Origin of the sequence: Roseicyclus marinus, assembly GCF_036322625.1 — a bacterium.
GTDB lineage: Bacteria > Pseudomonadota > Alphaproteobacteria > Rhodobacterales > Rhodobacteraceae > Roseicyclus > Roseicyclus marinus_A.
Genome location: NZ_AP027266.1, coordinates 1647764 through 1705434, shown reverse-complemented (window position 1 = coordinate 1705434; position 57671 = coordinate 1647764). Strand labels below are relative to the sequence as shown.

The following is a 57671-nucleotide window of genomic DNA, read 5'->3' as shown; positions in this document are numbered from 1 at the left end:
CACGATCACCGCCTTTGAAAACGATGGCGCGGAAACGCTGACCTCCACGACCGGTTGGGAACAGGAGGATGTGAACATCTCCCGCCAGGGCATGGGCGTCGACAACCAGTTCGTGTCGAATTCCCTCAAGGGCAACAACAAGGACAATGTCGGCGAAAAGCTGGTCCTCGAATTCGGGAACGACGGCAATCCCATGTCCGTGGGCGCGGTCGGCATGACGATCGATCATCTGGAGGATGGCGAAACCCTGATCTGGGTCGCCTATTCGGGTGGCACGATGGTTGGGCAGGGCGAACTTGCGGGCGCGGGCAAGGGATCGAGCAGCGCGTCGGATCAGCTGCTGATGGTCGATCCGGGCCAAGCCTTTGATCGGGTCGAGCTTTTTGCCGGGGAAGAAACCGGTTTCCGCCTGGCCAAGAATTCGATCTTCACCCTCGATACCGTGTCACACGAGCTGAACCTGTCTGCCACGGTCACCGATGCGGACAATGACCAGGTCACGGCCGATTTCTCGATCATCTTCGACAACCTGTCCCAATCCGACCTCGTGATCGAAGGCAGCGACGGCGACGATGTGATCTATGCCGGGACGGGTGCCGATACCCTGATCGGCGGCGAGGGAGCGGACACGTTCCTCTTCGAGGAGGTGTCCGATCTGGGCACCTCGTCCGGTGAAGGGCAAAAGGTCATCTCGGATTTCTCCAGCAATGACGGGGATCGCCTCGATCTCGACAGCATTCTCGGTCAGATCGATGCAATCACCAACCGCATCAGCCTGAACTCGGGCAACGACGGTCCGTCCTCAAGCTCCGAACTGACCATTTCGGCCGGTGAGGTCGATTACGAGATGGTCATTCGCAACCTGAACGAGGGCGATATCGACGGTGGCGACACCACCCATGATGCGCTGGATATCCAGACGCTTCTGGGCGCGTCCTCCAACCAGTCGAACTGGACCGATATCGTTTCCATGAGCGGCGAGTTCAACGGAGAATCCGATAATTCCTGGACCTTCCAGATCATCGACGAGCGTCCGAACCTGACCTATGAACCCGATCCCGTCACCGGCAACCTTGTGTTCCGCGATCCAAATGGCCTGCGCGTTCATGACGTCGACATCGCGATTTCGCAAAACGGCGCCACCCATGATGTCGACAATGTCGATGAAATAAGCTGGAGCTCCTGAGCGCGGGCAAGACTGTCCGCGCCGCCTTTCCGTGATCCGGCCGTGGTCCCGCTGTTGCGATTGCTGTGCGCTCCCCGTGCTTGTGGGGAGCGCGCGGCACCGCGTTATCTTCACCCTGTCAGGCATGGCGCGCGCCAACCTTGACGTGCTGCGCGATCCCGATCTTTGGATCATTCCGACTGCGTCCGGCTCAATCAGGATGACAGGGCAGGGCAGTCCCACATTCTTCCCGTAAATGGGTCATTCGCGGCGATGGACATAGTCCCGTATTTGTTGGGGGATTCGCCACATTATGGTCTTGCGCAGGGCGGTGGACGCGCCCGGAGTCAACGCCGCGAACACGTGCCGCAGCCTGTCGTGTTAAAATTGGCACAAGCCCAAGTTACTGAAACTCGAAAAATTTCTAATTCGCCGCAACTTTGCTATGGTGCGAAACGTGGCTGGAGTGAATTGCTTGAGAGTTATGCATTTCTTCGAGCGCTCCATCGCCAAGAGACCGACTTACCGAGCAGAAAATACAAACAAAAGATCAAAAGAAAACTAAAGATAATAATAACCAGCCAAGGATTAGTTCGCACAAAGTAAAGTTTGGGTTTTATCCGTGTGGTGTCAGCGATCTGCAACCTGTCTGGAACTGAATAAAAAGACGACGCATGAGGTTGGTGGATTGCATGGTCCGAGGCTTGTCGCTCGCATTGATTTTGGCGGCCTGCTCACCTGTGGGTGATCTGCAGGATATCGACAATGGCCGAAACGAAATCGCGAGCTGGTTTCCAGAGCGTTTTGCCGCTACCGCCACGGACCCTGGGGGGGGCGTCGAGTATTTCTGGTGGCACACCTTCTCGAGCCGTGAGCTCAACAGCGTCGTCCATACCGCGCTCGAGGGAAATTATGACCTTCAAAGTGCTTTGGCGCGGCTTCAGCAGGCCCGCACACAGGTCCTGATCGACAATTCGCAGCGCTTGCCGACGGTGGATTTGTCGCCAAGTCTCGGGATCGACATGCCCGGCGGCGGTATCGGCACGGCGATCGACGGCGGATCGCAGCGCCCGCGCCAGGTCTGGCAGGCCGGTCTCACCGTCAATTACGAGGTCAATCTCCTCGGGCGCGACACCTTCGCCACGCGCGCCGCCTACAACCGGGCGCTCGCCAGCGAATTCGCCCGCGAGGCGCTTGTCGTCAGCCTCGTCAGCGAAGTCGCCCGCACCTATTTCGAAGTGGTGGCCCTGAACGAACGCGTGGCGGTCGCCGAGCGCAATCTCGCGGCGATCACGGCGATCACCCAGGGTCTCCAGGTCCGGCTGGACCGGGGGAATGCGACGCTTGTCGACGTGATCCAGCAACGGATCCTCCAGAACAACACCAGCGCCGAGGTCAACGCCCTGATCTTGCAGCGCGAACAGGTGACCAACCGGCTTGCGACCCTGCTGGGTCTTCCACCCTCGGCGGTCAGTGTCGATGCGATGTCGTTGACGGAAATCGCGCTGCCCTCCGTCGATCCGGGGCTGCCATCGGACCTCTTGTGCCGCCGCCCCGACATCCGGCGGGCCGAGGCGAATTTGGTCAGCGCCCAGCTCGACCTGAGCGCGGCACGGGCAAATCTGTTCCCCTCGATCTCGTTGACCGGGTCCACAGGGCTTGGCAGCCTCGAACTGGCCGATATCCTGTCGCCGCGCAGCATCTTCGTGAATTCCTCGGCCACGCTGATCCAGACCGTTTTCGACGGCGGCCGCAGGGAGGCCGAAGTCGAACTGGCGACCGGCCGCAACCGGGAATTGTTGGCCGATTACGCCAATACGGTCGTCACGGCCCTGCGCGAGGTCGAGGATGCCTTGACCGGCGTGGATTTGACGACACGCCAATACCTGGCGCTGCGCGATGCCAGCGATCTTGCCCAGCAAATGCTGGATTTGAGCGTTTCTTCCGTCGAACGCGGCGGTCTCGACTATTTTCAGTTATTGGAAATTCAGCGCACGGTTCTGCAAACGCAGGACCGCGAAATCGTTGCGCGGCTCGGTCAACTACAAGCCTCTGTGGATTTGGTAAAGGCGCTTGGCGGCACATTGGCGGCCGCCCCGCCCGAGGATTGTGTTGAAGATCCGTCTTCGAATGCGCAAGGTGAACTTTAGCAAAGCGTAGAAATGGCAAAGCGTTTTCGAAAACTGAGGTTGTTTCCGCGTGTCGACGCAGCGCCCGGAATGGGCGATGCGGCCCTTCCGGGGCGTGGGGCAATCATTGCCGGCTCGCTCGTGATCAACATTCTCGGCCTCGCCTTTCCACTCTTCATGCTGCAGGTCTATGACCGGATCTTGCCATTCCGGTCCACCGACACGCTGTTCGTCATGGCGGTCGGCGTTTTCATCGCGCTCTGCTTCGAGGCATATCTCAGATATTGTCGCGCCGAGATCTCCAACCAGCTGTCCGCGAAATTCGAACATGGCGCGACGCTGAAACTGATGGCACGCAACCTTGCGCGGCCCTTGAATGAAACCGAATGGGCCGGTCCCGGACGGCTGATGGAAAGCTTCCGATCGATCTCGAACCTCAAATCCTATTATGCGGGCCAGAATTTCCAGCAGATCCTCGATCTGCCTTTCGTCTTGATCTACATCGCCGTCGCCGCCGCCATCAGCCCGGTCATCGGTGCCAGCATCATCGTCGGCTACGTCTGTTTCGCGGTGGCCTCTCTCGTGTTCCTGCGGTCCTTTTCGAGACTGTCGCATGACCACAAGGAACTCGAGGCGCGCCGGACGAATTTCCTCACGGAAACCTTCAAGAATGCGCACACGCTGAAATCGCTCGCGATGGAAGCCACCATCATGCGCCGCTACGAACGTCTGGCGCGGGCCTCGGCCGAATACCACGCCAAGATGACGCGGTTGATCGAAGGAACCTCGATCATCGGGACGACATTCTCGGCGCTCCTGTCGGCCACGGCGATCTCGCTCGGGGCCTATCTGTCGATCGAAGGGCAGATCACCAACGGCGAATTGGCGGCGATCATCTTGTTGACCCTGCGCTGTGCGGCACCCGTGCAGCGCTTTGGCAGCCTCTTCGTGCGTCAGTTGCAAGATACGGCGCTCAGCGACAGGCTGGCCGAAGAAATCATGGAGCAGGCCCAGCCACGTCCCGGGATGCCGGGGCAGGGGGAAGGCCAATCCGATCCCGCAGCACCTGCCGCCTTGCCCCGCGTGGTGTTCCGGGATGTCACCGCGACCTTCAAATCGACAGATCGCGAAATCCTGTCTGCGTGCAATTTCGTGTTCAATGCCGGGGAATTCGTCGTGTTGACCGGACCAAGCGGCTCGGGGCGCTCCACGGTTCTCGAATTGATCGCGGGTTTCATCGAGCCGACAAAGGGCGAGGTGCGCTTCGAATGTCCGGCCGGGTCCGCCTGGACCGACCTCAAGTCGCCGCCGCGTCTGGGTTATCTTTCGGCGACCAGCGAATTTTTCGACGGAACGCTCCTCGACAACGTCTCCCTTTTCGAAAGCGTTGATGTCGATGCGGTGCGCGATCTGTCGCGCCGCATGGGCGCCGACGAGATCATCTCGCGCTTGCCTTATGGTCTGAATACCGGTGTGGGCGACAAGGTCGTGGAAATCCTGCCCGCGGGCTGGTCAAAGCACATCATGGCCGTGCGGGCCTTTGCCAGCGGTCTCGACATCGTCCTGATCGACAATGCCACGGTGGATTTCGACGTGGCCCAGGAACGCAAGTTCCGCAACTTCCTCGCCTCGATGAAGGGCAAGGTCACGATCATCCTCGTTTCCGACAAGGCCGATTACAGCGATCTGGCCGACAGGATCTGCGTCGTGGACGGCGGGCGGCTGCAATATGCAGAGGATTTTTCCTACAAGGATGGCGCCTTCAGCAGACTTCCCTTGCGGCGCGGGGCAGAGGTGCTGGCGGCCGAAGCGGATCTCGTTCCGACCCTGTCGGGCCCTGCGGCGATGCGCCAGCATCTGCCCAACGTCCTGAAACAGGTCTTCAAGACCCAGAACCAGGTGTCGGCTTGTTTTCCGGCCCTGCTCGAAGCGGTCGATTTCAACGGATCGGTCCGCGACGTGTTCGAGGCGCTGCCCTATTTCGAGGACGAGCTGACCTTCGACGATCTCAACAATTCCATGGCGCGTCTCGGCTTTCGCATCGAAGAGCGCCGGGCGCGCATCGACCGGCTCGATCCACGTCTCTTGCCCTGTCTTTTCGTTCCCCCGGATCGGCCCGCCCTTGTGGTCGAGAACCGTGACGGCAGCTGCAGCGCCCATGACGGGACCAGGGACTGCGACATCGCCGATCTTCCCCAATCCGCGCGGCTGGGCACCATCTACCGGTATCATTCCAAATCCACGGCTGATGCCGAGGTGCAGGACTGGGTCGTGTCGATCTTCCGGCGCTTCTCCTCGCTGATCCCCAGCCTGTTCTTCATCGGCACCCTGCATGCCGGGCTGACGCTGGCCAGCCCGCTCTTTCTCATTCTGGTCTATGGCAGCGTCATTCCTTCGGGATCGTTGATCTTTCTCGCCGAACTCTACATCGGCGTTGTGCTGACGGTCCTCATCGGCTTCTTCGCCCTTCGGCAAAAGGCGTCGATCCTCGCCTTCATTTCCGGTCGCGTCGACTACCTGATGAGCACGTCGATCCTGTCGCGCGTCCTGGCGATGCCATCGGCCTATACCGAACGTGCCTCGATCGGGTCGCAATACGCGCGGCTGCGCGGGTTCGAGGGGCTGCGCGATGTCTTTCACAGCCCGATCGGATCGCTTTTCGTGGATCTGCCCTCGACACTTGTGGTGGCGGCCGCCCTCTTCGTGATCAACCCGCTGGCGGCGCTGGTCTTTGCGGGGGCCGTGACGCTTTACGTCGTGACCTACAAATTCATGCTGCCAAGGGTCTCCGATGCGGTGAGCCTTGCTGCCAGCGCCTCCGCCGCCCGCAACGAATTCCTCATCGAGACGATCTTCAAGCTGCGCTCGATCCGCGAGATCGGCGGCGCGAGCATCTGGCTGGAGCGCATGAGGGGCATTTCCGCCCATGCGGTCGATGCCTCGTCCAAGGCGGCATCGCTGGCTGCCGTCAATTACTCGATCGGTCACCTTATCATGACCACGGCGGGTCTTGCCATCGTGGCGATCTCCATCCCGTCGGTCTGGGCCGGGACCGCATCTCCGGTCGTGCTGATCGTATCCATGACGCTCATGTGGCGGGTTCTGAACCCCGCGCAGATGGTGTTTTCCAACCTCACGAGGGTCGAAGGGCTCAATGCCGCCAAGCGCCAGATCAACTCGCTCATGCAGGTGCGCCCGGAACGCCCCATGGCCTTCAACTATGCATCCAGCATCGCCCTGAAAGGTGGCGTGGAGTTTTCCAAGGTCTCCTTCCGCTATTCGCCGCAGGCCGATCCCTCCCTGCTCAGCGTCGATTTCAAGCTCGAACCGGGGCAGATCCTCGCGGTCGGGGGGGCGAATGGCGCGGGCAAATCAACCCTGATGTCGCTGATCCTCGGCATGTACCGCCCGCAGGCGGGCTCCATCATGTTCGACGCCATCGACAGCCGACAGATCGACCCGTTCAAGATCCGCCGTTCGATCGGCTATGCGCCCGCGCAGGCCCAGATGTTTCGCGCGACGATCCTGCAGAACGTGATGTTCTCGCGCCCCGACGCCTCCATGGACCAGATCTGGAGCGCGCTGGAAATGTCGGGGGCCGCCGAGGGTATCCGGGCGCTGTCGCAGGGGCTCGACCACCGGCTCGGGGATGGTCGCAATGAATTGCCTTTCAGCCTCGTATCGCAGATATCGCTTGCGCGGGCCTATCTCAGCGAGGGTCCGCTGCTCTTGCTGGATGAACCGACCCGCGGCCTGTCGCCGGAAAACGAGCAGCTGTTTCTCAAGGTTCTCGACACGATGCGGGGCAAGAAGACGATCATTTTCAGTTCCCACCGGATCAGCGAGCTTCGACGCGCCGACAAGGTTCTCCTGCTCGACAAGGGCTATGTGCGTGCCTTCGCGCCACCGCGCGAGATTTTCCGCGACCCGGCCGCATCCATGAGCAACAGTGCCTGACATGCAGCGCAACACGCAAAACACCCGGCTCGGCAACAAGATGTCGGTGCACATCTCCAAGGCCATCGAGCTGGAGGAGGGCAAGGGCTCTCGCTTTGCGCGCGGTGTCATGTGGCTGGGCCTTGTGACCATCATCGTCTTCTTCGTCTGGGCCTATTTCGCCCGGCTCGAGGTTGTCGCCGTGTCCTCCGGCGAAGTCCTGCCCGCGGGCTCCGTCCAGGTGCTGCAGCATATCGACGGTGGCAGGCTCTCCGCGATCCATGTGGCTGACGGGGATCTGGTGACCGAGGGCCAAGCCCTGATCGAATTCAACAACGTGCGGGTCCTGTCCGAATACCAGGCCTTTCTGGCCCGCTACTGGTCGCTCTATGTCCGCACCGAACGGCTGCGCGCGCTGGCGTTCGACCGCGAGCCGGATTTTTCCTCCGTCCCGCCCGGCCACGAGGAACTGATCGCCGAGGAAATGCTCCTGCTGGCCGTCGCGCGGGACCAGCGCAGCGAGCTCGAAAGTCAGGTAGAGACGCTGAGCGGCATTTTCGCCATCCAGAGCGATCTGGCGAGCGATCAACTCGTGGCCCGTGTGCAGGTTCTCGATGCCGAGCGCGCGTTCCGGGATGCGCAGCTCGAATTGCTGAACTTCACCCGTGGCACGCTCGACGAGCTGAACGAGGCATCCGCCGAAATTTCCGAGATCCAGGAACAACTCTCCGAGCTCGAGGATCGTCTCACCCGCACGGTCCTGGTGTCCCCGGTCAACGGGATCGTTCAGGAATTGAATTACAGAACCATCGGTGGCGTGGTGCCGCCGGGTGAGACCGTGATGAACATCGTGCCCGTCGACGACCGGATGGAGGCCGAGTTGCGCGTCTCGCCCACCGATATCGGGTTCATCCGGGTTGGCCAGCCGGTCAACGTGAAGATTGGCACCTATGACTTCATGCGCTACGGCACCATCCCGGGCCAGGTGGCCCTGGTGTCGCCCTTCAGTTCTGTCGACGAACAGGGCCTTCCGTATTTCCGGGTCGTCGTCGGTCTTGAGGGTGATACGATGCCCTCGGATTCCGAAAAGGTGATCCGGCCCGGCATGACCGTGCAGGCCGATATCGTGCTCGATAGCCAGACGGTTCTGGAATATCTCATGCGGCCTCTCGTGGTCGCCTTCCGCGAAGGTCTCGGCGAAAGATAGGGGCAGGGCATGGGCAAGCTGGCGCTCCGGGCGATCAAGCAGCTCTTTTGCGCCTCGGGCGGGCTTGTCTCGCTCGGCTGCGCGCTCTGCGTCCTGTGGGCATCCACGGGCCTTGCGCGGGCGCAGGACAGGGCCGCGCAAACGGGCTTCACGCTCTCCGAAACATCGGCCGCCGCATGGGTCCTGCGCTTCGATGCCGCGATCTCGCCGGCCTTGGCGCAAGACATCGACGCCTTCGCCGATCGCTTCGCCCTGCTCGAGCAGCGGCCCGTCCTGATCGCATTGCTCGGCTCCTCCGGGGGGGATGCCTATGCCGCCATGCAGATCGGCACCCGCCTGCGCGCGCTCGATGCCCATGTCTTCGTGACCAGCAGTTGCGACAGCGCCTGTCTCTTCGTGCTGGCCTCGGGCGTCTTTCGCAGTGCACCGGCCTTTTCCGTCGGCATTCACCGCGCTCAGGTGACGCGGTCCTCCGGCGCGCCCATGTCTCAGGATGGGTCCGCCCCGATCCCCGCCGACACGCTGCGCGACCTCATGGGCAGGTTCGAGCGTGACGCCGTGGCCTATCTCGGGCGGATGGGCGTCGATGCGGGCCTCGTGGCGCTGATGCAGGGCATCGACACCACCCATGTCCGGCGCCTGTCCGAACAGGATCTGATCGCGCGGGGGGTGATCGGTCTGGATGCGGAATACCGCGCGGCGCAGGCGGCCCGTCTTGTTCCGCTGCTGCGGGATGCGCCGACGCCTGACGAAATCGGGGCGCTGATCCGCTCGATCGGCAGCCACTGCGGCCTCCATTTCGGCAGGCCTGCCGCGTTTGCCGATTGCCACCTGCGCCGGCTTTTCGTCGGAGGTTGACGCCGGTCCCAGCTCCTGCCGCTTTCGCAGGATTGTGGCTGCATGGACGTATCGGCCGGCGCTACGCCCCGTTAAAGCCGGCCTGTTCCACCTGTCATTGAACCCCTGGGCAGAATTTGTAGATCGACCCGTTCCCCGCGCCATAGCCCTCGTAGGCGGAATAGACGGTCAGTCCCGGCCCCTCCATCGTGGATGTGCTGGCGATGAAAAAGCGCTGTGCCCCCATGTCCTCGCCCTCCGCGCTGCAGGTCGTGTCGAGCAAGAAGGCATCCATCCGCTCCACACCGGTCGCGCCCGTGATTTGGCAATAGGTTTCATGCCGTCCGACCCAACCATCCCCGATCTGGAAATAATTGTCCGAAAGCGCACCGCAATTCGCGCCAAGGGGCACATAGAGCCCTTGGTAGATCTCCGCATGTGCGCCCTGCGCCGCAAAGAGGGTCAGAAAGGTACAAATGAGCTTTTTCATGGGCTTTCCTCCGTCAAATCTGCACGCCTGTCTTCTGCGCACCCGCCTGCGGCCGGGTCACGCGCGATCCGGGTTGAGAAGACCGGTGAGCAGCATGGTCGATTTCTGCAGCAAATGCCTGTTCAAGATGGCATCGGCCGCGATCTTGGCCAGCCCTGTCAGGATCTTCCTCTGGGTCTCGGACAGCGCGGATCGTTCGGAATAATCCAGGAGGCAAAGCGCACCGATGGTCTGTCCCTTGATGATGATCGGCGCACCGCAATAATACCGAAGATGGAAATCCCCCGTGACCAGCGGATTGTCGCGAAATCTCGCGTCAGACAGGGGATCGGTGATCTCAAGGATCTGGTCCGACATGACCGTGTAATTGCAGAACGCAATACCACGGTCGGTCTCGCACACATTCAAGCCATGATGGCTCTTGAACCATTGCCGCGTTTCATCGACCAACGAAATCGTCACGCTCGGCACATCGAATATCATGGATGTCAGCGCCGTGATGTCGTCGAACTTGCGTTCTTCGATCGTGTCGAGGATGGACATTTCCTTCAGTACGGAAATCCGGCTGGCCTCGTCGGGAGAGAGGGGAAAGGATGTGCTCATAGCAGCTCCTCCACCGGGGCGGGTCGATGAAAGACGAAGCCTTGAAATGTGGTGAAGCCAACGCCCACCAGCGCCTTCAGATGCGCGTCATCCTCCACACCTTCCACCACATGGTCCTTTCCCAGCAGGTTCAGCAGATCCAGCACATGCGCCAGAACCTGCAATTTCTGGGGGCGCTCCTGCAATCCGAGTGTCAGTTTCCTGTCGATCTTGACGATGTCGAAGTCATAATCGGCGAAAACGGATATCCCGTTGAGGCCAGTGCCGAAATCATCCAGTGCCAGTTTAACGCCATGCCTTTTCAGATCCAGAAGAACGGCGTTGATCTCGTCCGGGGGCGGCATGGGCCTGAGTTCCGTGAACTCCAGAACGAGGGGTGTTGCATATCTGTTGACCGCCTCGATCAGCAATTCCTTGAGCCGATCGTCAAGCCAGGTGCAATTGTCGACATTGACCGAGCAAGCAGTGCCGGAATTTTCGTAAACCCGCGCGGCGATCTCGATCTGGTTGACCGTTATCTCCATGCTTTTTTCGGGGCTTATTTTCAGGAAGAATTCTTCAAGGCTGGGCCCGCCGGGATTTGGGCCCAAGCGTGTCAAAAGCTCCCGCTTGAGGATGGTTCCGTCCGCGCCAACGATGTTCTGATAGTAGGTTTCCACCATTTCCGGCATCGCCGCGCCCCCATTTCCCGCCAAATTTCGACCCTGTCAGACACTCGCCCCCTCAGGACAGGCCGAAAGTCAAAAAAGCGTTTATCCGCGCGCTTCTGCCGGAATGCTCCCTCTTTTCGTAGGGATGCGTCAATAGCAATATTTGACCCCATCAATCTCGCTAGGCGTGCGGAGCAAACTAAAGTTGCGCATCCGGCGAATCGGACTCCGAATTGTGCAATTTACCTGTCTGCTTGTGAGGTGCGTGGTTTCGCCATCCGGTCGGCCGATGCCTCGCGTTGTCTTGAGACAACAATTGGATTTAAGCCGATGAAAAGGGGCAAAAGCCAGCTAGCCCTGCCCGGGAAGTTTCCATCCCTTTGGTCGCGCAAATTCCTCACGATGGATGCGCTGGACGGCGCGGAAAAACCTCGGCTTTCAGGCATGAAAGGCGCGCCGCCCCTCGCACGATGACTGTCGGGTGGGGCAGGCGGCCTGTGGTTGCGACCAAAACAGCCTTTGTCGGAAGGTAATGGAAAGTGGCGGAGAGACAGGGATTCGAACCCTGGGTGGGCTTGCACCCACAACGGTTTTCGAGACCGCCCCGTTCGACCGCTCCGGCACCTCTCCGCGCTTCGGGTCAGGGTCAGTGGCGCGGATTTAGCGGCCATGACGGACCGGCGCAAGGGGGCATCGGCGATTGCCGACGGGCAAGGCTCCGCTCACGATCGCGACAGGTGGGGCAGGGGTGGTGGAAATCCCCCCGCCTTCACGCCATCTACAGCTCACAGGCCAAAAAGGTGAGACCCGTGACCATGTCCCTGACCCGATCCGTTCTCCGACCCTTCGCGCTGGCGCTCGCCTTGCCCGTCCTGGCAGGTCCCGCCGCGCAGGCACAGTCCCAGGCACAGGCCCAGATACAGGCCCAGACACAGGTCGAGGCGCAAGGCCAGATCGACCCCACGACCGCGCTCGCCGAAACCGCGCCCGAGCTGCGCGCGCTTCTGGCCGACATGGGCTTTTACCAGATCCTCGAGGTCATGTCCGCCGAAGGCATCGCCGGCGGCCCCGAGATGGAGGCCGACATGTTCCCCGGTCGCGGTGGCGCGGCCTGGGCCGCGGTGGTGGCAGGCATCTATTCCGCCGATCGCATGGCGCGCGATTTCGAGGCGGCGCTGCCGCTCGACCGGCTGACGCCCGAGCATATCGACACGCTGCGCGCCTTCTATGCCACCGACATCGGCGCGCGCGTCGCCGCCGGAGAGCTGGCCGCGCGCCAATCCTTCCTCCAACCCGGGGTGGAGGAGGCCGCGGGCGAGCTTGCCGCCAGCCGCGCCGCCGAGGATCATCCCCGCATCGCGCTTCTGACCGAATTCATCGCCGTCAACGACCTGGTGGAGCTCAACGTCTCCGGCGCGCTGAATTCCAATTTCGCCTTCTACCGGGGCCTGTCCGACGGCGGCGCCTTCGCCCAACCCATCCCCGAGGACCTGATGCTGACCGAGGTCTGGGGGCAGGAGGCCGAAATCCGGGCCGATCTGACCGAATGGCTCTATGCCTACCAGACGCTCGCCTATGACGATCTCGAAGATGCCCAGTTGCGCGCCTATATCGACCTGACCGCGACCGAAGCCGGGCAGGCGCTGAACGCCGCACTTTTCGCCGGTTTCGCAGCCCTCTTCGACAGCATCAGCTATGATCTCGGGGTCGCGGCGGCGCATTTCATTTCGGGCGAGGAAACCTGAACGAATTCCGCCGATCCGCCTTGACAGCATGACCCGGTTGAGGCATTGGGCGGGCTCCTTGCGCAGCCGGATGTGGCGCGCGGGGGATCATTGACCAACCGCCCCGATCCGGGGGCGCGCAGCCCGAGGCGGGGACAGACCCCTCCAACACCTGCATCGCAGGGGCCACAGGGCGCGGGAACAAGAAGGAACAGATTGCGATGTTCGCAGTCCTCAAGACCGGCGGCAAACAGTACCGCGTTCAGGCAGGCGATGTCCTGCGCGTGGAAAAGCTGGCCGCAGCGGCGGGTGACACCGTCCAGTTCAACGAGATCCTGATGCTCGGCGGAGACACGCCGACCATCGGCAGCCCGATGATCACGGGCGCGGCCGTCCAGGCCACCGTGATCGACCAGATCAAGGGCGAAAAGCTGATCCATTACGTCAAGCGCCGCCGCAAGCATTCGTCGCAGCGCAAGAAGGGTCACCGCCAGAAGCTGACGCTCGTGCGCATCACCGACATCCTCGCCTCGGGCGCGGAAAAGTCGGGCGTGAAAGCCGCGATCGGCGCAGGTTCGGCCCCCGCCGAAGCCGCTGCCGCCCCCGCAGCCAAGCCCGCCAAGGCCAAAGCCGCCAAGGCCGAGGCGCCCGCTGCCGCAGCAGGTGGCGATGACCTCAAGAAGCTCTCGGGCGTCGGCCCGGCGCTGGAAAAGAAACTGATCGAGGCGGGCGTCACCAGCTTTGCCCAGATCGCCGCCTGGGGCGCCGAAGATATCGCCGCCTTCGACGAGAAACTGAACTTCAAGGGCCGGATCGAGCGCGAAGGCTGGGTCGAACAGGCCAAGACGCTGGCGCAGGGCTGAGGAGAGGATAGATGGCACATAAAAAAGCAGGTGGTAGCTCCCGCAACGGTCGCGACTCGGCTGGCCGTCGCCTCGGCATCAAGAAGTTCGGCGGTCAGGAAGTGATCCCCGGCAACATCATCGTGCGTCAGCGCGGCACTGCATGGCACCCCGGCGCGGGCGTCGGCATGGGCAAGGACCACACGATCTTTGCCGTCGTCGAAGGCCGCGTCTCCTTTGCCAAGGGGATGAAGGGCCGTACCTTCGTCTCCGTGCTCCCGCAGGCCGAGGCCGCCGAGTAACGCCGCATCCCGACAGGATCACGAAGTTTCCAAGGGGCCGGCCGAAAAAGCCGGCCCTTTCTCTTTTTCGTCATCTTCTTGTGGCACGGGGCGTTCACGCCCACGTGGAAGGGCAGGGGAAGATGTCGCGCGTCCGGTCTTGAGGAGGGCCGTACCCATGAAACAGGAAACCATCGCGGCCCAGGCCGTCATCGAAGCGCCCCGGATGCTGTTGCGCCCCTTGCGCGCCTCCGACACGGGCCTTCTGGCCATGTATGCGGGCGACCGCCGCGTGGCCGAGATGACCTCGACCATTCCCCATCCCTATCCGCCGGGTGCGGCCGAGGCCTATATCGCCCGCGTCACCAGCCCCACCACGACCGAGGTTGTCTGGGCGCTCGATGCCACCGACATGGGCGGCGCGGAACTGATGGGGGTGATCGGCCTCAAGCAGATGGATCGCGGCCAATCCGAAATCGGCTATTGGGTCGCGCCCGCCATGTGGAACACGGGCTTCGCTTCCGAGGCGGTGCGCGCCCTCGTGTCGGCGAATCCCCTTGGCAACCAGACGATCTTTGCCAGCGTCTTTCAGGACAATCCGGGCTCTGCGCGGGTCCTGACCAATGCCGGTTTCGATTACCTTGGCGATGCCGAGACCTTTTCGGTCGCGCGCAATGCAAAGGTTGCGACCTGGACCTATTTGAAACGTCTCGCATAAGGGCGTAAGGACGGGTCAAGTGATGCGCGCCCGGGGGTTTTGCACCCCCGGACCCCCGCAGGATATTTGTGAAACAGAGAAGGCGCGGACCGGGCAACCGGCGCGGTCGGTGATGCGATGAAATTCCTGGACCTCGCCAAGGTCTACATCCGATCCGGCGGCGGCGGCGGCGGCTGCGTGTCCTTCCGGCGCGAGAAATTCGTGGAATTCGGCGGCCCCGATGGTGGCGACGGCGGACGCGGCGGCGATGTCTGGGCCGAGGCCGTGGACGGGCTGAACACGCTCATCGATTTCCGCTACCAGCAGCATTTCTTCGCCAAGAACGGCCAGCCCGGCATGGGCCGGCAGCGCACCGGCAAGGATGGCGACGACATCATCCTGCGCGTTCCCGCAGGCACGGAGATCCTGGAGGAGGATCAGGAAACCGTCGTGGCCGATCTGACCGAGGTGGGTCAACGCTTTCTTCTGGCCAAGGGCGGCAATGGCGGCTGGGGCAACCTGCATTTCAAGACCGCCACGAACCAGGCCCCGCGCCGCGCCAATGCCGGCCAGGAGGGGGTGGAGCGCACGCTCTGGCTCCGGCTGAAACTCATCGCCGATGTGGGTCTTCTGGGCCTGCCCAATGCGGGCAAATCGACCTTTCTCGCCGCGACCTCCAATGCACGGCCCAAGATCGCGGATTACCCCTTCACCACGCTGCATCCCAACCTGGGCGTCGTGGGCGTGGACAATGCGGAATTCGTCGTGGCCGACATTCCCGGCCTGATCGAGGGCGCACATGAGGGCAGGGGCCTTGGCGATCTTTTCCTTGGCCATGTCGAACGCTGCGCGGTGCTCTTGCACCTGATCGACGGCACGGCGGATGACGTGGTGGCCGATTACGACACGATCATCGGCGAGCTCGAGGCTTATGGCGGCGAATTGGTCGACAAGCCGCGCCTGACCGTGCTGAACAAGATCGATGCCCTGACCGAGGAGGAGATCGCGGAAAATCGCGCGGCCCTCGAAGAGGCCTCGGGCGGTTCCGTCATGACCATGTCGGGCGTCGCCCGCACCGGCCTGATCGAGGTGTTGCGCGCGCTGCGCTCCCATATCGACAAGGACCGGCTCAGGATGCGCGAGGGCCGCGAGGAGCCGCAAAAGTGGCAACCCTGACCGCAACGACTGTGCCCCGGCTTGCCGACATCAGGCGGCTGGTGGTCAAGATCGGCTCGGCCCTTCTGGTCGATGGCACGAGTGGCGCGCTCCGCGCCGATTGGCTGCGCGCCATGGCCGAAGATGTGGCCATGCTCAAGGCGCGCGGGCTTGACGTGATCCTCGTCTCCTCCGGCTCCATCGCGCTCGGGCGTGGCGTCCTTGGTCTCGGGCGTGGCGCGCTGTCGCTCGACGAGGCGCAGGCCGCCGCCGCCGTGGGCCAGATCCGCCTTGCCCGCGCCTGGGAAGAGGCGCTCGCCCCCCATGGCATCGTGACCGCGCAGATCCTGCTCACGCTCGACGACAGCGAGGACAGGCGGCGCTATCTCAACACGCGCGCCACCTTCGCGGCCCTCTTGGGCAAGGGCGTCGTGCCCATCGTGAACGAGAATGACACGATCGCCACCGACGAGATCCGCTACGGCGACAACGACCGGCTTGCCGCCAATGTCGCCGTCATGGCCGGGGCCGAGGGCTGTGTGCTCCTGTCCGATGTCGACGGGCTCTATACCGCCAACCCGCGCGAGGATGCGACCGCGCGCCACCTGCCCGTGATCGACCGCATCACGCCCGAGATCGAGGGGATGGCAGGCGACGCCGGCACCGGCCTCAGCAAGGGCGGCATGAAGACCAAGGTCATGGCCGCGCGCACCGCCACCGCCGCAGGCTGCGCCATGGCCATCACCGAGGGCTCGACGCTCCGCCCCCTCAGCGCGCTCGAACAGGGCGCGCGCGCCACCTGGTTCACCGCAACCCTCGATCCCCAGACCGCGCGCAAACGCTGGATTTCCGCGATGAAACCGCGCGGCGCGCTGCGCCTTGATGCGGGCGCGGTCGGGGCCTTGGGGCAGGGCAAATCGCTTTTGCCTGCCGGTGTCGCCTCCGTCATCGGCGATTTCCAGCGCGGCGATCCGGTCACCCTCGAAGGGCCGGACGGCGCGCGGCTCGGCCTCGGCCTGTCGCGCTACACCGCGGAGGAGGCGCGCGCCATCGCAGGCCACCGCTCCGACGAGATTGCCGCGATCTTGGGCTATCCTGGGCGCGCAGCGCTCGTTCACCGCGACGACATGGCCTTCTGATGCATTGCCTCTTTTTCGACGTCCTGCCCAAGCCCGGCCATATGGCGCATTACTTCGACCATGTGGCGCGGCTCAAACCGGTGCTCGCCGCGCACGACGGTCTTGTCTTTCTCGACCGCTACCGCCCGCTTGACGACGCGGACGCGCTCCTGTCGCACCAGCTCTGGGCCGATGAGGCGGCCATCGCCAAATGGCGCGCGGATGCCACCCACCGCGCCAGCCAATCGGCGGGCCGCAAGATCCATTTCGACAGCTACCGCATCCGCGTGGGCGAAGAGATCGCGCAAGACCAGGCCAGCCTCGAGACAGGCCGCTTCCTTCTGGCCGCCTATGGCAGCGCCCCCGCCACTCTCCCCGGCGCGCGCAGCTATGAAAGCGTCAACCACGAAGGGCGCTTCGTCACGCTCGCAAGCCACGACCAACTGGGTGCGGCCGCCCGGGCCGCCGCCGCCAGCGGAGCGCCGCAAACCCGCCTCTTCCGCATCCTGCGCGACTACACCCTGACCGATAGGGCCGAGGCACCGCAGCCCTGACCCCTTCATCTTTCCACAAATATGCCTATCCTGCCCCCTCCCTCCGCGCCCAAAGGCCAGACATGAACGACCAGACCCCCGACAGCGCCACCGACATCCCCGCCCTGATGCAGGCGATGGGGCAGCGCGCCCGCGCGGCGGCGGCCGATCTCGCCTTCGCGTCGCCCGAGGCCAAGCGCCGGGCGCTCGAGGCTGCGGCCGATATCGTGACCGCGCGCCTGCCCGATATCCTTGCCGCCAATGCGCAGGACATGGCCTTTGGCCGCGACAAGGGCCTGTCGCCCGCCATGCTCGACCGGTTGGAGCTGACCGAAGACCGGATCGCCGCCATCACCGCAGGGCTGCGCGCCGTCGCGGCACAAGATGATCCGGTGGGCGCCGTCATCGCGGAATGGGACCGGCCCAATGGCCTCCATATCCAGCGCGTCCGCACGCCTCTGGGGGTCGTGGGCGTGATCTATGAAAGCCGCCCCAACGTGACGGCGGATGCGGGCGCGCTCTGCCTCAAATCCGGCAATGCCGTCATCCTGCGCGGCGGCTCCGAAAGCTTCCATTCCTCGGGGATCTTGGTCGAAGCCTTGCGCGCGGGCCTGCATGCGGCCGACCTGCCCGAGGATGCGATCCAGCTTGTCCCCACCCGCGACCGGGCCGCCGTGCGCGAACTTCTGACCATGACCGACTACGTCGACGTGATCGTCCCCCGTGGCGGCAAGGGGCTTGTCGGCCTCGTTCAGGCCGAGGCGCGCGTGCCCGTCTTCGCCCATCTCGAAGGCATCTGCCACGTCTACATCGACCGCGCCGCCGATCCCGAAACCGCGCTCAAGGTCACGCTCAACGCCAAGACCCGGCGCACGGGCATCTGCGGGGCCGCCGAATGCCTGCTCATCCACCGCGATGTGGTGGACAGTATCGGGCAGGGCGTGATCCGCGCGCTTCTCGATGCGGGCGTCGAGGTGCGCGGCGATGCGACACTGCAATCCATTCCCGGCGTCACGCCCGCACAAGAGGACGATTGGGGCCGCGAATTCCTCGACATGATCATCGCCGCCCGCGTGGTCGAGGATATCGACGCAGCCATCGCCCATATCCGCCGCTACGGCTCCAGCCATACCGAAAGCATCCTGACCGAGGATGACGCGGCGGCCCACCGTTTCTTCCAGCGGCTCGACAGCGCCATCCTGATGCGCAACGCCTCGACCCAATTCGCCGATGGCGGGGAATTCGGCATGGGGGCCGAGATCGGCATCGCCACCGGCAAGATGCATGCGCGCGGTCCCGTGGGGGCCGAACAGCTGACCTCGTTCAAATACCTCGTGACCGGGCAGGGGACGACCCGCCCCTAGGACGATCGCCTGCCCCCTGTCCGGCGCAAACCCCGAATTTTCCCACGGAAATTCGTTCCTTCCCTGATGGAGATCCCATGACCGACCGCCGCAATGACCGCCCCCAGACCCTCGTGCGCCGCCTGCCGCTCCGCGAGGGCGTCAGCAGGCCCGTGGTCACCCCGATCCAGCCCTCGGTGGTCTATGCCTCGCCCTCGATCGACACGCTCCACGCCCAGTACGAGGGCCGCGCGCAGGGCTATACCTATGCCCGCGAGGGCCATCCCAATGCGACCCTTCTGGCCCAACGCATCGACATGCTCGAAGGGGCCACCAACGGCCTCATCACCGGCTCAGGCATGTCCGCCGTCACCGCCGCGATCATGGGGCTTCTGGGGGCAGGGGACCATATCATCGGGGCCGACCAGCTCTATGGCCGCTCGCTGCGCCTGATGCACCAGGATCTGGCCCGTTTCGGCATCTCCACCACGGTCGTCGATCCGACCAAGCCCGAGGCGCTCCGCGCCGCCATCCGCCCCGAGACCAAGATGATCCTGCTCGAGGTCGTCTCGAACCCCACGCTGCGGATTGCCGACATGGACGGTATCCTTGCCGTCGCGCGCGAGGCCGGCGTGCGCGTCGCCGTCGACAACACCTTCACCACGCCGATCGGCTACCGCCCCTTCGACCATGGCGCCGATATCGTCATCCATTCGGTGACCAAGCTTCTGGCCGGCCATTCCGATGTCACGCTCGGCTATGTCGCCGCCCGCGATCCGGCGGATGCCAAGGCGATCTACGATTTCGCCGTCACCACAGGCATGACGCCCAGCCCCTATGAATGCTGGCTGGCCGAACGCGGCCTCTACACCTTCCCGCTGCGTTTCGACCGGGCCGAGGCGAATGCCGCCAAACTGGCCGATTGGCTGGCCGACCAGCCCAAGGTGGCGCAGGTGCTTTACCCCGGCCGCGCCGATCACCCCGACCATGCACAGGCGCAAAAGCTTCTGGGCGGGCGCTATGGCAACATGCTCAGCTTCCGCATCCATGGCGACGAGGCTGCCGCCAACCGCATGATCATGGCCATGCCCGACATGGCCTTTGCCCCCACGCTCGGCGATGTGGGCACCACGGTCAGCCACCCGCCCTCCTCCTCCCACCGGGGCCTGACGCCGGAGGGGCGGGCCGCACTCGGCATCACCGACGGTTTCTTCCGCCTCTCGGTCGGGATCGAGGATGTGGATCTCCTGATCGCCGATTTCGCGGCGGGGCTTGCGGCTGTCTGAACGACGGCAAAGGGGCAGGGGGCGGCGATGCGCGCCTGTTCCTTGCGCGTCCTAAAGCGAATGCAACGGCGTCGATCCGTCCAGCACGATCACGTCGAAATTGATTGTGGGCGATTGCGCGGCCACTTCGCGCCGGATCAGGTTCGCACTCGGCAAACGGTCGACCAGCGCAAGGTAACGCCCGCGATAGCCGCATTGCGTCAGGATGCGCGCAAGATCGAGCGCGTCGAATTCCGGCGTGAGCAGCGGCGACAGCACCAGCCCCGGTGCATCCGGTCCACTCAGGCGGCGCTCGGACAGCATATGATACGGCACCCGCTGGATCCGTGCATCGGGATGCAGCACGTGACGGGGCAGGGCGCCCAACGCCTCATCGCTCAAGGCAAGCACGACCACCGCCTTGGCGGGCCCGTTCTCTTCCAGATCATTCGGGCGGCCCGGCACCGCCGGGCGCCTATCTCTTCCGTCCATCATCGGCGTTATGCCAGGGCAGGTCCGGTCGTTCCGGGGGAACATGAATGGCGAACACCCCCCACCACCAAGGTGCCGCCCCTCGAAAATACATCGCGACTCGGTCTTTGGCAAAGACAACTTTTGGAAACGCACAGGTTTTCCACATGATTGCCAAGCCCCCGTTTTTGCGGCACGTCAGACCGGCACGATCAGGGGAGCGATCCGGCCATGGCCGATACACCACTTGGCGACGTGATGAACGCGGTGCCCGATCCGATGCTGCACCTGTCGGCCAGCGGGCAGATCGAGGCGGCCAATGCGGCGGCGCGCGCGCTTCTGGGCGACTGGATCGAGGGGCGCAGCTGCGCCACCGTCCTGCGCCAGCCAGGCCTTCTGAACCGGGTCGAGGCCGTGCAGGCCGGCGAGCCGGCGGGCGAGGCGCGGATGCAGATCACCGACCAGACCGGCGAAACCCAGTATCTCGTGCGGATCACGCCCGTGGGCGATCCCGCGCCGCGCTCGGGTCAGCGCGCGCTCTTGCTGCATTTCACCGACATCACCCATCTGCGCGAAGCCGAAGAGATGCGCCGCGATTTCGTCGCAAATGTCAGCCATGAATTGCGCACGCCGCTCACGGCCGTCCTGGGCTTCATCGAAACGCTGCGCGGCCCGGCCAAGGACGACACCGCCGCCCGCGACCGTTTCCTGGGCATCATGGAGGGCGAAGCGCGTCGGATGAACCGGCTCGTCTCCGATCTCCTGTCGCTCAGCCGCGTCGAATCGCAAGAACGTCAGCGCCCCTCGACCGAGGTCGATCTGCGCGCCGTGCTCGATGGCGTGATCGCGGCGCTGAAACCCGCCGCCGAGGATCAGGGATCGACCCTGCAACTCGACCTGCAACCGGCCGATCCCGCGCTGCTTCTCGGGGCCGCAGGGCAGGGGTTCCGCATGAAGGGAGACCGCGATCAGCTGATGCAGGTTTTCCTGAACCTGACCGAGAATGCGCTGAAATACGGCGGTGCCGGACGGCCCGTGACCTTGCGGCTCGGCTGGCAGGACGGCACCGGCAATCTCAAGGGTCCGCTGCTGCGCGCTGATGTGATCGACCGTGGCGACGGCATCGATCCCTTGCATCTGCCGCGTCTGACCGAACGCTTCTACCGCGTCGACACGCATCGCAGCCGCGCGATGGGCGGCACGGGGCTCGGGCTCGCCATCGTCAAGCATATCGTGAACCGCCATCGGGGGCGGCTGCGCATCGACTCGGTGCAGGGACAGGGCAGCACCTTCACGGTGCTGTTTCCGGCCGATTGATCCGTGACGGGGGTCTCCCCGATCGGACATCCATAAGTCCTGTAATCATGATTATGTTAAATATTGATATGGTGCGGTCCCACAACAAACGCCCATCCACCCAAACCCCGCGCAATCCAATCCCTGATGCACACGGTGAACAACGCTCCCTTGGGCATTGATAGAAAACGATTTTTGCCAGATGGCGTGACGCAATCCCCGGCTGCCATCTGCTTCCGCAATCCCTGCGCAACCCACCGTCTTTCCGGCCAAACACTTGAGCTTCTTGGATTAATGCCTCTTCCGTGGGCGGCAATCCTTCGTATACTGCGGTGGTTATTGGGGAAAATGCATGAATATCCTGGTCCTGAACGGCCCGAACCTGAACCTGCTCGGCACCCGTGAGCCCGCGATCTACGGCCACACGACCCTCGCCGACATCGAGGCCGATTGCATCGCCCATGGCAAAACCCTCGGCCTGGCCGTCACCTGCGCCCAATCCAACCACGAAGGCGCGCTGATCGACCACCTGCATGCTGCGCGCGGCACCATGGCGGGCGTCGTGCTGAACGCGGGCGCCTATACCCATACCTCCGTCGCGCTCCGCGATGCGATCACGGCCAGCGAATTGCCCGTGGTCGAACTGCACCTGTCCAACACCCATGCGCGGGAAAGCTTCCGCCATGTCTCGCTCATCGCGCCGGTCTGCATCGGCGTGATCCAGGGGTTCGGTGCGCGCGGCTACCGGCTCGCGCTCCAGGCGTTGTGCGGCCACCTCCAACAAGGCTCTGAATGAAGCGGCTGCGTCCATATCTTTCCATGACCTCGGTCGAGGAGCTCTGGGCGCATCATACCGAAGTCATGGCCAGCTACGGCTTCGACCGGCTCTTTTACGCCTTCAACGCCTTTCGCGGCGCGGGTCTTTACGACAATCCCGAGGATGCGCTGCTCCTGACCAACATGCCGACCGATTACATCGATGCCTATGTCGATGGCGGCATGTTCCGGGATGGCGTGATGATGCGATGGGCCATCCAGAACACCGGCAGCGCATCCTGGGAACGCGTCTATGCCGAAATGGCCGATCAACCGCTGACCGATGGCGAACGCGCCTTGCGCGCGCTGCATGAACGCCATGGCATCCTTGCGGGCTACACGATCAGCTTTCCCATGGCGATCAAGAATGCCAATGCCGGCATCGGCATGGCCGTGCGGCGCGACATGACCCAGGCGGATGCCGATGCGGTCTGGGCCGAACACGGAGCCGAGATCGAGATCCTCAACCATGTCGCCCATCTGTGCATCCTGCAATTGCCCGCTACCGGCCAGCGACGGCTGCTCACCCCCCGTCAGGCCGAGGTGCTGGAGCTTGTGGCCGACGGCAAGACGATGCAGGACATCGCCCTGATCCTCGGGCGCAACGTGGCCACCGTCGAAAAACACCTGCGCGGCGCGCGTGACGCGCTCGGCGTCGAAACCACGGCACAGGCCGTGCGCAAGGCCTCGATCCTGAACCAGATTTTCCGGATCGAAACGCTGCCGCACAAAGGCCAGCAGGCCAACCTGTCCCGCCCCGCCGCGTCCCTTGCCCAGACGGGCTGACCGGGCGGGTAAGGATTTCCACCGTTTTGCCAAAGCGGCTCTCGCGGCATCCTGTCCCCGTTCCGCGAGTGATGGCCATTTGGTCAGGAACACGGGGGATCGGACGGTTTAGTCCCGTCGCGTTGATCCTCCATCGGGAAGCCGAAAAGACGCGTGCCCCTGCGCGATTACGCTGGTGGCACGGGTCGTCCCATCGGGTCCGGTGCCTGTCCCGTGACGCATGTCCCCGGCACCTGGCCCTCTTTCGGCGGCGCCGTCCTGTCCCGAGGGCGGCGCCGTTTTCTGGGCGATCCGCGCTGTCCGAATGACAAAGGGCAGGGAAACCCCCTGCCCTCCTCACGGTCTTTTCGTTGTTCTCGCACGCGCAGCGCGCGAAGGCACCAAAGGCGGGACCGGGTTTGGTCCGGGGCTCCGCCCGTGAAACCCTCAATCGCTCCACAGGAGCGATTGCCCGCCAAAGGCTGGACCGGGTTTCACCCCTTCACGGCTTTGGCGACTTCCTCGGCGAAGTTCTCTTCCTTCTTCTCGATCCCCTCGCCCACTTCGAGGCGGACGAAACCGGTGATCGTGGCACCCGCTTCCTTGGCGGCGGCTCCCACGGTCAGGTCGGGGTTGATCACGAAAGCCTGGTTGACCAGCGTGATGTCGGCCAGGAACTTCTTCATCCGGCCTTCGATCATCTTCTCGATCACGGCTTCCGGCTTGCCGGATTCGCGCGCGATGTCGATCTGGATCTGGCGTTCCTTTTCCACCAGCGCCGGGTCCACGTCGCCCTCGTCAAGCGCGGCCGGGTTCACGGCGGCCACATGCATCGCGACCTGCTTGGCAAAGGCCTCGTCGCCCCCGGTCATCGCGACCAGAACGCCGATCTTGCCCATGCCGTCGGCGGCCGCATTGTGGATGTAGGACACGACGGTCTCACCCTCGATGCGGGCCATGCGGCGCACGCCCATGTTTTCGCCGATCGTGGCGATCTTGTCGGTCAGCGTGTCGGCGATGGATTTGCCGCCCATGTCGGCCGCCAGCAGCGCCTCGACATCGGACGCACCGAGCGCCGCCTTCGCGATCCCTGCGACCATGCCCTGGAATTCGGCATTCTTGGCCACGAAATCGGTTTCCGAATTCACCTCGACCGCGACGCCCGTGCCACCGGTGACGGCGACGGCCACGAGGCCTTCTGCGGCCGTGCGGCCCGATTTCTTGGCGGCCTTGGCCAGACCCTTGGTGCGCAGCCAATCGACGGCGGCTTCGAAATCGCCATCGGTCTCGGTCAGCGCCTTCTTGGCGTCCATCATGCCTGCGCCGGTCGCTTCGCGCAGTTCCTTCACCATTGCAGCGGTAATCGCCATGAGCTTTCTCCTGATATCACTTGGGGCGCGCAAGGCATCTGCCCTGCGCGCGTGTCAATTGCATGACAAGGGGTTCAGCCCTCGGCGGCGTCTTCGGCCACGGCCTCTTCGGCGAGCGCCTCATCGGCGGCCACCTCTTCGAAGGCCCCGATATCGACACCTGCGGTCTGCAGCTGGGCCGACATGCCGTCGAGTGCCGCGCGGCTGATCAGGTCGCAGTAAAGCGCGATGGCACGGGCCGCATCGTCATTGCCGGGGATGACGTAATCGACGCCATCGGGCGAGCAATTGGTGTCGACCACGGCCACGACCGGGATGCCCAGCTTGCGGGCTTCGGCGATGGCGAGATCTTCCTTGTTCACGTCGATGACGAACAACAGATCCGGCAGGCCGCCCATCTGGCGGATGCCGCCGAGCGAGGCCTGCAGCTTGACTTGGTCACGCTCCATGCCCAGACGCTCTTTCTTGGTCAGGCCGTCCAGACCCTGCTCCATCTGCTCGTCGATGGATTTCAGACGCTGGATCGAATTCGACACGGTCTTCCAGTTGGTGAGCGTGCCGCCCAGCCAGCGGTGGTTCATGTAGTATTGCGCGCAGCGCTCGGCGGCTTCCGCGATCGGCTTTTGCGCCTGGCGCTTGGTGCCGACGAAGAGGATACGGCCGCCCTTGGCGACGGTTTCGCGCACGACCTGCAGCGCCTGGTCGAGCAATTCGACGGTCTGGGTCAGGTCGATGATGTGGATGCCGTTGCGGTCGCCGTAGATATACGGGCCCATCCGCGGGTTCCAGCGCTGGGTCTGGTGGCCGTAGTGAACGCCAGCTTCGAGAAGCTGACGCAGCGAGAAATCAGGAAGCGCCATCCCAATGGTTCCTTTCCGGTTTGCGCCTGAGCGGAGGATAGGGGCATCTGCCCCAACCGGTGGACGCTGCGGGGATGTCTCCCGCCGCAGGCCCGCCTCCGCCTGTGAAGTGAGCGTGCCGTTACGGGGTTTTCGGGGGAATGGCAAGCCCCTGGCAGGCCGGTTTTCCTTGTGTCGGGGGATTGGGGGCTCTGCCCCCGGCGCGTTCCGCGCCTCCCCCGGAGTTTTCGGGCCAAGATGAAGGGCAGGCGTAGGGCACAGATGATGGATGGATTCTGGCGGGGGGCTTTTGTAGATGCAGATCATGACAGACAGCCCCGATATCCTCTGCATCGGTTCGGTCCTTTGGGACATCATCGGCCGCACGCCCCTGCACATGGCACCGGGCAATGACAAGCCGGGGCGCATCGCGCGCGGACCCGGTGGGGTCGCGCTCAACATCGCCATGACGCTCCGGCGTTTCGGGATGCGGCCGGGGCTTGTCTCGGTCCTGGGCGATGACGCGGCGGGGCGCGAACTGATGGCGGCCTGCGCGGCGATGGGGCTGGATTGTCGGGGCCTTCTGATCGATCCCGACCTGCCCACCGATTGCTACATGGCGATCGAGGCCGAGGGCGCGCTGGTCGCGGCGCTCGCCGATGCCCATTCGCTGGAGGCGGCGGGCGCACGCATCCTCGCCCCCCTCACCGATGGGCGCCTGGCACGCCCGGAGGCGCCCTGGACCGGCCCCATCGCCATCGATGGCAACCTGACCGAGGCGCTTTTGACCGAGATCGCGGGAAGCCCCGTCTTTGCCTTTGCCGATCTGCGCCTTGCCCCCGCCTCGCCGGGCAAGGCCGAGCGCCTGCGCCCCTTCCTGCGCCATCCGCGCGCGACGCTTTACGTGAACCGCGAGGAAGCGGGGCTTCTGACCGGCACGCGGCCCGCCAATGCCGCCGCCGCCGCTGCCGCCCTTCTGGCCCATGGCGCGCGGCGGGTGCTGGTGACCGCCGGGGCCGAGATGGCGGTCGATGCCGATGCGACCGGCACGATCAGCGCGGTTCCTCCACCGGTCGAGGCGCATCGCATCACCGGGGCGGGCGACACCTTCATGGCGGCCCATGTCGCGGCCGAACAATCGGGGCTGAGCCGCGAGGCCGCCCTTGCCCGCGCCGTCCGGGCCGCCGCCACCTATGTCTCGGGAGAAGACCCATGAGCGCCCTGCCCCCCCTGCCCCTTGTTCTCTCCACCGAAATCGCCGAGGCCATGGCGCGCGGCGCGCCCGTCGTGGCGCTGGAATCGACCATCATCACCCATGGCATGCCCTTTCCCCAGAACCTCGCGACCGCCCGTGCGGTCGAGGACGAGGTGCGCCGCGCGGGCGCCGTGCCCGCCACGATCGCGGTCCTGGGCGGGACCATCCATGTGGGACTGGAACCTGCCGCGCTCGAAACTTTGGCAGAGGCCCAGGGCGTGGCCAAGCTCAGCCGTGCAGATCTCGCCGCCTGCATCGCCACGGGCGGCACCGGGGCCACGACGGTCGCCGCCACCATGATCTGTGCCGCCCGCGCGGGCATCGCCGTTTTCGCCACGGGCGGCATCGGCGGCGTTCACAAGGGCGCGGAGGAGAGCTTCGACATCTCCGCCGATCTGCAGGAACTGGCCCAGACGCCCGTGACGGTGGTCGCCGCCGGGGCCAAGGCCATCCTCGACCTGCCCAAGACGCTCGAGGTCCTGGAAACGCTCGGCGTGCCCGTGATCGCCGTGGGGCAGAATGCCTTTCCCGCCTTCTGGAGCCGGGACAGCGGCCTGCCCGCGCCCTTGCGCATGGATGATCCTGCCGCCATTGCGCGGGCCCACAAGATGCGCGCGGCCCTTGGCCTGCCCGGCGGGCAATTGGTGGCCAATCCCATCCCCGCCGCCGATGAAATCGCAAGCGGGGCCCTCGCCCCCCTGATCGCGCAAACCCAGGCCGAGGCCGAGGCACAGGGCATCGCGGGCAAATCCGTGACCCCCTTCCTCCTCCAGCGGCTCTTCGAGCTGACCGAGGGGCGCACGCTTGCCTCCAACATCGCGCTGGTGCTGAACAATGCCCGCCTTGCCGCGCGCATCGCCACGGCCCTGGCGGCGTAAGCGCCGCAGGGATCGGCCGCATAGATTGCTTGTGCGCCCGGGACCGCGCGCTTAGATAAAGGCCAAAGGGCGCAGCCGACGCCCAGGCCCCGACCGGATCCCGCGATGAAACTGCCCGAAACACCCCCGCCCCCGCGTCGCGGATTTTTCTCCTCTTTCCGGTCGAATTTCCTGACCGGGTTGATCGTGATCGCCCCCATCGGCATCACGATCTGGCTCTTGTGGACGCTGGCGGGCTGGATCGACGGCTGGGTCCTGCCGCTCATCCCCACGCGCTACAATCCCGCCCATCTGATCAATCTATACACCGGGTTCGAGGTCGATATCCGCGGCATCGGCGTGGTGACCTTCCTCATCTTCACCGTGGTCGTGGGCTGGCTTGCCAAGGGGCTGATCGGGCGCTCGCTCATCCGCTGGGCGGAAAGCCTGGTCCTGTCCATCCCGGTCATCCGCTCGCTCTATTCGGGCCTCAAGCAGATCGCCGAAACCGTCCTGCAACAGGGCCAGCAGAATTTCGACAAGGCCTGCCTGATCGAATATCCGCGCAAGGGGATCTGGGCCATCGCCTTCATCTCGACCAAGGCGCGGGGCGAGGTTCAGGCGAAAACCGCCGATGACGTGGTGGCCGTCTTCATGCCCACGACGCCCAATCCGACCTCGGGCTTCCTGCTCTTCGTGCCGCAAAAGGACGTGATGGTCCTCAACATGCCGGTGGAGGATGCGGCCAAGCTGATCATCTCGGCAGGTCTCGTCTATCCCAATGCCGAGGATCCCACCAAACCGCCCAAGGCCCTGCCCGACGCCGCAGAGTAAGCGCGCAGTCGCCCTGCCCCGATGCCGCACCGACGCGAAACGGGCTAGGCGGATGCAACCCACGCGCGTATCCTCCCTATCAGGAGGAGCCGGATCATCACCCATCCAACCCACCATGTGGAACGGGTCCTGCAAACCGTGACCGATGCCAAGGCCGCGGCGCTCTCGCGGCTTGCGGCCTCCTGGCGGCGCTCGCTCGACCATCACGGGCTCGACCCGGCCAGCCGCGACGGCGTGGCCCGTGTCGATGCGACAGCCCTGTCCGAACGCCGCGACCGGGCGCAGGCGATGCTGCGGGTGGCCGCCCCCCGACTCGATGCGCTCTACCAGCTTGTCGGCAGTTCGGGCTGCGGTGTGCTTCTGACCGATGCGGAGGGCGTGGTGCTCGACCTGCGCGTGTCGGACGGCGACCGCCACGTGTTCGAGGCCTGGGGCCTCAGCGCCGGGGCCGATTGGTCCGAGGCGTCGGAGGGGACGAACGGCATCGGCACCTGCCTGGCCGAAAACCGCCGCGTCATCATCCACCGCGACGAGCATTTCCATGCCCGCAACACGGCGATGAGCTGCATGGATGCCCCCATCTACGGCCCCGAGGGGGAGGTGGTGGCCGCCCTCGATGTCTCGTCGGCCCGCGCCGACCAGACCGAGGGCTTCAACCGCCTGATCGCCGCCATGGTCGCCCAGACCGCGCGCCAGATCGAAACCGACACCTTCCGCGCAAGCTTCCCCAAGGCCCGCATCCTTGTCGCTGAGGCGCCCGAGACGGAGGCCGCGACCCTTCTGGCCGTCAATGGCGACGATATCGTCGTGGGGGCCACCCGTGGCGCGCGCCGCGCCTTTGGGCTCGCCTCCACCGGCCCCATCGCACCCGTCCCCACGGTCGATCTTCTGGGGCGCGACGATGGCCCCTCTGGCTTTGAAAAGGCCGAACGCGCCGCCGTGATGCGCGCGCTCGCCCGTGCCGATGGCAATGTGTCGGAGGCCGCCCGCGCCCTTGGCGTGGGCCGCGCCACGCTCTATCGGCGGATGAAACGCCTCGGCCTCGACGAAAGCCGCTGAACCTGTCTCAAAGCTGAGACAGGCGCGCCCCCTCCCCCGCTTCCCCCCTCCTGACAGGCCCGAAAGCCTCCGTCATGCCCTCTCCAGCGCGGTGCGGAGGGCACCGCCGCTTCAGGAGGAGAAGACCCAATGAACGAGATGACCCAGATCGCGAGCACGCAAGTGTCGCCCTTCAAGACCCGCTATGACAATTTCATTGGTGGCCGCTTCGTCGCCCCGGTGAACGGGCGCTACATGGACAACATCACCCCCATCACCGGTGAGGTCGTGTGTCAGGTCGCCCGCTCCGACAAGGCCGATGTGGAACTGGCCCTCGACGCCGCCCATGCCGCGAAAGACGCCTGGGGCAAGACCAGCGCCGCCGAACGCTCCAACATCCTGCTCAAGATCGCCGACCGGCTCGAGGCGAACCTCGACCTGCTCGCCCGGGCCGAAACCTGGGACAACGGCAAGCCGATCCGCGAAACCACCCATGCCGATATCCCGCTCTCGGTCGACCATTTCCGCTATTTCGCGGGCGTCCTGCGCAGCCAGGAAGGCACGATGTCCGAGATCGACCATGACACCGTCGCCTATCATTTCCACGAACCTCTGGGTGTCGTGGGCCAGATCATCCCGTGGAACTTCTCGATCCTGATGGCGGCCTGGAAACTCGCGCCCGCGCTGGCGGCCGGCAATTGCATCGTGATGAAACCCGCCGAACAGACGCCCGCCGCGATCATGGTTCTGGCCGAGCTTGTCGCCGATCTTCTGCCCGCCGGTGTCCTCAACATCGTCAACGGCACCGGGGCCGAGGCGGGCGACGCTCTGGCCCGCTCCACCCGGATCGCCAAGATCGCCTTCACCGGCTCCACCGCCACGGGCCGCAAGATCATGGAGGCCGCGACCGTCAACCTCATCCCCGTCACGCTGGAACTGGGTGGCAAATCGCCCAACATCTTCTTCTCCGACGTGATGGCCCAGGATGACGCCTTCCTCGACAAGGCGGTCGAAGGTTTCGTCCTCTTCGCCTTCAACCAGGGCGAGGTCTGCACCTGCCCCTCCCGCGCGCTGATCCAGGAAGACATCTACGAGGAATTCATCTCGCGCTGCATCGCGCGGGTGAAAGCCATCCAGCAGGGCGATCCCCGCGACATGGCCACCATGGTCGGCGCACAGGCCAGCCAGCAGCAATTCGACAAGATCATGTCCTACTTCACCATCGGCGTCGAAGAAGGGGCCGAGGTTCTGGTCGGCGGCGATGCGGCACGCTTCAACGATGACCTCTCGGGGGGCTTCTACATCCAGCCCACCATCCTGAAAGGCCACAACAAGATGCGCGTCTTCCAGGAAGAAATCTTTGGCCCCGTCGTCTCCGTCACGACCTTCAAGGACGAGGAAGAGGCGCTCCAGATCGCCAATGACACGATGTATGGCCTTGGTGCCGGTGTCTGGACCCGCGACGGGACCCGCGCCTACCGCTTCGGCCGCAACATCGAGGCGGGCCGCGTCTGGGTCAACAACTACCACGCCTATCCCGCCCATGCGGCCTTCGGCGGCTACAAGCAATCGGGCATCGGCCGCGAGACCCACAAGATGATGCTCGACCACTACCAACAGACAAAAAACATGCTCGTAAGTTACAACCCTAACAAGCTCGGCTTCTTCTGACGTTATAGGGGCAGTAACGAGTGCCGGGCGGCTCCTCGGGGCCGCCCGGATGCGTATCCCCGATCCGGCTCAGGCGGGTATCGGTGCCGCGCGGCTCCGTCCGGTCGCGTTCATCAGCACGGCGGCCAGCACGAAAACACCCCCGATCATCGTGGCCCGGCTCGCCCCCTCGCCCATCACCAGCCAGACCAGAAGCGGCGCGAGCATCACCTCCAGAAGCGAGATGAGCGTCAATTCCGCCGCCGGCACCACGCGGCTGCCCAGCGTGTAAAGCACCATGCCCCCCGCCAGCGTCACGGCCCCCATGAACAGCGACCAGCCAAGATCAGCCACCGGCACGATCAACGAAGCGCCCGCCGCCCCCGCCATCACCGCGCCCGCGATCAGGCTGAAGATACCCCCCAACAGCACGATGGGCATCGGATCGGCCAATCCCGCCCGCCGCAGCGTGACGGTAAAGACAGCAAATCCACTGGCCGAGATCAGCGCCGCCAGGTTGCCCGCCAGCGCCCCCCGGTCGAGCCCGCCTTGCACCATCACCGCGATCCCCACTGCCGCCACCCCGATGGAGGCCCAGGTCCGCCCCCGCACCCGTTCCCCCAGCACGGCCCAGCCCAACAGCGCCGTGATGAAAGGGGAGGCCGAGAACAGGAACACCGCATTGGCGATGCTCGTCGACTGGATCGCATAGACCGCGCCGCCAAAGGCCAGGATCAGACCCAGCGCCCCCACGACCCCTGCGGCCCCAATGGCATGCAGCCGTCTTGCCCCGCCCGTCCAGATAACGAAAGCCGCAACCACCGGCACCATGCCCGCCGAGCGCCAGAACAAGATCGCCCAAGGATCGGCCACCGCGATCTGGCGAAAGATCAGCCCCTGGCAGGACCAAAGCATCGTCGCCGCGACCGCCAGCCCCACGCCGGTCCTGTATTCCATCGCGCCGCCTCATCCGCCTTGTCCGACGGATGTCTTGTCAACCGCGCGCGCGCGCCTGTCCCGCCCGGAACCGACGCGCCTTCATGCCGTTTTCAGCGCAGGACAGGCGGTCCTATTCCACCCACCAGACATCGGGCGACCAGCCGATCCAATCGCCATAGATCGGGATCGTCTCGGGGAACCGCAGCCGCGCATCATGCGCGATCCGGCTGACCGGGTTGTGCCAGAAGGGCACGACATAGCGCTGCGAGGTCAGAACCCGGTCCAGCGCCCGCACGGCGGCCACGTAATCCTCCTGGCTTTCGGAATTCAGCATCCGCCCGATCATCGCCTCGATGGCCGGATGACACGCCCCCATCAGGTTGCGCGATCCCGTCACTTCGACCATCTCGCAGCCCCAATAGCTGTATTGCTCGTTGCCGGGCGACAGCGACAGGCCGTAGCGCTCGTAGATCATGTCGAAATCGAAATTGTCCCGACGCTCCCGGAATTGCGCCGCATCGACCCGCGACACCTCCACCGCGATGCCCAGCCGCGCCAGCGCCTCGGTGTAGATGTTCACGATGGCCTCGTTCTCGGCCGATCCGGTCTGCAACAGGATGTCGAAGGTAAAGGGCGCGCCCTCGGGCGTCGTCATCACCCCGTTCTCGACCCTGTAGCCCGCCTGTTCCAACAGCTCGATGGCCGCAGCGATCCCCGCGCGGTTGCGTTCTGTCCCGTCGGACACGGGCATCTCGTAGCCCTCCAGCGCGCCGGGCAGCAAATCCCCCGCAAAGGGTTCCAGGAAGTCTGCCACCCGCCCCGCCGCAGGCCCCGCCTCCATCGCCAGCACCGAATTGGCGAAATAGGAGGTGATGCGCGGATCGACGCCCCCGTTCAGCGTCTGGTTGATGAATTCCGCCGGAAAGGCCCGGATCATCGCCTCGCGCACCCGCCAATCGGCAAAAGCCGCCTGCCGCGTGTTCATCACGAACCCCGTCATCCCCGATGGCCGCTGATGCGGCACCTCCGACAGAACCACCTCGCCCGACTGCACGCGCGGGAAATCGTAATTATTGGCCCAGGCCTGCGCCGAGGTTTCGCGCATCATCGACAACAGCCCCGCGGTAAAGGCCTCCGTCATCGCGGTGCCGTCGGCGAAAAACTCCATCCGCACCTCGTCGATCACGTTGGTGCCCCGCCGGAACGGCAGATCGGCCCCCCAGTAATCGGGGTTGCGCGTCAGCGTCACGAACCGGCCCGCCTCGAAATCGGACACGACATAGGGCGCAGAAGCGATGGGGATGACATCAAGCCCCGATTGCGTGAAATCCCGCCCCTCCCATTGCGCGGCCTGCAGGATCGGGCGCAGGCCCATGATCATCGCCAACTCCCGGTCGGGTTCGGCGAAACTGATGCGGACCGAACGCTCGCCCGTGGCCTCGATCCCCGACACCCGGCTCCATGTGCCAAGGTAACGGGGATGGCCCACGGTGCCCAGCGTCTCCATCGACCAGATCACATCGGCGACCGTGACGGGGCTGCCATCGGAAAACCGCGCCTCCGGGCGCAGGGTAAATTCGACCCAGGAATGGTCGGGGGCCACCTCCACCGATTCGGCGAGCAGCCCGTAGAGCGTGAAGGGCTCGTCCCAGGACCGGCCCAGCAGCGATTCGTAGGCCAGAAGCCGCAATTGCCACGGCACCGACCCCGCCCGGATATGCGGATTGAGGCTGTCGAAACTGCCCACCTCGCCCGTCACCACGCGCCCGCCCGTGGGTGCATCGGGATTGGCATAGGGCAGATGCGTGAAATCGGGACCGAGCGCCGGCTCCCCATACATTGCGATCCCATGCGTCGGCTGCGCGATACCTGCCCCGGCCAGCGCCACGGCCAGCCCAAAAGCCACCACCGCGGCCTGGGCGCGCGGGAAACAATTCCTGTGCATCTGCAAACAATCCTCGTCCGATCAAGCGAAACTGGTCCAAGGCTAGCCCTGCGGCCTGACCATTACAAACCCTTCGCGCGGATTTTCGGTTGGACAAGGGCCAAGCCATTGCTTATACAGAGATCACTGCTCGATAGGTTTCTTGCCTGTATGAAACCTGCCTCAATAACTTAACGCCGGCCTCGTGCCGGCGTTTTTTTCTTGGGCGCTCCAGCACCCCCGCCCCTGTTCATCTCGCAGTTGCAGCAATAGGCTGCGGCCCGAGACGCAATCAGGGAAGAGCACCATGGCCATCACCACCGATCTCTCCGGCAAGACCGCCATCATCACCGGGTCCAATTCCGGCATCGGGCTCGGCATCGCGCGCGAACTGGCCAAGGCGGGGGCCGATATTGTCCTGAATTCCTTCACCGACACCAAGGACGATCACGCGCTGGCCGCCGAAATCGCCAGCACCTGCGGCGTCACCGCGCGCTACATCAAGGCCGACATGTCCAAGGGTGCCGACTGCCGCGCCCTGATCGAACAGGCGGGCGCCTGCGACATCCTCGTGAACAATGCGGGCATCCAGCATGTGGCGGGCATCGATACCTTCCCGGTCGAGAAATGGGATGCGATCATCGCGATCAACCTGTCCTCCGCCTTCCACACCACGGCAGCCGCCCTGCCCCTGATGCGGGATGCGGGCTGGGGCCGCGTGATCAACATCGCCTCCGCCCATGGGCTTACGGCGAGCCCCTACAAATCCGCCTATGTCGCCGCCAAGCATGGCATCGTCGGCCTGACCAAGGTGACGGCGCTCGAATGCGCGGGCCAATCGATCACCGCCAATGCGATCTGCCCCGGCTATGTCCTGACCCCGCTGGTCGAGGCGCAGATCCCCGACCAGATGAAAACCCACAACATGGACCGCGACACCGTGGTCCGCGAGGTCATGCTGGCCCGCCAGCCGTCCAAGGATTTCGCCACGGTCGAGCAATTGGGCGGCACCGCCGTGTTCCTGTGCTCTGATGCCGCCGCCCAGATCACCGGCACGACGATCAGCGTCGACGGCGGTTGGACCGCGCTGTGATCGAGGTTCGATAGAGGGGGCTCTGCCCCCGGCACGGCCCCAAGGGGCCGCGCCTCCCCCGGGATATTTTTGAAACAGAGAAGCTGAGGGCGGGCGATGGCGACGAAGCGGATCAACCTGGCCCTGCAAGGCGGCGGCGCGCATGGGGCCTTTACCTGGGGGGCGCTGGACCGCCTGCTGGACGAGCCGGGGATCGAGATCGCGGGCATGTCGGGCACATCGGCCGGCGCGCTGAACGGGTCGGCGGTCAAGGCGGGCCTCGTGCAGGGAAGCCGGGCGGCGGCACAAGACAATTTGCACTGGCTCTGGGAACAGGTGGGCGCGATCACCGATCCGGCCCTCGCGCCCTGGCTGGCCGCCGCCGCCCCCGATGCGATCAGCGCCGCGATCGAGGCCTCGCTTCCCTTCGCCATCGCCGACAGCATCGGGCGCATGATCAGCCCCTATGCCACGGGCCCGTTCTACACCAACCCGCTCGAACGGATCGTCACGCGCTTTCACTATGACAAGGTCTGCGCAGGCAGCGGCCCCGTGCTTGCCATCTGCGCCACCAATGTCCGCAGCGGCAAGATCCGCGTCTTTCAAGGGGCCGAGATCACGCCGCTCTCGCTCATGGCCTCGGCCTGCCTGCCCACGCTCTTTCGCGCCGTCGAGATCGAGGATCCCGCCACCGGCCGGACCGAGGCCTATTGGGACGGCGGCTATACCGGCAACCCGGCGCTGTTCCCACTCTTCGCGCCCGATCTGCCCGACGATATCGTGGTGGTGAACATCAACCCGCTCTGGCGCGACGAGATCCCGACCAGCGCCCGCGCGATCCAGAACCGGATCAACGAGATCAGTTTCAACGCCTCGCTCCTGCGCGACTTGCGCGCCATCGCCTTCGTGCAGCGCCTGATCGAGGAGGGCCGGATGGAAGAGGGTCGGATGAAACGGGTGCGCGTCCACATGGTCTCGGACGATGCGCTGATGCGGCAATTGTCGGTCGCAACCAAGATCGTGCCGGTGCCCGCCGTCCTGCACCAGCTCCATGAGGCCGGTCGCGCCGCCGCCGACGGCTTTTTGCGCGACCATGTCGACGCCATCGGCAAAACCGGCAGCGTCGATCTGGCCCGGATGTTTGGCTGACGCGCCCCGACCTCAGTCGGTATCGGCGATCCCGAGGCTCATGACAGGCGAGCTCTGCACGAGGTCATAGCCAAGGCCAAAGACCATGCTGTCGAAAATATAGCCCGCAAAGACATCGACCCCGATTTCCTGCGTGGCGACATAATAGGTGACACCTGCGCCCAGCGTGCTTTCATCGACCTGGTTGTTTTCCAGGAACCGGGCCGAGACGCCGAAATTGGGCTGCTGGTTCGCTCCGAAGGTCAGGGTGCCCCCGAGCATGAAGGTCCCGTCCGCCAGCGCGGGCGATGCGGCACAAAACGCAACACAGGTTGCGGCAAGAATATGTTTCACGACACTGCTCGTCTGTTTGTTGGTTTTCTGCAGACCATAGTAGCAGCTTCGACGAAAGACACAACCGTTAGCGTGTCACCCCATCACAGCGATGTCACCCACAAGATCACCGCATCATCTTCCGAAAGCGAGATCACGTTATGCCCCATCGAGGCGTCGTAATAGGCGCTCTCGCCCCGCTTGAGGTCCACGGGCGCGTAAAACTCGGTCATCAGCCGCACGACCCCGGTCAGCACATAGAGAAATTCCTCGCCGTCATGGCGCACCCAGCCGTCGAATTCCTCGAAACTGCGCGCCCTGATGCGCGCGCGATAGGGCAGCATCGCCTTGCGCGTCAGGCTGCCGGCCAAAAGCTCGTGTTCATAGGTCGCGGTCGCATGGGCCTGCCCCTCGCCCTGCCGCGTCACGGCCATGCGCCCGTTCACCTTCGGATCGGTGGGCGGCGTGAAAAGCTGCGGCACCGTGATCCCCAGGCCCTGCGCCAGTTTCTTGAGCGCCTCGTAGGTGGGCGACATCTGCCCGTTCTCGATCTTGGACAGCGTCGATCGCGCCAGCCCAGCCTGGCTTGCCGCCTGTTCCAGCGTCCAGTCGCGCGCACGGCGCAGGTCGCGCACCCGCTGGCCAAGGTCGACGGGTTGCGGCGGGCTGTCCTCCCCGCTTTCACGGGCAAGACGGATCAGGCTCGGTTCATCCTTCATGGTCCGATGCTCTAGCCCCGCCCCGCGCGCCTTGCAACGGCTCCGTGCCGGGCGTAATCCCCTTGCCATGCAATCCTGCCCCAGCCCCTACAACCTGGCCCAAGACGTGCTGGCCGCAGGCCGCGCCACGCCCGACAAGATCGCGCTGGCCGTGCTTGGCCCCGCCCGCGCCGACCGCTGGAGCTTTGCGCGCCTCGAACGCGCCGTTCTGGGCCTGGCCGGCGCGCTTCTGGCCGAGGGCTTCGCACCGGGTGACCGCATGCTCCTGCGGCTCGGCAACACGCCCGAATTCCCCGTGGCCTTTCTGGGCGCCATCGCCGCAGGCCTCGTGCCCATCCCCACGGCCGAGGGCCTGACCCCGCCCGAACTCGACCGGCTGATGCCCCTCATCGCGCCGCGCGCAATCCTTGCCGCGCCGGGGATCACCCTGCCCGAAGCGCCGCCCTGCCCCGTCCTGACGGGGCTTTCGGCGCTCATGGATCAGACGCCTGCCCCTTACGCCATGGGCGATCCCGACAGGCTCGCCTATGTCGTCTTCACCTCCGGTTCCTCGGGCAGCCCCAAACCCGTCGCCCATGCCCATCGCGCGCTCCATGCCCGCCGCATGATGTGGGACGGCTGGTATGGGCTGACGCCATCCGACCGGGTGCTCCATGCCGGGGCCTTCAACTGGACCTTCACGCTCGGCACGGGCCTGCTCGATCCCTGGTCCATCGGCGCGACCGCCCTCATCCCCGCGCCGGGAACCTCGCCCGAAACCCTGCCGCTCCTGCTCAAACGCCATGACGCGACGATTTTCGCTTCTGTGCCCGGCATCTTCCGCAAGCTCCTGGCCGCCGATGCGCCCCTATCGCTCCCCAAGCTGCGCCATGCGCTCGCAGCGGGCGAGAAGCTGCCCGAAACCCTGCGCGCCCGCTGGCAATCGGCCACCGGCACCCCGATCCATGAGGCGCTCGGCATGTCCGAATGCTCCACCTTCATCTCGGGCAGCCCCGCCCGCCCCGCGCCTGCCGACACGCTGGGCTATGCCCAGCCGGGCCGCCGCATCGCGATCCTGACGCCCGAGGGGGCGATGGTCCCCACGGGCGAAACCGGCATCCTCGCCATCCACCGGGACGATCCGGGCCTGATGCTGGGCTATATCGGCCCCTCCGGCACCGACCTGCCGCTCACGGGCGACTGGTTTCTCACCGGCGATCTCGTGTCGCAAGATCCCTGTGGCGCGCTCCGCTACCACGGGCGACGCGACGACCTGATGACCACCGGCGGCTTTCGCATCTCGCCGCTCGAGGTCGAAGCCGCCTTTCAGGGCGCGCCGGGTCTGACCGATTGCGCCGCCAGCCCCGTCACGATCAAGGCCGAGACCGAGATCATCGCGCTCGCCCATAGCGGCACCGCGACCGAGGATGCCTTGCGCGCGCTGGCACAGGCCCGCCTCGCCCCCTACAAGCAACCCCGCCTCTATATCGCGCTCCCCGCCCTGCCCCGCTCGCCCAATGGCAAGCTCGACCGCCGCGCGCTGCGCCAGCTTCTGAAGGACTGGACATGATCAAACTCGACATTCTCTCCGACCCGATCTGCCCCTGGTGCTACATCGGCTGGACGAACCTCGCCCGCGCGCTCGAGGCGCGGCCGGACCACCCTTTCGCCATCGAATGGCACCCGTTCCAGCTCAACCCCGACATGCCGCCGGGCGGCATGGACCGCCGCGCCTATCTCGAGGCGAAATTCGGCGGCAAGGATCGGGCGGTTCAGGCCTATCTCCCCGTCCTCCAGCATGCCGAAGGCGCGGGCCTCACCCTCAATCTCGATGCCATCGCCCGCACCCCCAACACGCTTGACGCCCACCGCCTGATCCATTGGGCGGGGATCGAGGGGCGGCAAACCCCCGTGGTCCTGGCGCTCTTCCGCGCCAATTTCACCGATGGCCGCGACATCGGCGACCCCGAGACGCTGGCCGATATCGCTCGGGACGCGGGCATGGACCGCGCCATGGTCGCAACGCTGCTCGCAGGCGATGCCGATGCCGCCGATATCGCCGCCCGCGACGCCCATGCCCGCTCGCGCGGCGTCACCGGCGTGCCCACCTTCGTCATCGACAGCCAGCATGTGCTGACCGGCGCGCAACCGACCGAAACCTGGCTCTCCGTCATCGACGAGATCACGGCCCAGCTCTCGGATCAGACCCCGTGACCATGGCTTCATCTTTCCCCAAATATGCACGGCCCCGCAGCGGCCACAGACGCAGCGCATGACAGAGGCGAGCGCCCCGATCCCGCGGCTTGCGCGTGGCGAATTCATCGCGCTGATGGGGATGATCTTTGCCACCGTCGCCTTCTCCATCGACGCGATGCTGCCCGCGCTCCCCGACATCGCGGGCACGCTTGCGCCCCATGACCCCAATCTCGCGCAACTGGTGCTCACCAGCTTCGTTCTGGGCCTCGGCATCGGCACGCTCTTCACCGGGCCGCTTTCGGACAGTTTCGGTCGCAAGCCCGTGATCCTTGCGGGGGCGGCGCTTTACGTGCTGGGCGCGATCCTCGCCTATGTCGCGCCCTCGCTCGAACTTCTGCTGGCCGCCCGCCTCCTCCAGGGCCTTGGGGCCGCCGGTCCGCGCGTGGTGGCCACCGCCATCATCCGCGACCTCTATTCCGGTCGCCAGATGGCCCAGATCGTCAGCTTCGCCATGCTGATCTTCACCATCTTTCCCGCCGTCGCCCCCATGATCGGGGCGGCGATCATCTGGGGCTTCGGCTGGCGCGCGATCTTTTTGGCCTTTCTCGTCTTTTCCGCCCTGTCGGTCGGCTGGCTCCTGATCCGGCAGGCCGAAACCCTGCCGCGCCCCGCACGCCGTCCCTTTCAGGCAGCCCCCCTTCTGGCCGCTCTGCGCGAGACGCTTGGCTTGCGCCAGATGCAGCTCTCGATCCTGGTCCAAACCCTCGTTTTCGGCACGCTTTTCGGCACGATCTCTTCGATCCAGCCGATTTTCGAAACCGTCTTCGACCGCGCGGGCAGCTTTCCCTATTGGTTCGCGCTCATCGCCGCCGTCGCGGCCCCTGCCGCCCCCGTCAACGGCATGCTTGTGGTCCGCCTCGGGATGCGCCCCCTCGTGCGCCGCGCGCTCTTCCTCCAGATGCTCGCCTCGGGCGCCGTCGCGGCAATGCTCGCCGTCGCGCTGTCGGATCAGGCGGCCTTCTGGGTCTTTTTCGCATGGTCATGCAGCGTCTTTGCGCTGGCGGGCTTCACCATCGGCAATCTGAACGCGCTGGCGCTCGAACCCTTGGGCCATGTCGCGGGGATGGCGGCCTCGGTCATGGGGGCGCTCGCGACCGTCGGCGGGGCGATCCTCGGCGCGATCATCGGGCAGTTTTTCGACGGCACGCCCCTGCCCCTGATCCTTGCGGCGGCGCTCCTCTCGGGGCTCGGCGCGCTGGTCATGATCTGGATGCCGCGCGACCGGGGATAGGTCTGTCTTGCCAAAGGATTGACGGGCAAGCCCGCCGGTAAGCTTTCGGTCACATCCGGCCCGAAATCTCAACCTTTCGGCAAGATGTCCAAAGATCCGTTAACCAGGTTCCAAAGCCCCGATCAGGCCGCCTTGCCCGCCGCATGCACCGCCAGATCGCGCGCGATGGCAAAGGCGCCCTTGATCTTCTCGGCCTCGCTCGACCAGTCGCGGCGCACCACGATCTTGTTGTCCTTGACCTTGGCCTCGCCCTTTTCCGCTTGAACAAAGTCCACCAAGCCCTTGGGATTGGGGAATTTATCCATGTGGAACTGGACGGTGGCACCCTTCGGTCCCGCATCCAGCCGCGCGATATGGGCGCGCTTGCACATCGCCTTGATGCGAACAACGAGCAGCAAGGTGTTGACTTCCTTGGGCAAAGTCCCGAACCGGTCGATCAGTTCGGCGGCGAAGCCTTCGAGATCCACCTTGGTCTCCAGCTGCGACAAACGCCGGTAAAGCCCCAGCCGCACATCGAGGTCCGGCACGTAAGTCTCTGGAATCAAGACAGGAACGCCCAGGTTGATCTGCGGCGACCATTGCCCGCCATCCCCCGGCAACCCCTCGTCCTCGCCCGACCGGATGCGCGTGATCGCCTCCTCCAGCATGGATTGGTAGAGCTCGAACCCCACCTCCTTCACATGCCCCGATTGCTCCTCGCCCACGATATTGCCCGCGCCGCGGATATCGAGGTCCTGGGACGCGATGGTGAACCCCGCCCCAAGCGAGTCGAGACTTCCCAGAACCCGCAGTCGCTTTTCCGCCGCAGGCGTCAGTTTCTGCCGCGGCTTGGTCGTCAGATAGGCGTAAGCCCTTGTTTTTGCACGGCCCACGCGCCCCCGGATCTGGTAGAGCTGCGCCAGCCCGAACATGTCCGCGCGGTGGATGACCATGGTATTGGCGGTCGGAATGTCGATGCCGCTTTCCACGATGGTCGTGGCCAGCAGCACGTCGTATTTCCCGTCGTAAAAGGCCACCATCCGGTCATCCAGCTCGCCCGCCGCCATCTGGCCATGCGCCACGACAAAGCTGACCTCGGGCACCTGATCGCGCAAAAATGCTTCGATTTCAGGCAGATCCTCGATCCGGGGCACGACGTAGAAGCTTTGGCCGCCCCGGTAATGCTCTCGCAGCAGCGCCTCGCGGATGGTGACAGCGTCGAATTCGCTGACATAGGTCCGGATCGCAAGCCGGTCGACAGGCGGCGTGCCGATCATCGACAGGTCGCGCACACCCGAAAGCGACATTTGCAGCGTGCGCGGAATGGGCGTGGCCGACAGCGTCAGGACATGCACGTCCGAGCGCATTTCCTTCAATCTTTCCTTGTGGTTGACGCCGAACCTTTGTTCTTCGTCGACGATCATCAACCCAAGGTTCTGGAACCTGATCCCCTTGGCGAGCAGCGCATGGGTGCCGATCACGATATCGACCGTGCCATCCGCCATGCCCTTCTTGGTCTCGCTCGCCTCTTTCTGGCTGACAAAGCGGCTCAACTGCCGGACATTGACCGGAAACCCCCGGAATCTATCGGCAAAAGTCTTGGCATGCTGGCGCGCCAGAAGCGTCGTGGGCGCGATCACCGCCACCTGCAGGCCTTGGGCCGCCGCGACAAATGCCGCGCGCATCGCCACTTCGGTCTTGCCGAAACCGACATCGCCCACGACAAGCCGATCCATCGGGCGACCGGCCTCAAGGTCTTCCAATACATCGGAAATCGCCGCCAGCTGGTCGTCGGTTTCCTCGTAGGGGAAGCGCGCGCAGAACGCCTCCCACATGTCGCCGGGCGGCTCGAGGATGGGGGCTTTGCGCAGCAGGCGTTCGGCGGCAATGCGGATCAGCTTGTCCGCGATCTGCCGGATCCGTTCCTTGAGCCGCGCCTTCTTGGCCTGCCACGCGCCGCCGCCGAGCTTGTCCAAAAGCCCTTCGTCATGGCCATAGCGGCTGAGAAGTTCAATGTTTTCAACAGGAAGATACAGGCGATCCCCGCCCGCATATTCCAAGAGCAGGCATTCATGGGGCGCGCCCATGGCCGTGACGGTCTCGAGCCCCTTGTAGCGCCCGACCCCGTGATCGACATGCACGACCAGATCGCCGGGGCTCAGAGATTGCGCCTCGGTCAGGTAGTTTTCGGCCCGTTTCGTCTTTCTTTTCGGGCGGATAAGCCGGTCGCCCAGAACATCCTGTTCCGAGATGACGGCAAGGCCCGCGCCGGTGAACCCTTCCTCCAGCGGCCAGACGACAAGGTTCAGGCTGCCTTTCGGGCCAAGTGCGCGGGCATCGGCGACAAGTTTCGCATCGCTCAAACCCTGATCTTGCAAAAGCCCGTGCAGGCGTTCCCGCGCCCCTTCGGACCAGGAGGCGATGATGACGGCGCTGTCTTTGCGCAAAGCTTGAACATGATCCGCCAAAGCCCCGAAAAGGCTCAAGGATTCATTTTGACGCTCGGGCGCGAAATTGCGCCCCACACGCCCGCCCGCATCGATGATGCCGGGGCCCGGTGCGGCCGGGATCGGCGCGAATTGCACGACGCGATGGCCCGCCACCGCCTTGGTCCATGCCGCATCGTCGAGATACAGAAGACCCGGTGGAACCGGTTTGTAGACCGTATCCAGACGCCCCTTCTGGGTCAGGGCAGTCTTGCGCGTATCATATTGATCGGAAATGGTTTCCCAGCGCGCCAGCCGTTGCGGCGTAGTCTGGTCGTCAAGCGTGATCCGCGCCTTTGGAAGGTAGTCGAAGAGCGTCTCGAGCCTTTCGTGAAAGAAGGGCAGCCAATGTTCGACGCCCTGATGCTTGCGCCCTGCGCTGACGGCTTCGTAGAGCGGATCGTCGGTGCCCGCCGCGCCGAATTCGATGCGGTAATTCTGCCGGAACCGCGTGATCGCGGCCTCGTCCAGAACGACCTCGGACACGGGCGCAAGCTCCACCCGTTCCAGCTTTTCGGTGGTGCGTTGCGTGGCCGGGTCGAACCGCCGCGCGCCGTCGAGGACATCACCGAACAGATCAAGCCGCACAGGGCCGCTTTCGCCCGGCGGCCAGACATCGATGATGCCGCCGCGCACCGCGTAATCGCCCGGTTCGGTGACGGTCGGCGTCTGCGAAAAGCCCATGCGCACAAGGAAATCCTTGAGCGCGCCCTCATCGATGCGGCCACCGACCGTCGCCACGAAGGCCGAGGCGCGCAAAAGATCGCGCGGGGGCAGGTATTGGGTTGCGGCATTGAGCGTGGTCAGGACGACAAAGGCCCCCGACAACCCGCCGGCAAGGGCGGCAAGCGTCGCCATCCGCGCGGCCGATATCTCGGGGTTGGGGGATACGCGGTCATAGGGCAGGCAATCCCAGCCCGGAAACATCAGGACCGGGACGGTCGGATCGAAAAAGGCCAAAGCGCGCGCCATGGCCGCCATGCGCTTGTCATCGCGGGCGATATGCAGCACGGGCGCGCCGCCGCCCTGCGCCAGTTCGCGCAAGACCATGGTGGCGTCGAACCCTTCGGGCGTGCCGGAGGCGAGGATGTGGCTGGGCGCTTGGGTCATGGCCGCGTGACCTACGCCGCCGGGGGACGGTGTCAAGCCGTGTCTCGACCGCGATGCGACGCGGTCAATACAGGCGGCTGACCGACAGGTTGACGTACATGCCCCAGAACGCGGTGAGGAAGATGAAGATCACCCCCATGCCCTGCACCATCAGCCGGTGCTGTCGCAGGCGGTTGGGCAGGTTCTCGAAGCCAGTTTCGATCAGGCTGTGGGCGGTATGGATCGACAAGGCGGTGACAAGCAGGAGCGGCAGGATCAACAGCAAGATCGCCTGGCAGAACTCGATCCCGTAGACCCAGCCCAGAACCGCCAGTGCGCTGAGAACGAAGGCAGAGGCCGCGACCATGAGAACCCCCGAGAGATCGGCCAGTTTCCGGACGCGACGGCTGTGGATCTCGGCAAGGATGCGCAGGTCATGCAGGCTTTCCTCATCGCCGCGCCGCGCCCGTTGGATCATGTCATGGGGAATGCCGAGCACCCAATGCGACAGGGTCGACCACAAGATGGCCAGCACCATCCAGTACCACAGGTTGGAGAACGACCTGAGGTCGATGACCTGAGTGACAAGGTCGAGGAAATCCACTGCGCCTGCCGATCCTGCATTGCGATTGCGAGCGGCACCATATGCACAGGCCTTGACGGATGCCAGCCCTGCCGAAAGACGCGATGGGAGGACATCCTGCGCCCTTGCCCTCGGGCGGGGGGCATGTCACCGATTTGGAACAGCCGATCAAGAAAGGTCCCGTCGATGCCCCAGGCCCCCTTCCCCGTCACGCGCCATCGCCGTCTTCGCGCCAGCCTGCAGCTGCGCAACCTGGTGCGTGAGAACGAGTTGAGCGTGAACGATCTGATCTGGCCGGTTTTCGTGCGCGACGGCGACGGGATCGAGGAACCCATTCACTCCATGCCGGGCGTCGTGCGGCGTTCGGTCGACAAGATCGTGGAAGCCGCGCGCGAGGCGGCCTCGCTCGGCATTCCGGCGATCTGCCTGTTTCCCTATACCGATGCCAGCCTCAAGACGGAGCGCTGCGAGGAGGCATGGAACCCCGACAACCTGTCCAACCGCGCGATCCGCGCGATCCGGGACGCGGGCATCGAGATCGCGATCATGACCGATATCGCGCTCGACCCCTACAACATCAACGGCCATGACGGGATCGTGCGCGACGGTGTGATCGTGAATGACGAAACCGTCGAGGCCTTGGTCAAGATGGCGCTGGCGCAGGCGGAGGCAGGCGCCGATATCCTTGGACCGTCGGACATGATGGACGGACGGATCGGCGCGATCCGAAAGGCGCTGGAGGCCGAGGGGCACCAGAACGTCACGATCATGTCCTATGCCGCGAAATTCGCCAGCGCCTTTTACGGTCCGTTCCGCGATGCGGTGGGCGCGTCGGGCGCGCTCAAGGGCGACAAGTTCACCTATCAGATCGATCCGGCCAACCGGCTGGCGGCGCTGGCCTGCGTGGAACGCGACCTGAACGAGGGCGCGGATATGGTCATGGTCAAGCCCGGCCTGCCCTATCTCGACATGGTGCGCGAGGTTAAGGACCGTTTCGGCGCGCCGACCTTTGCCTATCAGGTGAGCGGCGAATACGCGATGATCGAGGCGGCGGCGACCAATGGCTGGATCGCGGGTGACAAGGTGATGCTCGAAAGCCTGATGTCCTTCCGCCGCGCGGGCTGCGACGGGGTGCTGACCTATTTCGCGCCGCGTGTGGCGCGCATCCTCAACGGATAGGGGGTTATCGGCGGTTTGCCGCCATGGCTTGTGGTTTTGCAAGTGACAGACAGGCCCGTGCGGCGTATCCTTCGGGAAACGTCGCGGGCATCACAACGACCCGCTGTCCAGAGGCAAACGGCAAGAGGCAAACCCCATGAGCAATCTGACCCGTCGTCATTTCGTGATCACCGGCGCATCGCTGCCGCTGCTGGCGGCCTGCGGCAACGGCATCAATTCGGATGGTGCGCAGCGCATCGATGCCCGCGCCAATGCGGCGCAGGAATTCATGTTCCGCGAAGTGCCCGGAACAAGCGAGCTGGCGCAGAATGCGCGCGGCATGCTGATCATGCCCCTGATCACCGAGGCGGGCTTTGGTTTCGGCGGGTCCTACGGGCGCGGCGCCTTGCGCATCAACGGGGTGACGGTCGATTACTATTCCGCGATCTCGGGCACCTTCGGTCTGCAGATCGGGGCGCAGCAATACGCCCATACCCTTTTCTTCATGACGGATGAGGCGCTGCAGGAATTCCGCACATCGCCCGGTTGGGCCGTGGGGGCCGACATGCGTTATGCCGCGATCGACCAGGGCAGCAGTCTCGGGGTCGATACCACGACGCTCGCCGATCCGGTCATCGCGGTGATCTATGGCCAGGCGGGGCTGATCATCGGGGCGACGCTGGACGGGACGCGCTATACCCGCATCATCCCCTGAGGGCGCAAGCCTCGGCTTGCATTTCCCAAGCCATGGGATAGCTACGCGCCACGTCAACGTGCCATCCGCGTCAGAGGTTTCATGGGTCTTGTCCTTCGCTGGCTTGTCCGACTGGTGACAGCCGCCATCGCGTTGACGGTGGCTGTCGTCTTGTCGGCATGGTGGATCGGGTCGCGGTCCATTCCCGATTACGACGCGGAATGGCCGGTCGACGGGATCACCCGTCCGGTCGAAATCGTGCGCGATACGGCGGCCGTGCCCCATATCTTCGGGGAGACGGATGCCGATTTGTTCTACGGGCTTGGCTTTGCCCATGCCCAGGACCGGTTGTGGCAGATGCTCATGCTCAGGCGGACGGCGCAGGGGCGTTTGTCGGAGCTGTTCGGCAGTGCCACGTTGCAGATCGACGATCTGCTGCGCAGGCTTGATGTCTATGCCTTGGCGACGGCCTCTGTCGATGCGCTCGATCCCGATATCGTGGCCGAGCTTCAGGCCTATTCGGATGGTGTGAATGCCTGGTTGCGCCTCATCGGGTCCGAGGCGCTGGGGCGGGGCGCGCCGGAATTGTTCTTGTTCACGCCTGAAATCGCACCCTGGCGTCCCGCCGACAGCGTCGCGGTCAGTTTCATGATGGCCCTGCAACTGGCCGGTCATCACGAGGAAGAGGTGTTGCGCGCGCGCCTGTCGCTCGCCTTGGAGGACCCGGGCGGCCTGCGCGACCTGATGCCGGATGCGCCGGGCGAAGGCACCGCGGAGCTGGCGGCATACCGCGACCTGTTCGATGCGACCCTGCCCCGCTTTGCCCAAGGTCAGACCGGCCCGCGCCATCCGCTGCACCCCCATGTGCTGGGACGCGGGCGGGCGGGTGCCTCCAACGTCTGGGCCGCGACGCCGGAACGCGCGGCCGCATCCGGGGCGCTTTTGGCCAATGATCCGCATCTGGGGTTGAGCGCGCCGACGATCTGGTATCTTGCGCGGCTGGAGCTTGAGACGGGGGGCGTCATCGGGGCCACGATCCCGGGCATGCCCGTGGTTCTGGCAGGGCGCAACGACCGTCTGGCCTGGGGCATCACCTCGGCCTATCTCGATGATATCGATCTCTACATCGAAGAAGTGAACCCGGCGAATACCGAGCAATATCGCACGCCCGACGGATGGGCCGCGTTCCGGACCGATCGCCGGGTGATCGAGGTCGCCGATGGAACGCCCGTCACCATAACCCGCCGTTGGACCGAGAACGGACCGGTCATCCCCGGCTCGCATTACGATTTCGCCACCGTCACGCCGCCCGGCCACGTGATGAGCATGGCCTGGACCGCCCTGACCGAGGAAAACACCTCGATCCAGACGGGGATGCGGCTGATGCGGGCCGGCACGATCGAGGAAGGTCTGGAGGCGGGCGAGGATTTCGTCGCACCCGCCCAGAACCTGATGCTGGCCAGCGCCGACGGGCGGATCGCGATGCAGGTGATCGGCCACATGCCCTGGCGCATGACCGCCCACCAGACACAGGCGCGCATGCCCAGCCCCGGCTGGATCGAGGACAACCGCTGGCAGGGCGTGACCCAGTATTTCGCCAATCCCCGTTTCGTCGATCCCGAAAGCGGCATCCTGGGCAATACCAACAACAAGATGGTCGACCGCGATTTCCCGCTGCATGTGTCGTTTCACTGGGGCGACACGCAGCGCATCACGCGGCTGACCCGCCTGATGGAGGCGCGCGAGGTCCATACGCGCGACAGTTTCATCGAGGCCCAGCTCGACACCGTGTCGGCTGCGGCGCGCAACATCTTGCCGCTTGTGGCGCGTGACCTGTGGTTCGTCGATGAAACCGCGCCCCCCGGCACCCCGGAAAGACGCCGCCAACGGGCCTTGTCGCTCTTGGCGGATTGGAACGGGGAGATGAACGAACATCTGCCCGAGCCGCTGATCTATGCCGCGTGGATGCGCGAGTTGCAGCAACGCCTGATCCGTGACGATATCGGCCCCCTGGCCGAGGAATTCCTGTCCTTCGAGCCGATCTTCATCGAGCGGGTCTTTCGCGACATCGGGGGCGCGAGCCGGTGGTGCGACGTGGTGCCGTCAACGGCGGTGGAAACCTGCACCGATATCGCGCGGCTGGCGCTGGATGACGCGCTGCAATGGCTGGAAGACCGCTACGGGTCGGATATCGAGAGTTGGCGCTGGGGCACGGCGCATGAAGCGCGCCACGATCACCCGGTTCTGGGCAATACGCGCCTGTTTTCGTGGATCGTGAACATCCGGCAATCCACGAGTGGCGGGGATTTCACGCTGAACCGGGCGGCGACACCGGGCACGATGCCCGATCCGTTCCTCAACACCCATTCGGCGGGATACCGGGGCGTCTATGACTTCGCCGATCCCGACAGCTCGGTCTTTGTCATCGCCACCGGGCAGTCGGGCAATCCGCTGTCACGCCATTACGACGATCTGGGCGAATTGTGGCGGCGGGGGGAATATATCCCCATGTCGCTGGACCCCGAGCTTGCGCGGGCGGGCAATATCGGGATCACGCGGCTTATCCCGTAGGGTGCGCCTCAAGGCGCACCATGGGCAAAGGTGCGCCTGAAGGCGCACCCTACCCTGCCCTTTCACACACCCGCCTGCTGCGCTATCACGCAAACGCAGCCCTCAACGCCCGGACATTTCCCATGCCGCTTCTCTACGACAGCCCCGCCGCCTGGACCGATGCCCCGGACAAGAGCCTTGCCGTTTTCGGCATGTCGGGGCTTGGCAAGACGCGGCTCGCAAGCCTGCTCAGGTCCGCGGGCGGCTGGTACCATTACTCGATCGATTACCGTATCGGCACGGCCTATATGGGCGAGCACATCAACGACAACCTCAAGCGCGAGGCGATGCAGGTGCCGCTCTTGGCCGAGCTGTTGAAATCGGATTCGATCTACATCGCCTCCAACATCAGTTTCGGCAATCTTGCGCCTCTCTCGACCTACCTGGGCAAGCCGGGCGATGCGGCCAAGGGCGGCTTGCCCTTTGACGAATACATGCGGCGGCAGGCGCTGCATCGGCGGGCCGAGATCAACGCGCTTCTCGACACGCCGAATTTCATCCATCGGGCCCGCGATCTCTATGGCTATCCGCATTTCGTGGCCGATACCGGCGGCTCGATCTGCGAGGTGGTCGATCCCGAAGACCCCAATGACGAGGTGCTGCGCACGTTGCAGGCCCATTGCCTGATGGTCTGGATCGAGGGTCCCGAAAGCCATACCGAGGAATTGATCCGCCGCTTCGAGCGTGATCCCAAGCCCATGTATTACAAGCCGGAATTCCTGCTGCCGCTCTGGCAGGGATGGCTGGACGAACAGGGTGTGACGGCAGAAACGGCCGATCCCAACGCCTTCATCCGGTTTGCCTATCGCCGGGCCATGGCGCATCGCGCGCCGCTTTATGCCGCGATGGCGCGGAACTGGGGCATCACCGTGACCGCCGCCGAGGTGGAGGCCGTGCGCGATGCCCAAGACGCCACCGCCATGGTCGCCGCAGCCCTTGGCAGGCGTGCCCAGCCCGCCTAAGTCTGTCCTTCCCGCAAAGGACAAAGTCCGGACCGATGCCGATCAAGCTGCCCTCCACGCTCCCCGCCTTTTCCATCCTCCGCCGCGAGGGGGTTCAGGTCATGGGGCAACAGGCGGCCGACCGTCAGGATATCCGCCCGCTTCGGATCGGGCTCTTGAACCTGATGCCGAAAAAGATCCAGACCGAGACCCAGTTCGCGCGACTGATCGGCGCCTCGCCCCTGCAGGTGGAATTGTCGCTGATCCGCATGACGGATCACGAAACGCGCAACACCGCCGCCGAGCATATGGAGGAATTCTATCGCCCCTTTGCCGAGGTCGCGGCAACGGGCGAGAAATTCGATGGGCTGATCATCACCGGCGCGCCGATCGAACATCTGCCTTTCGAGGCGGTGACCTATTGGGACGAGCTCAAACAGGTGTTCGACTGGACCCAAAGCCATGTCCATTCCACCTTCGGCGTCTGCTGGGGTGGGATGGCGATGATCAACCATTTCCACGGCGTCGAAAAACACATGCTGCCTGCCAAGGCCTTTGGCTGTTTCCGCCACAAGGTGCGCGAGCCGGCATCGCCCTATCTGCGGGGGTTTTCGGATGATTTCATCATCCCCGTCAGCCGCTGGACCGAGATGAAACAGCCCGAGATCGACGCTGTGCCGGGGCTTGTGACGCTTCTGGCCTCGGACGAGGTGGGCCCCTGCCTGGTCGAGGATCGGGCGCATCGCGCGCTCTATATCTTCAACCATTTCGAATATGACAGCGACACGCTGAAACAGGAATATGACCGCGATGTCGCTGCAGGCACCGCGATCAACGTGCCGGTCAATTACTATCCCGAAAACGATCCGACGCGCGCGCCGCTCAACCGGTGGCGCAGCCATGCCCATCTGCTCTACGGCAATTGGGTGTCCGAAGTGTATCAGACCACCCCCTTCGACATGGCCGAGATCGGGCAGCGCGTCACCGATTGGCGGACATGAAGCTCGCCCTGATCCTTGCCGGGATCGTCCTGATCTTCTGGGGCGTGACCCTGTGGAAGGCGGCCCGCCACGAGGCCCGGGCGCTCGAAAGCCACCCGCCCCTTGGTCAATTCGTGACCATAGACGGTGTGCGGCTGCACCTGTTGCAGGTGGGGCAAGGGCCCGACATCGTCCTGATCCATGGTGCAAGCGGCAACATGCGCGATTTCACCATGGATCTGGTCGTGCGTCTGTCGGACCGCTACCGGGTCACGGTCGTGGACCGGCCCGGATTGGGCCATTCGGATCGGCTGGACCGTGACGGGGCCACGATTTTCGAGCAGGCCGATATCCTGGTGCGGGCAGTGGGTGCGCTTGGGGTGGAGCGCCCGCTGGTTCTGGGCCATTCCTATGGGGGTGCTGTCGCGCTGGCATGGGCCACGCGCCATCCGGACCGGGCGGCGGGGCTGATCTTGCTGGCTGCGGCCTCCAACCCCTGGGATACGCCGCTGTCGACCTATTACCGGGTTCTGTCGCATCCGCTGGGGCAGATCTTCGCCGTGCCGATCCTGACCGCATGGGTGCCAGACCGGGTCGTGACCGATACGATCGCCCAGATCTTTGCGCCCCAACCCACGCCGGAGGGATATGCCGATTACATCGGGGCTGGCCTGACCCTGCAACGCCGCGCCCTGCGCGAGAATGCGTTGCAGCGGGCAAGCGTGCTGGAGGAAATCACCGCCATGGTTCCCGATTACGCCGCACTCACCCTGCCCGTGGAAATCCTGCACGGGGATGCTGATACGACCGTATGGCTCACCATCCATTCCGAACCTTTGTCGCGTCAGATCGCAGGGTCAAACCTCGTAGTGATGGAGGGGGTCGGACATTCCCCGCATCACGCGGAGCCGCAAACCGTGGTGGACGCCATCGACCGCGCGACCCGGCGTGCCGGATTGAATTGAACCGGCCAAGCCCCTAATGTCAAAGACCATAACATTTCGGGTAAAGGCAGGTCGTGCATGAGCGTTCCCTTTGTCGGCGACATAACCGCGTATTTCGAGAACGAGGCCCCCGAGGATGTGCGCCACGCCATCCGAACCGCCAAGAAGGACAGCGTGCTGAGCCCGTCCTTTCCCTACCGCACGCGCATGGACAAGGACGACTACGAGGATGCCCTGGTGGCGTTGCAGATCGAACTGGTGAAATGGCACGCCTGGGTGCGCGACACGGGCCAGCGCGTGGCCGTCGTGTTCGAAGGGCGAGATGCGGCGGGAAAGGGGGGATGCATTTCGCAGGTCGCAGCCAACCTCAACCCAAGGGTGGCGGGCATCGTGGCCCTGTCCAAACCCACCGAGCGCGAGGCCGCGCAATGGTATTTCCAGCGCTACATCGCCCATCTGCCTGCGGGGGGCGAGATCCGGCTCTTTGACCGGTCATGGTACAATCGCGGTGTCGTGGAGCATGTCTTCGGCTTTTGCACGCCCGAGCAGCGCGAGACGTTTTTCCAGCAATTGCCGGACTTTGAACGCATGATGGTCGGCGACGGTATCCGCTTGATCAAGATCTGGCTCAACGTGGGCCGCGCCGAACAGCTGCGCCGGTTTCTCGACCGCGAAGGCGATCCGCTGAAGCAATGGAAGCTGAGCTGGATCGACGTGCAGGGCCTGGGAAAGTGGGAGGCCTATTCCACCGCCATCCGCGACACGCTGGAGCGCAGCCATGCTGCCCATGCGCCCTGGACGGTGATCCGGTCCGATGACAAGCGCCGTGCGCGGCTGGCCGTGATCCGGACCATCCTTCAGGGGATGGAGTATCCCGGCAAGGATGAGGGCGTTGTGGGCGCAGCGGACCCCTTGATCTGCGGCGGGCCTGAGATCTGGACCGATCACACGCCCATCGGGGCGGCCTGAGCGCATGGTCAAACGCGGCTATCATCACGGCAATCTCAAGCAGGCCTTGGTCGATGCCGCCTTGCAGCTGATCGAGGATATGGGGCCCACAGGCTTTACCCTGTCCGAGGCCGCAAAGACCGCCGGCGTGACGCCTGCCGCCGTTTACCGCCATTTCGAAGGGCGGGACCAGCTGATCGCGGAATGCGCGCGGCAGGGGCACGAGATCTTTGCCGATCTGATGGATCATGCCTATGCAGGGGGGCAGCCATCGGCCCTGGCGGCGTTCGAGGCGACGGGGCGGGCCTACCTTGCCTTTGCGCGCAAGTATCCCGGCCATTACATGGCGATGTTCGAAAGCGGGACGGCGGTGAATGCGACGCCGGAACTGGCGGCGGCGGCAGGACGGTCACGGGCGGTTCTGGAACGCGCCGCCGAAGCCTTGTCCGAACATATCCCGCCCGAAAAGCGCCCGCCGCCTGCGATGTTTTCCGCCCATATCTGGGCGATGAGCCACGGGGTGGTGGAATTGTTCGCGCGCGGGCGTCCCGGCGCGCAATCGCCCTTTTCGCCCGAGGATCTTCTTGAGGCCGGGATCGGCATCTACCTGCGCGGTCTGGGCCTGATCCGGCCCGACACCTGATCCGTAGGGCAAGCTTGGGGGCTTTGCCCCCAAACCCCCAGGATATTTGTAAAACAGAGAATGGGTCAGCGGCTGCGGAACAAGCCGCCGAGTACGCCCCGGACAAGCGCACGTCCTGATTGGGTGCCGAGCTGGCGGGCGAAGCTTTTGGCGAAAGCCTCTCCCACGCTGTCGGACCGCGAGGAGGAGGATCGGCTGCGGCCTGCGGGTTTCGTCGACGGGGCGCTGCCCACGCGGCTGCCGCTGTAACGTCGGGCGGCATTGAATTCGCGGGGGGTGTCGGCGGCGGGCGCGGTATCTGGTTCGGCTGATGCTGCGGCTTCCTCGGCCGCCTTGGCAGCACGCGCTTGCAGGATCTCAAAGGCGCTTTCGCGGTCGATGGCCGTGTCATACTTGCCCGCTAGGGGGGACATGCCGATCAGCGCCGCGCGGGTGGCATCCGGTATCGGCCCGAGATGGGAGGATGGCGGACGGATCAGGGTGCGTTCGGCCACACCGGGAACCCCCTTGCGTTCAAGCAGGGAGGTCACGGCCTCGCCCGTGCCGACCTCGCGGATCGCATCCTCGATGTCGAAGCGGGGATTGTCGCGGTAGTTCTGGGCGGCTTGCTTGAGATCTTGCCGGTCCTTGGCGGTATAGGCGCGCAGCGCATGCTGCACACGGTTGCCAAGCTGGCCGAGAATGTCCTCGGGCACGTCCGCAGGATTCTGGGTCACGAAATAGACGCCCACACCCTTGGACCGGATCAGCCGCGCGACCTGTTCGACCTTGTCGACCAGCGCCTTGGGCGCATCGTCGAACAACAGATGCGCCTCGTCGAAGAAGAAGACGAGCTTGGGCTTGTCGGGATCGCCCACCTCGGGAAGTTCCTCGAACAGCTCCGACAAGAGCCAGAGCAGGAAGGTCGCGTAAAGCCGGGGGGAGGCCATCAGCTTGTCGGCGGCAAGGATGTTGATCCGTCCCGCGCCGGTTTCGTCGGTCAAAAACAGGTCGGACAGATCGAGGGCCGGTTCCCCGAAGAGCCTGTCGCCCCCCTGCCCCTCGAGCACCAGAAGCCGCCGTTGGATCGCGCCGATGGAGGCCGGCGCGATATTGCCATAGCGCAGGCCCAGATCCGCCCGCGCCTCGCCCACGAAGGTCAGAAGCGCCTGAAGATCCTTGAGATCCAGTAGCGCCATGCCCTCTTCGTCGGCCACGCGGAAGGCGATGTTGAGCACGCCCTCCTGAGCCTCGGTCAGTTCGAGGAGACGCGAGAGCAGGAGCGGCCCCATCTCGGTCACGGTGGTGCGCACCGGATGCCCCTTTTGCCCGTAAAGATCCCAGAAGGTGACGGGACAGGCGCCATAGGCGAAATCGGTGAAGCCGATGGTCTGGGCGCGCGCCAGGAAGGCCTCGTGCAGCTTGCCCGCAGCACTGCCCGCCTGCGCGAGCCCGGCCAGGTCGCCCTTCACATCCGACAGGAAGACCGGCACGCCCATGGCCGAAAATCCTTCGGCAAGGATCTGGAGCGTGACCGTCTTGCCGGTCCCCGTCGCACCCGCGATGAGCCCGTGGCGATTGGCGTATTTGAGGAGCAGATGTTGGGATGTGCCGTAGCCTTCGCCACCGCCACCGATGAAGATGCTCTCGTCCATGCCGCGTTCCCCCGTGTCCTCGTTACTGCCTGCGCGGTGCCGAGAATACAGTCTTGCCCCCGCCGCGCCAGAGCCAAGACGTGCCTTTGCATGGCCCAGGCATCGGGCAATGACGCGTCGGACAAGTAATGGCGAAAAAAGGTCCGGCCCGGTCCGATTGCCCTGTTGACGGATGCGACCGTCTGTCATAGCGTCCGCCTCAGAAAGTCGGCCAGTCCGACAGGGAGAGAAAAAAAAACTGCAAAGGGTCCGGTTTTTCGGGCCCTTTCGCTTTTTGGGCGGCTGTCGGACGCAGTGGCGCGCGGGCGCCGATCTGTGGCCCATGATCGCCGATTGACGGGTCATCGCGGGAAATTGCCCCTGACACTTCGGCGCGGGCATGGTAGCGACAGCACCAGACCCTTGACGAGGCGAAAGGACGAAGTCGCATGTCAATTCAGAGACGTTCCAACACGATCATGATGGCAGCCCTCGTGGCCGTGCTGCCGGTGGCCGGACTGGCGCAGACCACCGAACCCGCGGTGGAGGATGGCTTGCCCGTCGGTCAGGAGGTGGTCGAGATCGGACAGACCTATGTGGCCGAAACCCATGGCGATTGGGAAGTCCGCTGCATCCGCGCAGAGGAAGGCCAACCCGAGCCTTGCCAGATGTACCAGCTGCTCTTGGACAACAATGGCGGCGCGGTGGCGGAGTTCAACATTTTCGATCTGCCCGATGAAGGACAGGTCGTGGCAGGTGCCACGATCGTGACCCCGCTCGACACGCTGTTGACGCCGGGCCTGCGGTTGCGGGTGGATGACGGCAACTGGTCCGAATTTCCCTTTGCCTTTTGCCAGCCGATCGGCTGTTTCGCGCGGCTGGGCCTGACGGAAGCAAACCTCGATGCATTCCGCGCAGGCGGCGAAGCCTTCGTGGCACTGGTTCCCCTGCCCGCCCCCGATCAGGTGGTGCAACTGGAAGCGTCCTTGAGCGGGTTCACCGCCGGTTTCGAGGCGCTGGAGGCGCGCAACAGCGTCGCCATGGCCTTGTTCGAACAGCTGCGTGCGGCGCAGGGTGAAGCAGCCCCCGCCGATTGATGCGCCCCCGACGCAATCTGTCGCGCCCGTCCCGCTTGGGGCGGGCGTTTTTCGTTCAGGGTGGAGGCCGCCCGATCAGGGCGCGCGGCGCAGCGCGAGGACGGCGTTGAATCCGCCAAAGGCGAAAGCGTTGGACAGGCAGGCTTCGACCTTGGCTTCGCGGGCGACATTGGGCACGACATCGAGCGCGCATTCCGGGTCGGCTTCCTCGTAGCCGATGGTGGGCGCGATGATCCCGTCCTTCAGCGCCATGATGCAGGCCAGAAGCTCGACCGCGCCAGTGCCGCCGATCAGGTGGCCGTGCATGGACTTGGTCGAGGAGATCATCAGGTCATCGGCATGGTGACCAAAGGCATCGGCCACGGCGGCGCATTCGACCTTGTCATTGGCGGCGGTGCCGGTGCCATGGGCGTTGATGTAGCACACATCGGACGGGTTCAGCCGCGCATCCTTGAGTGCGCCGGCGATGGTGCGCGCGGCCCCCTGTTTCGAGGGCATCACGATATCGGCGGCGTCCGACGTCATGGCGAAGCCCACCACCTCGGCCAGGATATCGGCCCCGCGCCGCTTGGCATGTTCGTATTCCTCGAAAACGAACACGGCGGCCCCCTCGCCCTGCACCATCCCGTTGCGGTTGGCGCTGAAGGGGCGGCAGGCGTCCTTGGACATGACGCGCAAACCTTCCCAGGCCTTGACGCCGCCAAAGGACAGCATCGCCTCCGAGCCGCCGGTGACCATCACATCCGTCAGCCCACCCCGGATGAGCTGAAAGGCCAGCCCCATCGCGTGGTTCGAGGAAGCGCAGGCGGTCGCCACCGAAAAGGACGGACCCTTGAGGTTCCATTCCATCGACACATGCGAGGCCGCAGCATTGTTCATCAGCTTCGGCACGACGAAGGGATGGACGCGGTTCTTTCCCTCTTCGTAGACGGTGCGGTAATTCTCGTCCCAGGTGTTCACGCCGCCACCCGCCGTGCCCAGCACAACACCGGACCGTGTGGCAAGTTCGCCCGCGAAGGTCAGGCCCGATCCGTCCAGCGCCTGATGGGCGGCGATCAGGGTGAATTGGGTGAAACGATCATAAAGCGCGATCTGCTGGCGGTTGAACAGCGCCTCTGGGTCATAGCCCTTGACCTGCCCGCCGATCCGCACGCTCAGG

The 57671-nt window shown here is 64.7% G+C and carries 50 protein-coding genes and 1 tRNA gene (2 of these 51 running past the window's edge); 36 read left to right on the top strand and 15 right to left on the bottom strand.

Features of this window, described 5'->3' with window-relative positions; translation table 11 throughout:
* The 5 genes from AABA51_RS08170 to AABA51_RS08150 all read left to right on the top strand — a co-directional run.
* Positions 1-1186, top strand: partial view of an immunoglobulin-like domain-containing protein gene (locus tag AABA51_RS08170; protein WP_338276299.1) — the final stretch only. The gene continues 9281 nt to the left of window position 1, outside the view; 1186 of the gene's 10467 nt are visible here — the last part of the coding sequence; its start codon lies off the left edge, out of view; its stop codon occupies positions 1184-1186.
* Positions 1187-1869: 683 nt separating this feature from the next.
* Positions 1870-3315 carry an efflux transporter outer membrane subunit gene (locus AABA51_RS08165; RefSeq protein ID WP_338276297.1) on the top strand — a complete coding sequence of 482 codons (1446 nt, stop codon included), beginning with the start codon at positions 1870-1872 and terminating at the stop codon, positions 3313-3315.
* Between the two features lie 69 nt (positions 3316-3384).
* Positions 3385-7251 (top strand): ATP-binding cassette domain-containing protein, encoded by a 3867-nt coding sequence (locus tag AABA51_RS08160; RefSeq protein WP_338276296.1) that lies wholly within the window; start codon positions 3385-3387, stop codon positions 7249-7251.
* A gap of 1 nt (position 7252) precedes the next feature.
* The gene (locus AABA51_RS08155; RefSeq protein ID WP_338276294.1) at positions 7253-8437 is read left to right on the top strand and encodes an HlyD family efflux transporter periplasmic adaptor subunit; all 1185 of its coding nucleotides are present in this window, start codon (positions 7253-7255) and stop codon (positions 8435-8437) included.
* A 9-nt stretch (positions 8438-8446) separates the two neighbouring features.
* A complete protein-coding gene (locus tag AABA51_RS08150) occupies positions 8447-9295 on the top strand; it encodes a hypothetical protein (RefSeq protein ID WP_338276292.1) in 849 nt (282 codons plus the stop codon).
* A 94-nt stretch (positions 9296-9389) separates the two neighbouring features.
* Here AABA51_RS08150 and AABA51_RS08145 read toward each other — a convergent pair whose 3' ends face one another.
* From AABA51_RS08145 to AABA51_RS08130, 4 genes are all read right to left on the bottom strand, one after another.
* Entirely contained in the window at positions 9390-9764 is a 375-nt protein-coding gene (locus AABA51_RS08145; protein ID WP_338276290.1) for a hypothetical protein, read from the bottom strand.
* 57 nt (positions 9765-9821) lie between these two features.
* Complete coding sequence (locus AABA51_RS08140; RefSeq protein ID WP_338276289.1) at positions 9822-10367, bottom strand: GAF domain-containing protein; 546 nt, start codon at positions 10365-10367, stop codon at positions 9822-9824.
* Positions 10364-11038 carry an EAL domain-containing protein gene (locus tag AABA51_RS08135; protein WP_338276287.1) on the bottom strand — a complete coding sequence of 225 codons (675 nt, stop codon included), beginning with the start codon at positions 11036-11038 and terminating at the stop codon, positions 10364-10366. Before AABA51_RS08135 ends, AABA51_RS08140 begins: the two co-directional genes overlap by 4 nt.
* Before the next feature lie 519 nt (positions 11039-11557).
* Positions 11558-11647: transfer RNA gene (locus AABA51_RS08130), tRNA-Ser, on the bottom strand.
* Positions 11648-11826: 179 nt separating this feature from the next.
* Here AABA51_RS08130 and AABA51_RS08125 point away from each other — a divergent pair.
* The 9 genes from AABA51_RS08125 to AABA51_RS08085 all read left to right on the top strand — a co-directional run bounded on the left by AABA51_RS08125 (position 11827) and on the right by AABA51_RS08085 (position 19996).
* Positions 11827-12762 carry a hypothetical protein gene (locus tag AABA51_RS08125; protein ID WP_338276285.1) on the top strand — a complete coding sequence of 312 codons (936 nt, stop codon included), beginning with the start codon at positions 11827-11829 and terminating at the stop codon, positions 12760-12762.
* 200 nt (positions 12763-12962) lie between these two features.
* Positions 12963-13604, top strand: a complete 642-nt coding sequence (locus AABA51_RS08120; protein WP_338276283.1) for a 50S ribosomal protein L21 — start codon at positions 12963-12965, stop codon at positions 13602-13604.
* Positions 13605-13615: 11 nt separating this feature from the next.
* Positions 13616-13885 (top strand): 50S ribosomal protein L27, encoded by a 270-nt coding sequence (gene rpmA / locus AABA51_RS08115; RefSeq protein WP_338276281.1) that lies wholly within the window; start codon positions 13616-13618, stop codon positions 13883-13885.
* Positions 13886-14042: 157 nt separating this feature from the next.
* Positions 14043-14582, top strand: coding sequence for a GNAT family N-acetyltransferase (locus AABA51_RS08110; protein WP_338276279.1), 540 nt, complete (start codon positions 14043-14045; stop codon positions 14580-14582).
* A gap of 117 nt (positions 14583-14699) precedes the next feature.
* Positions 14700-15737: a GTPase ObgE gene (gene obgE / locus AABA51_RS08105; protein ID WP_338276277.1), complete on the top strand. Its 1038-nt coding sequence runs from the start codon at positions 14700-14702 to the stop codon at positions 15735-15737.
* Positions 15725-16855 carry a glutamate 5-kinase gene (gene proB / locus AABA51_RS08100; RefSeq protein ID WP_416915993.1) on the top strand — a complete coding sequence of 377 codons (1131 nt, stop codon included), beginning with the start codon at positions 15725-15727 and terminating at the stop codon, positions 16853-16855. The genes obgE and proB overlap by 13 nt, the downstream gene beginning before the upstream one ends.
* Positions 16855-17388: an antibiotic biosynthesis monooxygenase family protein gene (locus AABA51_RS08095; RefSeq protein ID WP_338276276.1), complete on the top strand. Its 534-nt coding sequence runs from the start codon at positions 16855-16857 to the stop codon at positions 17386-17388. The genes proB and AABA51_RS08095 overlap by 1 nt, the downstream gene beginning before the upstream one ends.
* Positions 17389-17450: 62 nt before the next feature.
* A complete protein-coding gene (locus AABA51_RS08090) occupies positions 17451-18731 on the top strand; it encodes a glutamate-5-semialdehyde dehydrogenase (RefSeq protein ID WP_338276275.1) in 1281 nt (426 codons plus the stop codon).
* A 77-nt stretch (positions 18732-18808) separates the two neighbouring features.
* A complete protein-coding gene (locus AABA51_RS08085; protein WP_338276272.1) occupies positions 18809-19996 on the top strand; it encodes a trans-sulfuration enzyme family protein in 1188 nt (395 codons plus the stop codon).
* 51 nt (positions 19997-20047) lie between these two features.
* Here AABA51_RS08085 and AABA51_RS08080 read toward each other — a convergent pair whose 3' ends face one another.
* Positions 20048-20440 carry a hypothetical protein gene (locus AABA51_RS08080; RefSeq protein WP_338276270.1) on the bottom strand — a complete coding sequence of 131 codons (393 nt, stop codon included), beginning with the start codon at positions 20438-20440 and terminating at the stop codon, positions 20048-20050.
* 237 nt (positions 20441-20677) lie between these two features.
* Between AABA51_RS08080 and AABA51_RS08075 the strand changes: the two genes are divergently transcribed.
* The 3 genes from AABA51_RS08075 (at position 20678) to AABA51_RS08065 (ending at position 23344) form a co-directional block, all read left to right on the top strand.
* A complete protein-coding gene (locus AABA51_RS08075) occupies positions 20678-21763 on the top strand; it encodes an ATP-binding protein (RefSeq protein ID WP_338276268.1) in 1086 nt (361 codons plus the stop codon).
* A gap of 331 nt (positions 21764-22094) precedes the next feature.
* A complete protein-coding gene (aroQ, locus tag AABA51_RS08070) occupies positions 22095-22538 on the top strand; it encodes a type II 3-dehydroquinate dehydratase (protein WP_338276266.1) in 444 nt (147 codons plus the stop codon).
* A 23-nt stretch (positions 22539-22561) separates the two neighbouring features.
* Positions 22562-23344 (top strand): helix-turn-helix transcriptional regulator, encoded by a 783-nt coding sequence (locus AABA51_RS08065; protein WP_338276264.1) that lies wholly within the window; start codon positions 22562-22564, stop codon positions 23342-23344.
* A 473-nt stretch (positions 23345-23817) separates the two neighbouring features.
* Here the strand turns inward: AABA51_RS08065 and tsf are convergent, their stop codons facing one another.
* Both tsf and rpsB read right to left on the bottom strand, forming a co-directional pair.
* Entirely contained in the window at positions 23818-24693 is an 876-nt protein-coding gene (tsf, locus tag AABA51_RS08060; RefSeq protein ID WP_338276262.1) for a translation elongation factor Ts, read from the bottom strand.
* A 74-nt stretch (positions 24694-24767) separates the two neighbouring features.
* A complete protein-coding gene (gene rpsB, locus AABA51_RS08055; protein ID WP_338276260.1) occupies positions 24768-25553 on the bottom strand; it encodes a 30S ribosomal protein S2 in 786 nt (261 codons plus the stop codon).
* A gap of 304 nt (positions 25554-25857) precedes the next feature.
* On the opposite strand from rpsB, the gene AABA51_RS08050 reads away from it, so the two are divergent.
* From AABA51_RS08050 to exaC, 5 genes are all read left to right on the top strand, one after another.
* The gene (locus tag AABA51_RS08050) at positions 25858-26748 is read left to right on the top strand and encodes a PfkB family carbohydrate kinase (RefSeq protein ID WP_338276489.1); all 891 of its coding nucleotides are present in this window, start codon (positions 25858-25860) and stop codon (positions 26746-26748) included.
* A complete protein-coding gene (locus tag AABA51_RS08045; RefSeq protein ID WP_338276258.1) occupies positions 26745-27665 on the top strand; it encodes a pseudouridine-5'-phosphate glycosidase in 921 nt (306 codons plus the stop codon). The genes AABA51_RS08050 and AABA51_RS08045 overlap by 4 nt, the downstream gene beginning before the upstream one ends.
* Before the next feature lie 105 nt (positions 27666-27770).
* Positions 27771-28478, top strand: a complete 708-nt coding sequence (locus AABA51_RS08040; protein WP_338276256.1) for a DUF502 domain-containing protein — start codon at positions 27771-27773, stop codon at positions 28476-28478.
* Between the two features lie 288 nt (positions 28479-28766).
* Positions 28767-29537 (top strand): GAF domain-containing protein, encoded by a 771-nt coding sequence (locus AABA51_RS08035; RefSeq protein WP_338276487.1) that lies wholly within the window; start codon positions 28767-28769, stop codon positions 29535-29537.
* 129 nt (positions 29538-29666) lie between these two features.
* The gene (gene exaC / locus AABA51_RS08030; RefSeq protein WP_338276254.1) at positions 29667-31187 is read left to right on the top strand and encodes an acetaldehyde dehydrogenase ExaC; all 1521 of its coding nucleotides are present in this window, start codon (positions 29667-29669) and stop codon (positions 31185-31187) included.
* Between the two features lie 69 nt (positions 31188-31256).
* Here the strand turns inward: exaC and AABA51_RS08025 are convergent, their stop codons facing one another.
* Positions 31257-32123 carry a DMT family transporter gene (locus AABA51_RS08025; RefSeq protein ID WP_338276252.1) on the bottom strand — a complete coding sequence of 289 codons (867 nt, stop codon included), beginning with the start codon at positions 32121-32123 and terminating at the stop codon, positions 31257-31259.
* Between the two features lie 112 nt (positions 32124-32235).
* Positions 32236-34050: an extracellular solute-binding protein gene (locus tag AABA51_RS08020; RefSeq protein ID WP_338276250.1), complete on the bottom strand. Its 1815-nt coding sequence runs from the start codon at positions 34048-34050 to the stop codon at positions 32236-32238.
* 286 nt (positions 34051-34336) lie between these two features.
* Between AABA51_RS08020 and AABA51_RS08015 the strand changes: the two genes are divergently transcribed.
* Positions 34337-35122 carry a 3-hydroxybutyrate dehydrogenase gene (locus tag AABA51_RS08015; protein ID WP_338276249.1) on the top strand — a complete coding sequence of 262 codons (786 nt, stop codon included), beginning with the start codon at positions 34337-34339 and terminating at the stop codon, positions 35120-35122.
* Positions 35123-35218: 96 nt separating this feature from the next.
* The gene (locus tag AABA51_RS08010; RefSeq protein ID WP_338276247.1) at positions 35219-36250 is read left to right on the top strand and encodes a patatin-like phospholipase family protein; all 1032 of its coding nucleotides are present in this window, start codon (positions 35219-35221) and stop codon (positions 36248-36250) included.
* 12 nt (positions 36251-36262) lie between these two features.
* On the opposite strand, the gene AABA51_RS08005 is transcribed toward AABA51_RS08010, so the two are convergent.
* Both AABA51_RS08005 and AABA51_RS08000 read right to left on the bottom strand, forming a co-directional pair.
* Positions 36263-36511 (bottom strand): hypothetical protein, encoded by a 249-nt coding sequence (locus AABA51_RS08005; protein WP_338276245.1) that lies wholly within the window; start codon positions 36509-36511, stop codon positions 36263-36265.
* Positions 36512-36666: 155 nt separating this feature from the next.
* The gene (locus AABA51_RS08000) at positions 36667-37281 is read right to left on the bottom strand and encodes a helix-turn-helix domain-containing protein (protein ID WP_338276243.1); all 615 of its coding nucleotides are present in this window, start codon (positions 37279-37281) and stop codon (positions 36667-36669) included.
* Positions 37282-37348: 67 nt separating this feature from the next.
* Here AABA51_RS08000 and AABA51_RS07995 point away from each other — a divergent pair, with 67 nt between their 5' ends.
* The 3 genes from AABA51_RS07995 to AABA51_RS07985 are packed head-to-tail and all read left to right on the top strand — an operon-like array spanning position 37349 to position 40747.
* Positions 37349-38830, top strand: coding sequence for a class I adenylate-forming enzyme family protein (locus AABA51_RS07995; protein ID WP_338276241.1), 1482 nt, complete (start codon positions 37349-37351; stop codon positions 38828-38830).
* Complete coding sequence (locus tag AABA51_RS07990) at positions 38827-39474, top strand: DsbA family oxidoreductase (RefSeq protein WP_338276240.1); 648 nt, start codon at positions 38827-38829, stop codon at positions 39472-39474. Before AABA51_RS07995 ends, AABA51_RS07990 begins: the two co-directional genes overlap by 4 nt.
* A gap of 58 nt (positions 39475-39532) precedes the next feature.
* Entirely contained in the window at positions 39533-40747 is a 1215-nt protein-coding gene (locus AABA51_RS07985) for an MFS transporter (RefSeq protein ID WP_338276238.1), read from the top strand.
* Between the two features lie 122 nt (positions 40748-40869).
* On the opposite strand, the gene mfd is transcribed toward AABA51_RS07985, so the two are convergent.
* Entirely contained in the window at positions 40870-44322 is a 3453-nt protein-coding gene (mfd, locus tag AABA51_RS07980) for a transcription-repair coupling factor (RefSeq protein WP_338276236.1), read from the bottom strand.
* Positions 44323-44386: 64 nt separating this feature from the next.
* Positions 44387-44905 (bottom strand): component of SufBCD complex, encoded by a 519-nt coding sequence (locus tag AABA51_RS07975; RefSeq protein ID WP_338276234.1) that lies wholly within the window; start codon positions 44903-44905, stop codon positions 44387-44389.
* Between the two features lie 165 nt (positions 44906-45070).
* Between AABA51_RS07975 and hemB the strand changes: the two genes are divergently transcribed.
* The 8 genes from hemB to AABA51_RS07935 all read left to right on the top strand — a co-directional run bounded on the left by hemB (position 45071) and on the right by AABA51_RS07935 (position 53802).
* Positions 45071-46063: a porphobilinogen synthase gene (hemB, locus tag AABA51_RS07970; RefSeq protein WP_338276232.1), complete on the top strand. Its 993-nt coding sequence runs from the start codon at positions 45071-45073 to the stop codon at positions 46061-46063.
* Positions 46064-46199: 136 nt separating this feature from the next.
* Positions 46200-46757, top strand: a complete 558-nt coding sequence (locus AABA51_RS07965) for a lipid-binding SYLF domain-containing protein (RefSeq protein WP_338276230.1) — start codon at positions 46200-46202, stop codon at positions 46755-46757.
* Between the two features lie 81 nt (positions 46758-46838).
* Entirely contained in the window at positions 46839-49307 is a 2469-nt protein-coding gene (locus AABA51_RS07960) for a penicillin acylase family protein (RefSeq protein ID WP_338276228.1), read from the top strand.
* Between the two features lie 122 nt (positions 49308-49429).
* On the top strand, positions 49430-50308 hold the full coding sequence (locus AABA51_RS07955) for an ATPase (protein WP_338276226.1): 879 nt from the start codon (positions 49430-49432) through the stop codon (positions 50306-50308).
* Between the two features lie 35 nt (positions 50309-50343).
* Positions 50344-51288 carry a homoserine O-acetyltransferase MetA gene (metA, locus tag AABA51_RS07950; RefSeq protein ID WP_338276225.1) on the top strand — a complete coding sequence of 315 codons (945 nt, stop codon included), beginning with the start codon at positions 50344-50346 and terminating at the stop codon, positions 51286-51288.
* The gene (locus tag AABA51_RS07945; RefSeq protein ID WP_338276223.1) at positions 51285-52232 is read left to right on the top strand and encodes an alpha/beta fold hydrolase; all 948 of its coding nucleotides are present in this window, start codon (positions 51285-51287) and stop codon (positions 52230-52232) included. Before metA ends, AABA51_RS07945 begins: the two co-directional genes overlap by 4 nt.
* A 57-nt stretch (positions 52233-52289) precedes the next feature.
* Positions 52290-53180, top strand: a complete 891-nt coding sequence (gene ppk2 / locus AABA51_RS07940; protein ID WP_338276221.1) for a polyphosphate kinase 2 — start codon at positions 52290-52292, stop codon at positions 53178-53180.
* A 4-nt stretch (positions 53181-53184) separates the two neighbouring features.
* The gene (locus AABA51_RS07935; RefSeq protein WP_338276219.1) at positions 53185-53802 is read left to right on the top strand and encodes a TetR/AcrR family transcriptional regulator; all 618 of its coding nucleotides are present in this window, start codon (positions 53185-53187) and stop codon (positions 53800-53802) included.
* Positions 53803-53867: 65 nt separating this feature from the next.
* On the opposite strand, the gene AABA51_RS07930 is transcribed toward AABA51_RS07935, so the two are convergent.
* The gene (locus AABA51_RS07930; protein ID WP_338276217.1) at positions 53868-55436 is read right to left on the bottom strand and encodes a helicase HerA-like domain-containing protein; all 1569 of its coding nucleotides are present in this window, start codon (positions 55434-55436) and stop codon (positions 53868-53870) included.
* Positions 55437-55864: 428 nt separating this feature from the next.
* On the opposite strand from AABA51_RS07930, the gene AABA51_RS07925 reads away from it, so the two are divergent.
* The gene (locus AABA51_RS07925) at positions 55865-56512 is read left to right on the top strand and encodes an invasion associated locus B family protein (RefSeq protein ID WP_338276215.1); all 648 of its coding nucleotides are present in this window, start codon (positions 55865-55867) and stop codon (positions 56510-56512) included.
* A 75-nt stretch (positions 56513-56587) separates the two neighbouring features.
* Here AABA51_RS07925 and AABA51_RS07920 read toward each other — a convergent pair whose 3' ends face one another.
* Positions 56588-57671, bottom strand: partial view of a beta-ketoacyl-[acyl-carrier-protein] synthase family protein gene (locus AABA51_RS07920; protein ID WP_338276213.1) — the 3' portion only. It continues 128 nt past the right edge of the window; 1084 of the gene's 1212 nt are visible here — the last part of the coding sequence; the start codon falls outside the window, past its right edge; its stop codon occupies positions 56588-56590.

Excerpts from the sequence above, each read along its gene's own strand:
- AABA51_RS08000 (WP_338276243.1), bottom strand. The coding sequence starts at position 37,281 with ATGAAGGATGAACCGAGCCTGATCCGTCTTGCCCGTGAAAGCGGGGAG.
- AABA51_RS07965 (WP_338276230.1), top strand. The coding sequence starts at position 46,200 with ATGAGCAATCTGACCCGTCGTCATTTCGTGATCACCGGCGCATCGCTG.
- AABA51_RS07935 (WP_338276219.1), top strand. The coding sequence starts at position 53,185 with ATGGTCAAACGCGGCTATCATCACGGCAATCTCAAGCAGGCCTTGGTC.
- AABA51_RS08035 (WP_338276487.1), top strand. The coding sequence starts at position 28,767 with ATGCTGCGGGTGGCCGCCCCCCGACTCGATGCGCTCTACCAGCTTGTC.
- AABA51_RS08110 (WP_338276279.1), top strand. The coding sequence starts at position 14,043 with ATGAAACAGGAAACCATCGCGGCCCAGGCCGTCATCGAAGCGCCCCGG.
- AABA51_RS08095 (WP_338276276.1), top strand. The coding sequence starts at position 16,855 with ATGCATTGCCTCTTTTTCGACGTCCTGCCCAAGCCCGGCCATATGGCG.
- AABA51_RS07945 (WP_338276223.1), top strand. The coding sequence starts at position 51,285 with ATGAAGCTCGCCCTGATCCTTGCCGGGATCGTCCTGATCTTCTGGGGC.
- AABA51_RS08120 (WP_338276283.1), top strand. The coding sequence starts at position 12,963 with ATGTTCGCAGTCCTCAAGACCGGCGGCAAACAGTACCGCGTTCAGGCA.
- AABA51_RS08040 (WP_338276256.1), top strand. The coding sequence starts at position 27,771 with ATGAAACTGCCCGAAACACCCCCGCCCCCGCGTCGCGGATTTTTCTCC.
- AABA51_RS07990 (WP_338276240.1), top strand. The coding sequence starts at position 38,827 with ATGATCAAACTCGACATTCTCTCCGACCCGATCTGCCCCTGGTGCTAC.
- AABA51_RS08085 (WP_338276272.1), top strand. The coding sequence starts at position 18,809 with ATGACCGACCGCCGCAATGACCGCCCCCAGACCCTCGTGCGCCGCCTG.
- AABA51_RS07995 (WP_338276241.1), top strand. The coding sequence starts at position 37,349 with ATGCAATCCTGCCCCAGCCCCTACAACCTGGCCCAAGACGTGCTGGCC.
- AABA51_RS08020 (WP_338276250.1), bottom strand. The coding sequence starts at position 34,050 with ATGCACAGGAATTGTTTCCCGCGCGCCCAGGCCGCGGTGGTGGCTTTT.
- AABA51_RS08090 (WP_338276275.1), top strand. The coding sequence starts at position 17,451 with ATGAACGACCAGACCCCCGACAGCGCCACCGACATCCCCGCCCTGATG.
- AABA51_RS07960 (WP_338276228.1), top strand. The coding sequence starts at position 46,839 with ATGGGTCTTGTCCTTCGCTGGCTTGTCCGACTGGTGACAGCCGCCATC.
- rpmA (WP_338276281.1), top strand. The coding sequence starts at position 13,616 with ATGGCACATAAAAAAGCAGGTGGTAGCTCCCGCAACGGTCGCGACTCG.
- metA (WP_338276225.1), top strand. The coding sequence starts at position 50,344 with ATGCCGATCAAGCTGCCCTCCACGCTCCCCGCCTTTTCCATCCTCCGC.
- AABA51_RS08135 (WP_338276287.1), bottom strand. The coding sequence starts at position 11,038 with ATGCCGGAAATGGTGGAAACCTACTATCAGAACATCGTTGGCGCGGAC.
- AABA51_RS08045 (WP_338276258.1), top strand. The coding sequence starts at position 26,745 with ATGAGCGCCCTGCCCCCCCTGCCCCTTGTTCTCTCCACCGAAATCGCC.
- rpsB (WP_338276260.1), bottom strand. The coding sequence starts at position 25,553 with ATGGCGCTTCCTGATTTCTCGCTGCGTCAGCTTCTCGAAGCTGGCGTT.
- AABA51_RS08010 (WP_338276247.1), top strand. The coding sequence starts at position 35,219 with ATGGCGACGAAGCGGATCAACCTGGCCCTGCAAGGCGGCGGCGCGCAT.
- AABA51_RS07985 (WP_338276238.1), top strand. The coding sequence starts at position 39,533 with ATGACAGAGGCGAGCGCCCCGATCCCGCGGCTTGCGCGTGGCGAATTC.
- AABA51_RS08065 (WP_338276264.1), top strand. The coding sequence starts at position 22,562 with ATGACCTCGGTCGAGGAGCTCTGGGCGCATCATACCGAAGTCATGGCC.
- AABA51_RS07930 (WP_338276217.1), bottom strand. The coding sequence starts at position 55,436 with ATGGACGAGAGCATCTTCATCGGTGGCGGTGGCGAAGGCTACGGCACA.
- exaC (WP_338276254.1), top strand. The coding sequence starts at position 29,667 with ATGAACGAGATGACCCAGATCGCGAGCACGCAAGTGTCGCCCTTCAAG.
- AABA51_RS07955 (WP_338276226.1), top strand. The coding sequence starts at position 49,430 with ATGCCGCTTCTCTACGACAGCCCCGCCGCCTGGACCGATGCCCCGGAC.
- AABA51_RS08155 (WP_338276294.1), top strand. The coding sequence starts at position 7,253 with ATGCAGCGCAACACGCAAAACACCCGGCTCGGCAACAAGATGTCGGTG.
- hemB (WP_338276232.1), top strand. The coding sequence starts at position 45,071 with ATGCCCCAGGCCCCCTTCCCCGTCACGCGCCATCGCCGTCTTCGCGCC.
- AABA51_RS08025 (WP_338276252.1), bottom strand. The coding sequence starts at position 32,123 with ATGGAATACAGGACCGGCGTGGGGCTGGCGGTCGCGGCGACGATGCTT.
- AABA51_RS08075 (WP_338276268.1), top strand. The coding sequence starts at position 20,678 with ATGGCCGATACACCACTTGGCGACGTGATGAACGCGGTGCCCGATCCG.
- AABA51_RS08015 (WP_338276249.1), top strand. The coding sequence starts at position 34,337 with ATGGCCATCACCACCGATCTCTCCGGCAAGACCGCCATCATCACCGGG.
- mfd (WP_338276236.1), bottom strand. The coding sequence starts at position 44,322 with ATGACCCAAGCGCCCAGCCACATCCTCGCCTCCGGCACGCCCGAAGGG.
- ppk2 (WP_338276221.1), top strand. The coding sequence starts at position 52,290 with ATGAGCGTTCCCTTTGTCGGCGACATAACCGCGTATTTCGAGAACGAG.
- tsf (WP_338276262.1), bottom strand. The coding sequence starts at position 24,693 with ATGGCGATTACCGCTGCAATGGTGAAGGAACTGCGCGAAGCGACCGGC.
- aroQ (WP_338276266.1), top strand. The coding sequence starts at position 22,095 with ATGAATATCCTGGTCCTGAACGGCCCGAACCTGAACCTGCTCGGCACC.
- AABA51_RS08140 (WP_338276289.1), bottom strand. The coding sequence starts at position 10,367 with ATGAGCACATCCTTTCCCCTCTCTCCCGACGAGGCCAGCCGGATTTCC.
- AABA51_RS08160 (WP_338276296.1), top strand. The coding sequence starts at position 3,385 with ATGGGCGATGCGGCCCTTCCGGGGCGTGGGGCAATCATTGCCGGCTCG.
- AABA51_RS08050 (WP_338276489.1), top strand. The coding sequence starts at position 25,858 with ATGACAGACAGCCCCGATATCCTCTGCATCGGTTCGGTCCTTTGGGAC.
- obgE (WP_338276277.1), top strand. The coding sequence starts at position 14,700 with ATGAAATTCCTGGACCTCGCCAAGGTCTACATCCGATCCGGCGGCGGC.
- AABA51_RS07925 (WP_338276215.1), top strand. The coding sequence starts at position 55,865 with ATGTCAATTCAGAGACGTTCCAACACGATCATGATGGCAGCCCTCGTG.
- AABA51_RS08005 (WP_338276245.1), bottom strand. The coding sequence starts at position 36,511 with ATGCTCGGGGGCACCCTGACCTTCGGAGCGAACCAGCAGCCCAATTTC.
- AABA51_RS08145 (WP_338276290.1), bottom strand. The coding sequence starts at position 9,764 with ATGAAAAAGCTCATTTGTACCTTTCTGACCCTCTTTGCGGCGCAGGGC.
- AABA51_RS08150 (WP_338276292.1), top strand. The coding sequence starts at position 8,447 with ATGGGCAAGCTGGCGCTCCGGGCGATCAAGCAGCTCTTTTGCGCCTCG.